Here is a 57,671-nt window from a genome sequence, read left to right as displayed (position 1 = left end):
GATTTTGATGACGATATTCCGTTCTGATTCAAGACAAAATATTAAATGTTGAAGAGTATTCTAGAAAGCCGCTATTAAGCGGCTTTTTGATTTTCTACTGTACAATAATATTTAAAACAGTTACTTACCTTTATATAGGTATACCAATATGTAAATATAGCTTGCGTGTTTTTACCAGGATGAAAATTTTAATGTTTAATTTTATAAGAGTTAGTATTTTTTTCGTCGCTGTCATTTTCTTTAGCAACGATGCATGGCCAATTGAACCATTAAAATTGAAGGCTGGTTTATTAGAGGGGATTAGCGAGTCAGACTTTTCGTATAAACTGATTGAGTTTAACGCTAATGGTCAGCATAGAATGTTTACTTTGAAGATCGCCAGTGCCTTTAGAAAAGTAAAATTTAGAGCCTTTTCTGATCATGATATAAATTGCGATATTACAGCATGTGTTATTAATATAGTTAACGAGCATAATCCCAACGAAAACACACGTTTAATCATGACTCCCCACTTAGATAATGCGTTACAAGTCATGGAGATGAGCACAGATCATAATGGCCAAGCTATATTTACACAAACATACCAACTTGATAAGCAGCAAAAACAATCGACTGTTCGTGAATTCGTTCATATGTATAAAGATAGACTCGAGTCGCTAACGTCTATTCGCCAAAATGAGTTTTATGGGTTTTGGATAGGAGTATTAAATATCGATGGAAAACCAGAGCTGTTAAGTTTTGAAGCACACCCTGATAAAACTTCACACTTTGTTCGATTCGTGAATGGCGAAAGTTTTACTAATAAAGCATCTTTTACTCCCGCGAATGTCAGTAAAGTGGGGAGCCTTATCGAAATTGAAACAGACCATCTGACTTTTGCTAATAAATTATTAATTCATAAACATAACGCGGTGCTTGAAGGCTATATGTACTCTACTTATAAAGGCACAACGCTTCAAAAAGGGGTATTTCGTTTATATCGTATTAAACAATAGTCGTTCGAAAAGACAGGAACAATAGGCTCTATTAATAATCGACTAGAGCATGTACTTAATTAAATAGCCCCACTTTAATATAAAAAACCAGCATTAACGCTGGTTTTTATGGATTGCAAGTACGAAATTAAACTTATCGATAGTTGCGACCGGCAATATGATTGTAATAGGTTTCTATTGCGCCACGCTTTTGCATCGTAATGAAAAGCTGTTTACCGTCTATACCACCAAATGCAACATTGGTTGGGTGCTTTCCTGTTAACTGTATAGTTTTAATAAGCTCACCTTGGGGTGACAGTACTGCAACAACACCTGCACCATATCGCGCGACGTATAAATTACCCGCATTATCGGTACGCATGCCATCCAAACCATGATCTTTAAATTGGAAAAACAGGCTTTTGTCTTGAATATTGCCATTTTCATCGAGGGAATATCGCCAAATAGTTCGTTGCACACTTTCATTCACATAAAGTGTTTTATTATCTGGACTCACTTCAACCCCATTTGTCGTGCCCATATTCGCTTCTAATAATGTATTAGTGCCATCAGCATTAATGCGCCATAAATTTCCAGTATTATTTGGCCAGTTAGGGTCACTCGCAAATAAAATTCCATTATCCATAATCGCGATATCATTGGGCTGGTTCATTTGTTTATTATGCGAAAATACCTTTACGTTTTTAGTGTTAGGCTCAACTATCAATACATTATGGTTAACATAATCAGCGATATACATATTACCTTTGTGATCAAAACGAATGCCGTTGCCAATAGAGCCATTTGGTAAGGTTAAATATATTTCGCCTTTATTGCTTTGGGTGACTTTGCCAATGGTGCCTTCTTTAGCGAAATTCACGGCAAATAAAGTTCCGTCTTTATCGACCGCTGGACCTTCAACACCTTGCGTAAAACTGTGATCTGGCATCCAATCGGTAGTATGTTCAATATTTGCTAGGGTGGTTGCTGAAATAAAGAGGAGTGAAAGGACAAAGCTATTATTTTGCATAATCGAATATAGTTAAGAAAATGATAGAATAACTTAACATATTTTTTTTACTGGATGAGCAATATTAAGTTATATGATTTAGTTATTTTGAATAATGGGTATAAAAAAACCTCTTTATATAAAGAGGTTCTATTAATTATAAATACTAGGGTAAGTTATTCGATAGATAAAAATTAGTAATATGTATCTTCACGATTGTGTGCTTGCGGATCTTCGATTATATCATCAAAGTCTACTTCAAAGCTGTTATTGTCGGCAGTGTTGGCGATGTAAATTGTTTTGGTTGAACCATCAATCCATGTAACGGTACCACTGCCTTTCACACTACCGCATTTCATGCCGATATGAATATCATTAAACTCCATAGTTCCTCCTAATTATGCAAATACATACAGCACAACTTATTAGATATTTATTTTTGTAAATAGTTCAAAATCTGTTCAAGTTGTGTGTGCTTTATACAGCGAGGAATTCATTATAGGGAAAAACATTTTGAAATCTAGAGGGGGTTACGGATAAAACTTAGTACCAAGAATCGTTTTTCTGCTAGCCCCCGTCACGGTTGGTATATTTCCATAGATCTTTTTTTCATATGCGAAAGCGAGCCATGCAAAAGCAATGGCCTCAAACGCGTTATTATTCAGGTTTAATGAATTAATAGATTTTATACAATGTTCAGTAAGTTGATGTTTTATCAGCTTATAACAATGCTCATTTGCAATTCCTCCACCGCATAAATATACGAAACTCTTCGGGGATAATTTATTGATTTCTTGCGCGATAGAATTTGCAGTTAAAGCACTTAATGTCGCTTGAACATCAACAGGATCTAATGAAAAGTCGGTTAAATATGGCGCAAGCCAATTGAGATTAAAATATTCTCGTCCGGTACTTTTCGGCGCAGTTAATGAAAAATATTGATCGGATAAAAGCTTAGCGAGTAATGCCTGATTGATGTTACCTTGGGCCGCCCATTGGCCGTTTTCATCATATCGCTGTTGGGTATGTTTATAACACCATGCATCGAGTAATGCGTTTGCCGGACCTGTATCAAATCCGATAATTGACCGGTTTTTATCGCGGGGCAAAAAAGTAATATTGGCAATGCCCCCCATATTTACAATAAAGGTATCTTGTTGTTGGTCGGCAAATAAATACTGGTGAAAAGCAGGAACAAGTGGGGCTCCTTGTCCACCTAGGGCGACATCTTTTGTACGAAAATCACCAATGACCTTAATATTCGTTAAACAAGCTAGTGTTTGATGACAACCAATTTGCAGTGTAAATGGATACTTATTGGTGTTATCGATTACAGGACGATGGCGTACGGTTTGCCCGTGACAACCTATGGCGACAATATCCTTAGCGGTCAGTTTTTCTTGTGTTAATAAATGATGGATAGCATGAGAAAAATAATGAGCCAATTCAACACTTAAGTTACCCATTCGATCAATTTCATTGTCGCCTGAGTCATATAAGGCGGTGATTTTCTGGTGCAGTTGATCATTATACGCCTGATACCAATGGGCTTTTAATTGTACGTTACCCGAAGAAAAATCTACTAGTGCAATGTCTACTCCATCTGCGCTAGTGCCGGACATTACACCAATATAGTAGTTATTATTTGCCATTATGGTGCTTGTTGATGACCATTTTTTGGGGGGTTCAAGGTCGTTAATGCGATTCTAGAACCAGATAGCTCTGTTAAGCGACGTTCAGCAATCGCAGCAAAAGCTTGACGATATTTTTTATCTATTGGCTTTGCATCGGGTAATTTAACAGTACGTGGATTTCTATGAACGCCATTTAACAAAAACTCATAATGTAAATGAGGCGCTTGTGACATACCCGTTGAGCCTACATAACCTATAACTTGTCCTTGTTTAACACGTTGGCCTTTTTTAACCGCACGTTTTGAAAAATGCAGGTATTTAGTCACGATACCATTACCATGTTGGATAAATACGTAATTTCCATTGTATTTATTATAGGTTGAATGGGTCACTTTACCGTTACCTGCTGCTACTACTGGCGTGCCTTTATTCGCCCTATAATCTGTGCCGCGGTGCGCTTTCCAACGTTTTTGAATTGGATGAAAGCGTTTAGGTTTAAAATTAGAGCTAATGTATTTGAAATTAACTGGTGCACGTAAAAAAGCTTTACGCATGCTTTTGCCATCAGGACTATAGTATTCACCGTCAGTAAAGCGAATGGCTTGAAAGGGGTCGTCTTGGTTAATAAACTCTGCGGCTAAAATTTTACCGTTACCAATAAATTCGCCATCAACATACTTATTTTCATACACCACATGAAAACTATCACCTTTACGAATATCTAAAGCAAAATCGATATCCCAACCGAAAATATTCGCTAAATTAATAATTTGTCCATCGTCTAACCCCGCCGCAATACCGGCATTCCAAAAGTTAGACTTGATCACGCCATGAGCAATACTCTCTCTGATCTCTACGGATTTTGATTCTTTAAAGGAGTGGTATTGGCCCTCAACTAAGTTAACAAATAACGTGTCGGTTTTTGAAAGCGGATATTCTAACGCGCTAAGCTTTCCTGTTGAATCTTTACCTATACGTAGAGTGTCTCCGACATTTAATTTTTTTAATAAATGACTATCTTCGCCTTTTGCTCGACTTACATCATGGGTAGTACGGGCGTTATATCCTAGTCGTTTAAATATTTTTGCTAAAGAATCACCACTTTTCACCTTCGCCGTTTGCCAAGTAAGTTGAGGTTGCTCAAGCTTTATTTCATCTGGCTGAGCTTGCTCTACTTGAGTCGAAATTGCGCTTTCGATTTCTGATTGTTCAGGAACCGATAACTCATATCGTTGACCGACTTTAAGCGAAGGTTGTTCCGATTGACGGCTAGCCGTTGCTTTTTCTGAGGGGAATATAATAAGCAGGAGTAATAATATACTGACAACAGAGATAAAAATTCTGTGCTGTTTGGGTAATTGTATATATAATTTTTTTAAATTATTCAAGAGGTTACTACCTGTACGACAAGCTTTAATACGACATCTGTCGTTTACTATAACAAAATAATATGCAATGAAACAATCTTTGACGTTTCACAGGCTATGAATTTACAGTAGAATTCGTCAATTATTGTTTAAATTATCCCTGTTATTGGAGTTAAATTGATGTCAGATGTCAGCCTAGCGTTTGCAGAAATAAAACGCGGTGCCGAAGAAATTTTGCTGGAAGATGAGTTATTAGAAAAATTAAAGCAAGGCAAGCCACTTAAAATAAAGGCTGGCTTTGATCCAACAGCACCTGATCTCCATTTAGGTCATACAGTATTAATTAATAAACTGCGTCAATTTCAACAATTAGGTCATGAAGTCATTTTTTTGATTGGTGACTTTACCGGTATGATTGGTGACCCAACAGGTAAAAATGTCACTCGTAAGCCTTTAACGCAAGAAGATGTTTTGGCAAACGCTGAAACCTATAAAGAACAAGTGTTTAAAATTTTAGATCCTGCGAAAACCCGTGTTGAATTTAATTCTACTTGGATGGAAAAACTTGGTTCAGCTGGCATGTTAAAATTAGCCTCTCGCCAAACCGTTGCTCGCATGATGGAACGTGATGATTTTAAAAAGCGATATGCTGGCGGACAGTCTATTGCTATTCATGAATTTATGTACCCGCTTGTTCAAGGTTGGGATTCTGTGGCGCTAGAATCAGATGTTGAATTAGGGGGAACGGACCAAAAGTTTAATTTATTGATGGGCAGAGAGTTACAAAAGTCAGAAGGTCAGCGTCCTCAAACAGTGTTAATGATGCCTTTGTTAGAAGGTCTTGATGGCGTTCAAAAAATGTCAAAATCATTAAATAACTACATAGGGATCACCGACAGCCCAACTGAAATGTTTGGTAAAATTATGTCTATTTCTGATGATTTAATGTGGCGATACTATGAATTATTAAGTTTTAAACCGATCGAAGAAATCGAAGCATACCAAACAAATATTGCTAATGGCGCTAATCCCCGTGATGTTAAAATTGATTTAGCCAAAGAGTTAATTGCTCGTTTTCATGATGAAGATGCTGCTCAAGCGGCACATCAAGAATTTATTAATCGATTTCAAAAAGGCGCGATGCCTGATGAAATGCCTGAGGTAACACTAACCGTAGACAATGGTGAAATAGCCATTGCCAATTTATTGAAAGAAGCCGGTTTAGTCGCCAGTACTTCTGAAGCTATGCGCATGATTAAACAAGGTGCCGCTAAAATTGATGGCGAGAAAATAGCAGACAATAAAGTGGTTATCGCAGCAGGTACAACGGCGGTTTATCAAGTAGGGAAGCGGAAATTTTCTAAAGTGACAGTAAGTTAATTTATTGTGTCAGAGTTATTAAGCTAACCGTATAATAATTAAAGTGTTAACCGAAAAAAGCCAATTGTAAAAATTGGTTTTTTTTGACTAATTGTTATTGATAGTTTTAAGCGATACGTCTAAAATTTTTACAGTAAAAACTGATCACAAGAGTAAACAGGATTTAACTTGTTGAAGTGTAAAAAGATAGTAAAACTGGAATATAAAATGCTTATATTTCGAGTATGCATTTTTAAGAGTAATTTTTGATGGCACAAAATAGTCTCAGAGATCCGTTAATAGAAAGGCGATCGAGCCAAAACAACTTCGATGAATTATGGTCTAACTTGACCTTAGCACAAAAATTCGCGGCAAGTAGTTTAACTAAATATGGATATAAATTGTCATATATTCGTTGCTCTTCCGCTGGAAACGTCGCTTTTATGACGGTTGATGATAATGTGGCAACTATTGAAATAGACGGTGAAATTAACACAACCCCCTCTGTTTTTGTTCGGTAATCAATCTCTTAAATTCATCTCTCAAACTCAAATTTTCCCGTTATATTGATCTAAATCAGATTTTTGCACATCCACTTTCAAACAACATTTAGATCATGATCTAGATCAACCTCTCATCACGACGCTTACGTATTATGTGCGACATATTGTCGCAGTTGATGCTTCAACTGCAGTGCTACGTAGTAAGAGTTCATGATTAATATTCAAAGAAATCTACAATGTGTTGTTTATATTTTTCTGCTTGCGGCTGCTTTGTTGTGCACTAGTATGTCTGCCAACGCCTTATTCGTTAGCCCTCCAAAAGATCCTATTCCACTGATCCATGAAATATTTCCAGATTTAACCCATATTAGTGAGAAAACTGGCGATCCCTTAGTTTGGACTATCTATCAAGACAGTGAAATTATTGGTTATGCTTTTGAAACCAATGATATTGCCAAAATTCCTGCCTATTCTGGTGAACCAGTAAATATGTTAGTTGCCATCAACCCTCAAGGGGTTTACCTCGGCGCTAAAGTACTTGAGCACCATGAACCTATTATTCTTGCTGGTATTCCTGAGAGTAAGTTACATGCCTTTGCAGAGCAATATGATGGTTTATCAGTAAGTGATCGCTTAAAAGTTGGTGGTAACAACCAGCAAGAAAATATCATTCATATTGATGGTTTATCAGGTGCTACCGTAACTGTCATGGTAATGAATGTGGCGATTACCAAATCGGCCACTAAAGTGGCGCGTTCGCTGGGGATTATTAGTGCTAGCCAAGAAATTATCCAACCTATGTCAACCATTTACCCTGATGTTTACCAAAAATCTTCATGGCAAACGCTTATTGGTGATGGCTCTATTCGACGATTAACCTTGAATAGAAAAATGGTTGATGAAGCTTTTGTCGGTACAGCGGCTGAACATATTGATAAAGCCAATGCCGATCAAAAAGAAGATATGTTTGCTGATATCTATTTTGCGCAAGCCAATATTCCAACGGTTGGACGAAACTTGTTAGGGGATGCTGAATATCAATGGCTTATGAGCAGTTTAAAGCCAAACGAACACGCCATTATTTTATTAGGCAATGGTTATTCTTTTAAAGGCTCTGGCTATGTTCGAGGTGGGATTTTCGATCGTATTCAAATTTTGCAAAATGGTGATGCTTTTGCTTTTCGTGACTTGGATCATAATCGTGTTACTGACCTTTATCTTGAAGGTGCGCCGCTTTTCAAAGAGATGTCGTTATTCATAGTCCGAGCTCAACATGAGTTTAACCCCGGTGTAGATTGGCAGCTTGAATTACTTGTCAGACGTCAATTAGGCGCGGTCGATAGCTTATTCACCAGTTTTAAGGGGGATTATCATACCTTAGATCATTATGTTGATCGCCCAGCCGTTATAATACCAGAACCAGAATTAACCCTGACTCAGCAAGTATGGCAAGAAAAAAACACTGAGGTGATCATTTTAGTGATCTTGCTTTCTACTGTCGTGATGAGTTTGTTTTTTCAGGATATTTTGGTTCGACATCCTACCTTTATGCATAACTTTAGACATGCGTTTCTTATTGTCACTGTTGTTTTTATCGGTTGGTCTTGGGGCGGACAATTATCTGTCGTAAATGTCTTTACCTTCTTACAAGCCTTTATGACGGACTTTTCATGGGACTTGTTCTTACTCGACCCTATTATTTTTATCTTATGGTGTGCCGCAGCAGTAACCATGATTTTATGGGGACGTGCTGTTTATTGTGGATGGTTGTGTCCATTTGGCGCTTTGCAAGAATTGTTAAATATTTTTGCGCGTTATATAAAAATTCCACAATTTGAATTGCCTTGGGCTGTGCACGAACGTTTATGGGCCATTAAATATTTAATTCTGCTTGGCTTGTTCGGGTTATCAATGGAGTCATTGGCGTTGGCTGAACAATTCGCCGAAATAGAACCGTTTAAAACGACTTTCTTATTGAAATTTGATCGTGAATGGCCGTTTGTTTTATACGCATCAGCTTTACTTATCATCAATATATTTAATCGTAAATTTTTCTGTCGGTATTTATGTCCATTAGGGGCGGCGTTATCGACCAGTAATAGTGTTCGATTATTTAGTTGGCTACGTCGTCGACCAGAATGCGGTCAACCTTGTAAAACATGCGCCAAAGAATGTGAAATTCAAGCTATTCATCCTGATGGCGAAATTAATATGCGTGAATGTCATTACTGTTTGGATTGCCAAGTCACTTACTTTAATGAAGAAAAATGTCCTCCATTGAAAAAATTAGCACGTAAAAAGAACCGCTTTAAAGAAAACGAAATAGAAACCGTCAATGTCGCTTAAGTGACTTACGTTTTAAATTTTATAGATAAAATAACTGGGGAAGAGTATGAGTAATGAAGATAAAAGCTCAAATAATGTTGAGCTAGAAAGTGAAGATAGACGTAATTTTTTTGGTAAAACAGCTTTAATTGGTGCTGGCGCTATTGCTGCTCCTATGACCGCTGCTATGTTTTCATCTATGGCACAAGCGCAAAGAAGTGAAGCGGCGAATAGTCCACATGTTGGCCCAGGTGATTTAGATGAATATTACGGTTTTTGGAGTGGTGGTCACTCAGGTGAAGTCCGAATAATGGGCGTGCCATCTATGCGTGAGTTAATGCGTATTCCGGTATTTAATACCGATAGTGCTACTGGTTGGGGATTAACCGATGAAAGTAAACGAATTAAAGGTGATAGTGCACACTTACATGCAGGGGATTCGCATCACCCACATATGAGTATGACGGATGGCCGATATAATGGTAAATATGTTTTCATCAATGATAAAGCTAATTCTCGGGTAGCTCGTATTCGTTGTGACATTATGAAATGTGACAAAATGATCACCATTCCTAATGTACAAGCAATACACGGATTACGGGTACAAAAAGTGCCTTATACCAAATACGTAATTTGTAACGGTGAATTCGAAATTCCGATGAATAATGACGGAAAAGGCGGCATGAAAGATGTCAGCACGTATCGTTCGTTATTTAACGTCATTGATGCTGAGAAAATGGAAATCGCTTTCCAAGTCATGGTGGACGGTAATTTAGATAATACTGACGCTGATTACGATGGAAAATATTTCGCTTCTACTTGTTATAATTCAGAAATGGGCATGAATTTAGGAGATATGATCTCGTCTGAGCGTGACCATGTTGTTGTATTTAGCCTTGCACGCTGTGAAGCGGCGCTAAAAGCCGGTAAATTTAAAACCTATAATGGTAATAATGTGCCTGTACTTGATGGAACCAAGGGCTCTGAATTAACCCGTTATATTCCTGTCCCTAAATCTCCACATGGTATGAATACCTCGCCAAATGGCGAATATTTTGTTGCGAATGGTAAACTATCACCGACAGTATCGGTGATCGCTATTAACAAATTAGATGCCTTATTTTCAAATAGCATCAAACCTCGTGATACCATTGTTGCTGAGCCTGAGTTAGGTTTAGGTCCTCTTCATACCGCGTTTGATAATAAAGGTAATGCATATACCACGTTATTCCTTGATAGCCAAATTGCCAAATGGAATGTGCAAGATGCTATTGATGCCCATAACGGTAAAAAAGTGAATTATATTCGTCAAAAACTCGATGTACATTATCAACCAGGTCATAACCATACTTCGGCCGGTGAAACGCGAGATGCTGATGGTAAATGGTTAATCGCCTTATGTAAGTTCTCTAAAGACAGATTTTTACCTGTTGGTCCATTACGTCCGGAAAATGATCAGTTAATTGATATTTCAGGTGATGAAATGAAGTTAGTGCATGATGGACCTACCTATGCCGAACCGCATGATTGTATGATTGTTCATCGCAGTAAAATGAAACCGCTGAAAATCTGGCCAAGAGATGATGTGATGTTCGCCGAAACCATCGCTCAAGCGAAACGTGATGGTGTCGATGTGTATACCGAAAACAAAGTGATCCGTGATGGTAATAAAGTTCGTGTATACATGACTTCCATTGCTCCTACCTACGGTATGGAGTCATTCAACGTGAAATTAGGCAATGAAGTCACTGTTATTGTTACTAATCTGGATCAAGTTGAAGATGTAACTCATGGTTTCTGTATGACAAATCATGGTGTTCAGATGGAGATTGGTCCGCAAGCAACTGCGTCAATTACCTTTACCGCCAATAAACCCGGCGTTCAATGGTATTACTGTAATTGGTTTTGTCATGCATTACATATGGAAATGCGTGGAAGAATGTTTGTTGAAACCTAAAAACAGCACGTTTCTTAACTGAGATCAAAAGCATAACATTTAATCGGTGTTATGCTTTTTCTACGTGATAGAAGAGCTGTAAATTTATGATATGTAAATATGCCCAACTCCTCCTGATTATTGCGCTGTTTAGTGGTATGCCAATATCAATTAATCAAGCTTACGCAAGTGAAGTCATGGTGTTACCAAGTGATAACTTACAGGAGATGATTGATAACGCCAATGATGGTGACACCCTGATATTGTCTGCCGGTCGATATCGAGGAAATTTTGTTATTTATCGGGCTATTCATTTAACAACTACCCCTGACGATCAGCAAAAAGCGATTATAGATGCCCAAGGAGATGGTCACGCGATATTGCTGAAAAATTCTCATATCTCGATTGAAAATTTAACCATTGAAAATTGGGGCAGTGATTTAACCGAACAACATTCCGGCATATATTCTGATGAAAAAGCCAGTCATCTGGTGATCCAAAACAATTACCTTAAAGGCGATGGTTTTGGTATTTGGTTACAAAAAGGGGAATCAATTCATGTAATTAATAATACAATTGAAGGGAATTTAGCCTTACGTTCAGCAGATCGAGGTAATGGTATTCAACTTTCTATTGTTAAAAATGTTGAGGTGAGAGATAACGAAGTTTTTCACACGCGAGATGGCCTATATATTATTTCCAGCCAAGACAATGTGTTGGAAAATAACACCCTGCACGATTTACGTTACGGTATTCATTATATGTATTCACACAGTAACAAAGTGCTTAACAATTTGGCCTATAACACGCGAGCTGGTTATGCCTTAATGAGTTCTCGAAATTTAATTGTTGATGGTAATAGCACGCTTGATAGTGAAGATTATGGTTTTTTAATGAACTTTATTACGTCATCAACCATTAGTAATAATTACATTAAAAATGTTTGGACTAAACCAGAAAACAAAGTATTAGGCCGAGATGGCAAAGGCTTGTTTGTTTATAATTCTGCCTATAACTCGATTTATGGCAATGTGATAGATACAACGGAAATCGGTATACATTTAACTGCAGGATCTGAACATACAAAAGTGTATGCCAATAGTTTTATCGATAACCCAACACAAGTGAAATATGTTTCCAATAAAAACCAAGAATGGAGCCAAGAGGGGGTTGGTAACTATTGGAGTAACTACTTAGGGTGGGATATGAATAACGATAAAATAGGTGATGTCGTTTTTGAGCCTAATGATGGTATCGATAAACTGGTGTGGCAATATCCAGAAATGAAGATGCTAATGGATAGTCCTGCTGTGATCATTTTACGGTGGGTACAAAGGCAATTTCCTATTTTAAAACCATCAGGGGTCAAAGATAGCTTCCCGCTGATGAAATCCCCTCATGCAAGCCAATCTGCAGAAAATTCAAACATTGAATTAAGCCTTGTACAACTCAATGTTAAGGACGTGCATTAATGTCAACTTCTCCAATCATTAGCCTATCAAATGTAGGCAAGCAATATGCAAAATTAACCGCGTTGAATTCGATTGATATGCAATTGAATCAAGGTGAAGTGTTAGGTCTGTTTGGTCACAATGGTGCAGGTAAAACCACAATGATGAAATTGATCTTAGGGGTTATTTCGCCAAGTCATGGTGAAGTCAATGTCATGGGAGTTGCACCTGACTCTAAAGCCGCATGGCACATGCGTGAACAAATTGGCTACTTACCTGAAAACGTCAGTTTTTATGAGCATTTAACCGGCTTAGAAGTGTTAACTTATTTTGCTCGATTAAAAGGTTTTTATCCTAAACCGGCGAAGCAGCATGCGATTGAATTATTAGAGCAAGTCGGTGTTGTCCATGCGATGAAAAAGCCGGTTAAAACCTTTTCAAAAGGTATGAGACAACGCTTAGGGTTAGCTCAAGCATTTATTGGTAAACCTAAATTATTATTGCTTGATGAACCGACTGTCGGATTAGATCCCATTGCAACTGCCGATTTTTATCGAACAGTTGATCAATTAAAGAGCCAAGGTACAAGCGTTATTTTATGCTCTCATGTTTTACCGGGAGTTGAACAACATATTGATAGAGCAATGATACTCTCGTCAGGAAATATGTTAGCGATTGGCACATTAGCTGAATTACGTCGACAAGCGAATTTACCAATAAAAATAACACCTCATGGATTAAATGGCGCTCTTAGACAAGACGCACATTTACTGAAATTCCTAGAAAGTGGTGACAGCGATTCAGTATTAATGGTACCAGAGCAAGATAAAGTCGCGATGTTACGTTACTTATTAGCGTTTGAAACTATTGATGATATTGATGTGGATAAAGCCAACTTAGAACAGGTTTACCAATATTATTTACAGCAAAATAAAAGCGGTAGTAAAGTCAAAAATTTAAGCGCAGGAGCTTAGTATGAATCAGATATTAGCCGTTGCAGGGAAAGAATTTTTTGATGGTTTACGAAACCGTTGGCTCATTTCAATTACCATTGTTTTTGCCGTTTTATCGATAGGTTTAACGTATTTTGGCGGCGTTGCATCGGGAGAAGTAGGGGTGACTTCACTGTCTACCACTATTGCGAGCTTGGCAAGTTTAGCCGTTTTTTTGATCCCATTAATTGCCTTGTTATTAAGTTATGACAGCTTTGTTGGTGAGCAGGAAAGCGGCACCTTACTTTTATTATTAACTTATCCGCTGAGTAAAACGCAATTATTGCTCGGTAAATTTATCGGACAAGGTGGCATTATAGCCTTAGCTACTTTGTTAGGTTTTGGTGCTTCAGCACTGATTTTATACCTACAAGTGAAGGATCTTGAAGTAGTTCGTTTATTCAGTACCTTTATTGCTAGTGCCGTTTTACTTGGCTTAAGCTTTACTGCCATAGCTTATGTTATCAGTTTAGCGGTAAATGAAAAATCTAAAGCGGCAGGTATTGCCTTACTGATTTGGTTTTTCTTTGCTCTCGTGTTTGACCTTGCCTTGTTAGCATTACTTGTGGGAGTAGAGCAGGGGGTTAGTCAGCAAGGATTAACGCAAATTATGATGTTTAGTCCATCCGATATTTTCAGATTAGTCAATTTAGCGGGCCTTGACAGTAGTGATGTAAATGGCGTGCTAGCCATAGCTATTAAGTCGAGTTTAACTCAAGGGCAATTATTTTTCGTGCTCTTTGCTTGGGTGATGTTACCTCTAGCGGGTGCTAATTTTATTTTTATGAAAAAAACACTTTAATCTTAAGTTAGAAAGAATGAAAACTATGAAATCATTATCAAAATTAATGAGCTGTTTGCTTGTTGTGACATTGTTGACCGCTTGTTCTAAGCATGAAGATGGCCATCAGACTATTCATCAAGCTGCAGCGATAGAATCCGCCGATGAATGTCATTTATGCGGGATGTTAATTGCCCACTTTGCTGGGCCAAAAGGAGAGTTATTTCGCAAAGGAGTGACCGCAGAACAAGGAAAAAAAGTACATAAATTTTGCTCAACCCGCGATATGTTTAGCTTTTATCTTGATCCGGAGAATAAGCGTAATGTCACTACTTTATATGTACATGATATGAGTAAATCTCCGTGGGATTCGCCTAATGATAATTATTTTATCGACGCTAAAACCGCTTGGTTTGTCGCGGGCTCTGAAAAAACAGGAGCAATGGGGAAAACCCTCGCAAGCTTTAGTAAACAGCGAGATGCCCAACAATTTGCCAAAGCATACGGAGGTAAGGTATTAAGCTTTCAAGACATTGATTTATCAGTATTAATGTAAGTTCCCTTTTATCTCATACTGAAATGGTTGAATTATTTATTGGCTAAGGTAGGCTAAATAGCATCAATGTTACTAGGTTTGCTAACTCTTTATGATAAAACAAATACCCATGACTCTTGCTATAAGTGTTTTGATACTTTTTGGCTGTTCAAGTCAGCCTCCAGCGACGGCTAAATTTAAAAGTAACTTTAACTTTTCTGATATTCAATCTTATAGTACTTATTCTCGAAATTCAGAGTTTGGCGAGTCTCAAAACATCAGTTACGCAACACGAAATAACATTGAAACTGCAATTGAACGAAGCTTTGACAGCAAAGGTTTGCTTTATCAGACTAATGATAAAGCGGATGTCATTATTGGTTATCATTTAATACAAGATAAGCAAGGCTTGAACAAATATAACCAAGGAGTGAAATATTGCGATCCGTGCTTACACTCAGGTTTAGCGGTTCAAGATAGAAAGTCATGGCAATTGTTACCAGGTAGTTTAGTGCTCGATATTGTTGATCAGCAAGACAAGCGCTCCGTTTGGCGTAGTGTTTATCCACTAAAAATTAGACCGAAAGATAATAGTCAAGAAGTACAAGATAAAATTCAACATGCCATTCGTATTATGATGAAAACCGTACCATTAGCGTTACTATAGTCGCTAAAAGGGATATTGAAATGATGAAATGGCTATATATCGCATTGTTAGTTTTGTCGATTTTTTTTATTATTCTTTTCGGCTTTGGGGTATTACTGCATGAAAATGAAAAGCAGCATGAAGCATATAATCGTCAGCTTGAAATAAAAAAGCAACAACAAGAAAATAATCATTCAAGCATTGCTGCTACTGAAATTGTAACGCTTAACACTGTAAATGATGAGCCAAAAAAATCGGTTAATTTAGCGATAGTTGCGCAAAACCTCACTTGTGTTTCGAATGAGCAATGTCGAGTTGTTGAGATTGATTTTGTTGATTTGAGCTGTCAGGTTGCGGTCAATGTCATTGGGGCTTCACAATTAAAAAAAGCAAAGCGAGACAAAACCGTCATTGGTCATTGTGAACATCATAGTGATGTAAATAAAGCCATATGTGTTGATAATTTTTGCACACTTGCAGGAAGTAATTAACGTCTTAACTATCATACTTTGATTTTGATGTTTATAATGGCGCTGAATTTAATTAGGTAATTTTTTATGACTTTTCCAAACGATGATACAGGCCAAGTTTTAACAGAAATGCAGGCAGCAGGTGTTGATTTAACGATTGTCCACCCAGTTGTCTTTTTTCAATTGTTTGAGCAAAAAGAACAAGCAGAAGCCATGGCTCAATTGTTAAAAGAGAAAGCGCCAGATATGCAATTAAGCATTCATCCTGATGAAATTCCTAATGTTTGGGACTTAGATTGTACCATTAATATGTTACCTGATTACGATGCTATTGTTGCACAAGAAGCTCAACTTGAACAAATCGCCGCTAAATTTAATGGTTATAACGATGGTTGGGGAATTGAAGCCTAATTTTTCTGTGTCGCTTTTAGCTGCCTACTTATTCTATTCGACTCGTTCTTTGTTACTGTTCTTTTTCTGAAATATGAAAAGCTGGTAACGATACTTGCCAATATATTGCCGCTAATCTTAATTTTAAGGCACCAACAATCGCACAAATCGTTGAGACATTTTCAGATAAACCAAACGTATGAAAAACCACAAATAAACAGCCACCTAGCATTGCTGCTAAAGCATAAATTTCTTGTCTTAAAATCATAGGTATCACATTACAGAGCACGTCTCTGATCATTCCTCCTGCAACACCTGTAATGGTTCCCATAACTATAGCGACTGGTATTGGTGCGCCTAAGTTTAAGGATTTTTGTGTTCCTAAAACGGCAAATAATGCTAAGCCAAAAGCATCAGCAATCAATAAAAATCGTTTAGGAATTCGTTTGGGTCGACGTATGATTAATATCGTTAATATGGCCGTCATTAAGATAACGAATAAGTAAATAGGATCGGCTACCCAAAAAACGGTGGTATCTAAAATAACATCGCGTATTGTACCGCCACCAACCGCAGTGACAGCCGACAAAACAACAACACCAAACGGGTCAAGTTTATATCGGCCCGCCATTAATGCGCCAGAAAGAGCGAATACGATCACGCCAAATAAATCTAACCAGCGCAATAATTCAAACATTTTTATTCTTTTACTAATGGCAAGTCAGCACTTTCCCACGCTTTATAATCGCCGGTTAAATGTTTTAGTTGAGTAAAACCGTTTGCTTGCAATGTTGCTTCAGCAATTTCAGCCCTTCTGCCTGAGCGACAATGCACTACCACTGTTTTATCTTGGTAACCCGATAATTTATCTAAATGCTGTTCTATAGAGTCATGGCTTATATTCAAAGCGCCTTTTATATGACCCGCGTTAAATTCTTCCTTACTGCGCACATCAAGGACGATAAATTCTGGCGCTTTTGCAGCATGTTGTAAACTGAGTAATTGTTGCTGTGAGATGTTACTGATCTTATTAGCATGACTAAATAGAGAAAAACAAGCGAGCAGAATAAAAGTGAGTTGCAGTTTCATTAGCATTAACCTTAAACATGTTTAAGTTGATTATTTTACGAGTATAGCAATAACAATGACGATTGAAATTAATATTCCTATGGCTAAGGTCATCACCAAATTAAGCTGTTTTATCGTGGCAATAATATCTTTTGCTTGTGGTTGTTGTCCTTGATCATTGAACGACTCTCGGCGAAGCTTATTTTTACTATACATAGCAACACCGCCTAGTTTTATTCCCAATATATAAGCTAAATATGCGATAACAATACTGTTGTTATTAGTGAAAAATGATCGTTTAACAAGTCGCCAAAATAATAAACTATTTTGATTCATCGACGTTAAAATCAATAACAAGAAAAACAATCTGCTGGGTAACCATTGTAATAAGTTGGTTATTTTAGCGATAAAGCGACCAAAAAATCGAAACTGATGATGTTTTAAGTTCCAACTGTAGTGCGTTTCTAGCAGTAAACGAAAGCTTAATGCCGCTAATGGTCCTATAAATATAAAGAAAAAGCCGATGGCAAATTGTTGTTGTATTTTTCTCAAAAGCAGCATTTCAATGCAAGCTTTACTGATACCAATAGGTGATAATTGCTCGGCATCACGTGACAGCCAAGGTGATAAAGTTTGTTTTGCTTGGTATTTATCTTGTGCGTTAAGTTGAGTGGCTACGGTTTTACCTAGGTTATTTAAGTTAAAACTTCCCAATGCAGTAAATAAAAGCAACGCTTGCCAAATTACTGGCACAGCAATAAATTCTTCAAATAACCAAACAATAACAATTAAAGGCGTTATGGTGATCACGGTGGCAATAAAACCCGCAATGTTTCGTTGCGAATCACTGTTTTTATCTTTATTTACTTTTTCGGCAAGTTGCTGACAATAAAAGCGATAAAAACTAAATGCTGATTGTTGCGTCAATGAAGGGGATATTATATTGAACAACAGTTTACAAAACACCACGCCAAATAACACAAGTATATATTGCGCTATTTGAGGTAAGGCGTCATAAACTTCAATCATGCAAGACTCAAAGATTAAGACAAGGTCTTATCTTGTAAACTAGTTAACATATTCAGCACTAACTGTGATGAATTTACCGAAGCTGTTTCTAAGTAAGCTTCAAATGACGTGGGTGATTCTTTGCCTGCTATATCTGACATCGAACGAATCACGACAAATGGCGTGTTTAATTGATGACAAGTTTGGGCAATGGCCGCGCCTTCCATTTCAACCGCTGCCATGGTTGGGAAATTTTTTCGAGCTTTGGCAATGTCATCATCTTTAGTCATAAAAGTATCGCCAGTGGTGATTAAACCAATCAGTGTTTGAATGTTATTTAATTGTGCAATACCCGATTTTGCGGCCTCGACTAACATTGGATGAGGTATATACGCAGCAGGGTTAGCAGGCAGTTGACCTATTTCATAACCAAACGCCGTTACATCAACATCGTGATATCTGACTTCAGAGCTGATCACGATATCTCCAACTTTCAACGATTGTTCAAACCCACCGGCAGAGCCAGTATTTACCACATAATCAGGGTTAAATTCATGAATTAAAAAAGCGGTTGCTAAAGCAGCAGCAACTTTTCCAATACCTGATTGAACAATCACGACGTCATTGCCCGCTAATTTTCCTTGATAAAATGTATAACCGCCGAGTTGTTTGGTTGTTGCATCTACTAATTGTGCTTTTAAAATTGCAACTTCTGGCTCCATTGCACCGATAATGCCTGCTTTCATGATTCTTCTTCAAAATTAAGTCGTTAGATAAAAGAGATTATAACCTGAATCTAGGAAAGAGGAGAATCCCTTGATTGATCCAAGCCGACATTTATCTATCTAGTTGAAATTTTTGCTCGGAATGAGTAAACGCGGGGGTAACTCAAAGGCGTTGATGATCAACCTTTGAGTTACCGTAAATTTTGTTAATGAGGCAATGCTGCTTGTTGAGGAGCGGGTATTTGTCGGTTTAAGTTTGCTTGAGCAACTGCGGCTGCAGAGGTAATAACGCCTGTAGCTGGTTGTTCATTATCTACTTTTTTGCGTGCTTTAACTAATGGTGCAGGTATAACACGCCCTTTAACTTTAGGGGCAGGAGCCGTATTTCCGAGTAAACGACTGTTTATACAGGCTCTTATTTCATCAAGACTGTAGTTACTTTTTACTTTAATACGTAAGTGAGGAATGGTGGCAGCTTCTAAAGCGCCACTTACAAACCAATCCTTTTTAACTTTGTAGCCTTTACCTTGGGTATCGACTAAATCAATGGCGGCTAATAATTTCATTGTGTCACGTTCACAAATAACAAAATCTAAATATTTATTGTCAGCATTATGGGTTGCGGTTTGTCCTGCTTTAGACGAGACGCCATTTCGAATCGTGACCATATCAGATAATTTAACGCGATTAATGATGCGATATTTTGGCCCTAAAGCTTGCTCAACTAAATTCTGAAAATTTTTCTCCGCCGCGGTAAAGACCACCTGCTTTTTTTCAAAAGGAAAAGGGAAGCTATTATCATTTAAGCGACTCGCTAATAAAGCAACAATAACAATTAGGCTGATCATGGCGAAAAGTATAAGTTCCATAGTCATCTCCGATAATTCAAAATTTTGACGTTTATATAATTACTATGGAATAAGCACGGAATGTGCCATACAGATAAATAATTTACAGAACAGATCAATGCAGGAAATCGGGGTGAGCCATTTAATCTCTTCGTGTTTTATTTAATCACTCATTCTTCTGTTAATTTGACGCTATACATTGATAAATTATCGAAGTGCTTTAAATATTAGGTTTTTCTAAATTAGTTTTGACTAATGTAATATTTAAACGATAGAATGCTTAAATATATGGTCGTGAAAATTTAATTACCTTGAAAAAATAAGAGTGAGTATGCAATGTTTACTGCTGAAATAATCAATAACATTCAGATGGATAATGTACTAGTACCAACTAAAACCCTGATCGTTGGTGGCCAACCGACAATTGAAGACCTGCTATTGCTCGACAGAATAGGTGTTAAACATGTTGTTAATTTGAGAGGGGAAAACGAAGTTAACCACTTCGATGAATGGAATGTTTTACGTGAAATGGAGAGTGACTATCATGCTATTCCATTGACTAATATCCACTCGTTTACCAAAGACGCAGCTGAACGGCTTGATAATATCTTATCGTTTAATAAACCGACGTTAATTCATTGTGCAACAGGTAACCGAGTAGGCGCATTAATTACTCTGCATGCATTTTGGTGTGAAGGTGTATCAGCGCAACAAGCGTTAGAACGGGGTATTCAAGCAGGCCTTACCCAACTTAAACCTGGGATCAGTCAACTTATTGGCCTATAAAACGTGATAGTTTTTGCTTTAGATTACTCAAACGATGTGATTGGTGACTTAAGCAATACAGGGTAAAAATACGCCTAGTTTGTTCCTAAGCGCACTTTTAAAGCTTAGAATCCGTCGTTAACTAGGGTATTTAGCTTCTAGCGCAGAATAAAGTTGTTGTTGAAAGTCAGTGGCACTAGCATCTAACTCGTTCACTAATTTAGCTAATACTTCATTATCTTCTTCGCCATGCCAAATTTTGATATATGTCCCTTCTTTATATCCGTGATCTTGGCGGAAGAAATTTAAAGTGTTTTTGCCGACGTATTGACGAAATAATTCATCAAGATCCATATTCATCAAGCGCATACAGTCTGCTAGCGCAATGGCATCAAAAGCTTTATTGGTAACAGCAGCGGATGCTAAATTTTCAAGGGCAATCTTAAAATCTGTTTCATCACTTTGCTGAGTTAGTTCATGAGCAAGCTGTGAAGTAATATCACTTACAGTAGCGCCGGTCATTAATCGTAAGCTTAATCCAAAGTGGAATATATCCACCAGTTCTAATTGTACTTGAGCGACGTCGATTTCTTGATGTTTCCACCATTTCCAACCATGATGATCAAGCATTTCAGCACATTCAACCCATATTGCTCTATACCATTCATAACCATTGTCACGCCATGTTTCACTGACTCTTGCATTCATCGCATCTTGCATGGTTAACATTTGGCTAATTTGGTTTTGTGCAATCAACATTTCGCTCATTTTAATCTCTATTTTTAATCAATTAATCGATAAATATTAGTAGAGCTCTAGTTTGCCGTACCTAAGCGATGGTGACAAGTAAAGACAAGGGATTTCTGGCTTTTCTATGACTTTACTTGTCTGAGCAATTGGAGGAGCTTTGAAAGCCAAACTTTTGCAAAACAGTTGCAGCGGGACAAAAGCCGGTAAATGAAGACTGAAATAAATTGGCACCAATAAATACCGTAAACCACATAAAGTTAGGGTGTAACCAATAGGTTAAAGCTACGGACAATAGCACCATAAATCCTGCAAAACGAATGATGGCGGTTTCTAATGAAATATTTGTTTTCATGGTTAATACCTATAGTTGTTGAATAAAATTAAAAACTAAATCGTCCTCTTAACCAAACATTGGTATTTGCCTGGTGTTGACCAAAAAAGGTAAAAGGTTGATTTCCCGAGAAAATATTTGCCCCTGCACTAAAGCTATAATTATCGTTGTATCGATAATGAATAGCGGGTTTTAAATAACTGTCTTGGTCTGTTGGAGAATAGAAAGCAAATAATGAATAAATTAATTTTTGTTGCATAGTGGTATAACGCAATCTAACGGTGGCTAGTTGTCGATATTCGTCAACGACTTCATCGGTAAATAATGCGGATTGTGTATAAGCATTATAGTGTTGGGTCTTTTCAAGGTAATATTGCAAACCAACCGATAAGTTTTTAATCACTTCTTGCTCATAGCCGATTAACGCTCTTATTTGGCTATTTGGAATCGCTGCTTGGTTCCCTTGTCTGTCTTCAAGACTGTTATAGGCAGAAAATTCCATTTTAAAAATTCCAGTACTTAGTGGGGTTAAAGCACTCGCTCCCCAGGCATTCATCTTCGGAAAATAAGCCATACCTTGTTGATTCATGCCAAGTGGTGTTGTCCAAAAACCTTTGTAGCCATATAGGGCATATTCAACGCCTTGAATACTTGTTGCTACCCGAGCCGACCATTGTGAGTCTTGTGTTTGCTCAACCCTAAAGTTTTCATCAGGCGCAATATTCGTTTTCATCAAAGGCGAATAAAATGAGAAACGTTCTCCGGTAAGGTAATTATCAGGAGTAAACTCTGGAGTCCATGCCAGATCAACGGTGAAATCTCCCCAATAGCTAGTCATTCGAATACTGTCTGACGCCGACTTTAAATATTCATCATCACGACCAGAAAAAAAGGATTGCCAGTCTTTCTTAAATAAATCGTTGAGAAAAAGGTAGTCGCCAGTGCCCCAAGTAAGTACTTGCCTACCAAGTTTTACGTCAAGGTTTTTTAATGGACTAAAGGCGATGTTTAATTCTCGGGTATTAAAATCAGTTTGCACTAATACGTCGTCGTAGAGAAAATCACCTTTAGCGGTTAATTCGAAAAACGCGTGACTATAATCAAGATTGATACGCCCTCTTAATTCGCTCAATGAAGCATTAGACTCAACGATATTATTTTGCATAAATCTACCGTAAGCTACTTCAACAAAGTAACTGAATTTCCACGGTGATAATTGAGTCGTTTCTTGCCAATCATCTGCCCATTCATCTTGCCAGCCATCAGCCGACAATGTTGATATTTCTTGGCTGGCTTTTTCATCTGAAGATTCAGTGACAGCTTGTTGCACCGCCTTTGTTTGGGCAATTATTTGGCTGCTCGTTAATGAGAAACCTAGCAGTGAAAAAGTTTGAATAAGGGCCAATTTCTTCACTATCTTAACCATGCTTTTGGTGGAGTTCTTAGGCTGCGTTCAGAAAAAATATTGTCGGGCAATCCAACATTATATTTCACATTCCTAAATTGCATTTCGGTGAAGCTACCATCACTTAATTGTGTCATTTTGGCATGAACAACCGTGGGGAAACCGTCTATATTTTGCACCGCTAGCACCTGCATTTCGCGGATGATTTCTTGCTGCTCATTAAAGTAGCTCGCTTTCATTGGTAAATAAGTATTTTTATCAATGATGATGTGATAATAAGCATACTCTACACTTGATGGGTCTTTAGGTACGGCTTTCATGATGTACGATTCTTCGTCGCTGCTTATTAAAGAATAATTATCTTCTGCGGGATTACGACCTGAAACATCTTCATAATAAAAGTGAGCGCCAACAAATGAGGTACGTTTATCTCCGGCAGAAATGCGTTTAACGAGATCAAGTGCCGGTAAATATAACCAGCGGTCATCATCTGCTTGTACTTTTTTGGTGACTCGAAAAACGGTTCCTTGAACATCAGTTGGTCGAGAGAAAAACACCAACATATCTTGATCGCCTAAATCTTCCTGGTCTTTACGCAAAATTGTAAATTGACGCATTTGCTTATTTCCATTGGCATCGACGATGATCATTCTTGCCTGTGCGCTGCCGTCTTCACCGGCGTAATAAGACGCTAAGTTACTTTTTTTGATAATGCTATCAACATTCACAGTTGCATGTGCTGCCGTTATCAAAGATAAAAAACTTAATGTAATCAATTGTGTTTTCTTTAAAAAATGTAACATCATTTATCCTGTTTTATTTTCATGAGTCATTCATAAACTTAAGCTTGGTTGTTAGTCGTCTGATCCTTTGAAAAAAGACTTAGTAAGGCTGGCAATAGCAGCAATGTCACTAATGCGGAAACTATCATGATACTTGCTAAGAAAAATCCCACCGTAATATAGGGCATTAACGGTGAGAGTAATAACGGAGTAAAACCGATAGCGATGACGATGGCATTTCTTGAAATAGCTCTACTAGGCTCTTCAAACATTAATAGCAATGCTTTGGTTAAACTGTTGGTTTGTTTTTCTAATTCACGAACCCGTTGTAAAAAGTGAATAGCAAAATCAATTGAAAGTCCTAATGTTAATGCTGAAAGTACCGCGATAGGCATATCATAGGCTTTTCCTAACCAACCGATTAAACCGTAAATTAAACTAATGGTTAAAGTGAGAGGTAGCATGGCTAACACGCCATATTTTATCGAGCGAAATAACAGTGCCATCATTAAAAAGACAATCACAAAGGAAGAAAGTAAACTGTTGAGCATGCCGTTTACCATGGCATCTTGCCAGACAATATTCAGATACGACTTTCCTGCCCAATTCATTTCAACGTCAATTGGCGCTGGATTTTGTTGTACATATTGATTAACCCATTCAACAACCGCCGTAGTATGTTGATTATCACCACTGGTCATTTGTAGCCAAATTAAAGATTGTTGATAATCTTGACTGACAAAATGCCACAGATCATTTGGTCGATGAGAAGATTGATATTGTAATAACGTTTGAGCGACGCCATTACTGGTTTTAGGAATAACAAAATCAAGCGCGTTTCCTGAGTGTAGTTCTCGGTTTACCGTACGTACGATATCGCTCAAACCATTTGTTTTACCTACTAATGCCGTGTTGTTTAGTGCCGTTTGTAAGTCGGCAAGCCAATTTAACATCTCAGGTTGAATATATAATTTTTGCTGGGCAAATTGTTGATCAGCAAATTGATATAATTTATCGATAGCTGCTTGGTGTTCCATCGCAACACTAAAGGCTAAATCATCTAATTTTATTAATAATTCTTGGCTAAATATGCCTTTATCTGTTGAGGACTTCCATTGTGCTAAGTGCTCTTGAATTGTTGATAAATCGATTCCTTGTTGATTCGCATCTGCAATCAACTGCATGAATGTTAGTTCTGCTTGTTGCACGTCTTTTTGAGGCTGGCTAAACACTAACCATGCATCGTATGTCCCGGCGAAATGTTCATTAAGGACTTTATCGGCAATACGAATTTCATGATCGGCTTTAAACCAGTTAACCGGATTATCGTTGATAATGATTTTATTGATACCGACAAGGCTGAAGATAAATATCACAATAAAAGAAAAGATAATGGCTTTGGCTTTTTTCGTTGCTAAGTTGCCAAGCCATAAAAGACTATTCGATAAACGGCCTTTTTCTTCCATTTTAGCGACCGCAAGCTGTAAATTTGCTAAAGACTTCGGGCTTAATCTCGACAGATAAACCGGTAAATAAATTACCGTTAATAAAAAGGCTAATAAAATGCCTGTGCCAATGAAGGCACCGAAGATTTTCACGGGTGGGATAGGGGTTAATAAAAGAGAATAAAAACCAACGGCTGAGGTAATGGAAGTAAATAGCATGGGAGTGAACAAGTGCGACATTACTTTTTTAATGACTTGTTTGGTGTCATCACCTTCTTTATAACGATCCGAAAACTCCGACAAAATATGTACGGAATCGACAACGGCAATCGGCATTAAAAAGATGGCGATCATCGAGGTCATAATATGTACAGTAAATCCAAGGCCTATTAATGCACCCATGATAATAATTACCGTCGCCATTGCTACGGCCATTGGTGCAATGATTAATGGAAAGTTTCGAAAGAAATACCATAGTAAAACAAAAATAGCTAAGCCTGCCAGTGGCGCTGCTATGCCCATTTGGACAAACATTTCGTAGCCAAACTGATCTTCAGCAATCGGTAGTCCAGTAATGTGAAAAGTTAAATCATGATGGGTAAAGGTTTGATTAATTTCTCTGATTTGTTCCGCGATCGAATAACTTAAATCTTTCGCGGTAATTGGAACATAGATGGCCGCGGCTTTATCGTCTCCAGACACTAAGGTGTTTGCAAGTAAAGGTAAACGCTTTACTGCCTCAGCAATTTTTTCACTACCCGCTAAGTCTTTAGGCGCTCGTTGCATGAGATATTCAAACCGAATGCCACCATTTTTTTCTTGAGTTATATTATCCACCACACTGAGTGATAATAGATCTTGTGTGATCACCCCTTCAATTTGTAAAATTTTATCGGATAACTGTTGTAAAATAGCCAGCGTTTTTGGTTGGTAAATGCTATTTTCACTCACTATGCCCACCACTATCATGTCAGGCATGTTGAAGGTTTTTTTAATATTATTGTGAAAAACGCGTTCAGAGTTTTGACTACTTAACATATTTTCAGGATCAGTATCTATGGTGAGCTGAGGGATCATTGCTAAGCTAATTAGCACCATAGTGATTACTATCGCGTAGATGGTTTTCGGCTTATTTAATGCAAATTGTAAAAGCTGAGAATAATGCAAAGTGGCATCCTTTGTATATTAGTTTTTGTTAATATACTTTTATATTAGCATAATCTAATGTAATATCAATGAATAGTTTTATAAGGTATAGAAAAATGAATCAAGCAAAGCAAGTTGATATCGCTGAATTGAGAAGTAATGCTGGTCAAGCCGCGGAATTACTGAAAGCGATGAGTAATGAAAATAGACTATTAATTCTCTGTTATCTTGGCGAAAAAGAACTGTCAGTGAGTGAACTGAATCAATTTATAGATTTAAGCCAGTCAAGTTTATCTCAGCATTTAGCACGTTTAAGAAATGATTCACTGGTGAAAACTCGCCGCGAATCGCAAACTATATATTATAGTATTGCTAACCAATCGGTTGTGCGACTGATTAGTTTTTTACAAGAAGAATTTTGTCCGTAATAATTATTTTCTTAACTATTTTAGTGATTTAGCGCAAAGATTGTGTCGTGTTTTTTTACACATATAGTGTCTTTATTAACTTAATTCGTATAACTTGTTGATAATTAACGTTATTTTGTGTTGGTTTGATTATTGCTTAGGCGTAAGTGATTATTTTTAAACAACTTAAGGAAGAACATGAAATCACTTTTTTTCTCTGCGTTAGTTATCCTAGCGACATTTATACAAACCGCCAACGCAGGCTTGATCATCAATGAAGTTAATCTTGGTGATGAAGATTATATTGAATTAGTTAATACCGGCGGTGCTGCAATTGATTTACAGGATTACAGCATAAACTTTTATGAAAATGATTCTGATGTGTTTATCTTTAATAGTGCATTGTTACTTGCACCAGGCGATATTCTTGTTGTCGGTGAAGAGGCAAGCCATGATGTAAACGTTCTATTTAATATCCCAATTAATGACGGAACTGCATTTTCTATCGCTCTTTATAATGCTTCGGGTGTTTTAATTGATTTTATTACTGCTATTCAAAACATTAACGTGCCTGTTGGGGCAACTTTTGTAGGTGGACCTTTAGCTGATGTTGTTGATGATGATCAATTTGTATATCAACGCGTTAAAGATACTCATTCAGGTAGCACTTTTTACGCTTCAGACTGGACTATTGCTGCTCCTTCAGAAGGTGAGCCGCCAATCGCTATTACTACACAAGTTCCAGAGCCATCATCATTAGCTATTTTTGCTCTAGGCGTCGTTGGTTTATTATCGCGTAAATTAAAAGCCGCTTAATAAATTCCCATTTATTTAAAGCAAAGAATAAACACTGGTTATAATGATCAGTGTTTTTTTGGCTTTGGTGAATGCCGCTACCCTCATAAAACACGTTATACTTAGCACACAACTTCACTTAACAGCACAAAAACCTTGTCTATTGCTTGTGAATTGCCACGATAATTATTTTATTGTGAAAATAATTTCTTTTTAACCATTAAACGATAGTCTTTTGGTGTTGTACTTAACGATTTTTTGAACAGTTTAGTAAAATGACTTTGATCTTGATACCCTACTTGATAAGAAATTTCTTGAATAGATAAGTTACTTGAGGCTAATAATTCTTTGGCGGCTTCAACTTTCAATTGTTGCCAATAGTTCATCGCACTTATTCCTATTGCATTTTTGAAACGACGGGTAAAAGTACGTTGACTGATCCCAAATTGTTCCGCCACATCTTTTAAAGATAAGGAAGAGTTGAGGTTTGTTTGCATCCAAAACTGTATCTGAATAATTAACTCATCAGAATGTTTATCTACGGCTCCTTCTAAATATCGTTGCTCTTCATAAGGTTTTCTAATTTCATGAGAAAAATTACGTTCAACGTGTTGAGCTGCGGTTTTCCCATAAATTTGAAAAATAATGTGAACGATAATATCGGCTAGAGCATTTAAGCTAGCTGCACAATATATACGATCAGATTGAGTAATAAAAAAGTCTGGTTTTAACAATACCTTAGGGTAATCCCGTTTAAATTGTTCAACATAATGCCAATGGGTTGTCGCAGGGTGGTGATCAAGCAAACCTGACTCAGCCATAAAGCAAACGCCAGTACCACCACCAATTAATGTCGAACCGTCATTCCATATGTTTTTCAACCACTGGATTAATTGTGGCTGTTTTTGTATTGAAGGGCGGGGATTTCGCCATAAACTTGGAATGATCGCGTAATCAGGCTTACGAGCCTTTTGTACACTTGAATCAGGTAAAAGCTTTATTAATGCTCGAGTGACAACCGGTTGTTCATTTTCGGCGACCATTTGAATCGATAAACGCGGTGCTTTTTTATTGGCTTGCCTGCCTATCGCTTCGCCCGCACGTAACATTTCGACGGGTAAACTGACGCTAGTTGCTAACATACCGTCATATAAAATGAGCGCTATATTGATTTTTGGACGTTTCATTGGCTAGTTTTTTATGAATAAACGCATGTTTGGCTATTTTGCCATAAATTTTGGCTTTAAATAACCATAAATTGTCCGTAAATATTTCTACACTAGTCAACATTACGTTTGATAGTTTTGCATAAAGAGAAATATGAATGACAGCTTTACCTATTATTGTTGGCATGGGCGGTATAAACGCTGCAGGTCGAACCTCATTTCACCAAGGCTTTCGCCGAATTGTTATTGATAAGCTAAATGCTGAAGCACGCCAAGAAACATTTGTTGGCTTAGCGACCTTAATGAATATCCTTAAGTTTGAAGATGGTAAGTTGCTCGATAAAAATGGTGCGGTTGTTAAAGCTAACCAAGTTGAGTCGCTATTTGGTGAACAAATCCTAAATGGTACTTTGATCCGTAAAATTGAAAAAAATCATTTTGATCCTGATGCAACGCCTTGGCAGCAAAAGATGACTATGGGGCAGGCTGATGATGCGATTACATTTGAAACTAAAGCGCGTGATTTACCTACTCCTTTGCCTCGTTCATGGAAAATAACTGAATTTGAAAATAAAAGAGTCCGTGTTGAAATAGCCGGTGAATTTGAAGCTAAACATGACTCAACGCGTGATAACCCGATTAAAGCTGCGGGTCAATTTCCTACCGGTTTTGAACCGGCTGTCCTTTATAACAGCCGTTACCAACCAAGAGGTTTACAAGCAACTATATTTGGCGCAGCCGATGCTATTCATTCTACCGGATACAGTTGGGATGATATTGCCAGTAAAATTAGCCCTGATGAAGTTGGTACATATTCAGCTTCAGTGTTCGGTCAAGTACAGAGTGAAGGGCTTGGCGGTATGATGCAAAACCGGATGCGCGGCGAACGTGTTTCTACGAAAAATTTGGCGCTTGGCTTAAACACCATGTCGACGGATTTTATCAATGCATATGTAACAGGAAGTGTTGGTAGTACATTTACTTCAACGGGTGCTTGTGCAACGTTTTTATACAACCTTAAAGCCGCAGTACAAGACATTCAAGCTGGACGAATTCGTGTTGCCATTGTTGGCAGTAATGACTGTGCCATTACGCCTGAAGTGATTGAAGGTTTTGGCAATATGAGCGCTTTAGCCAATGAAGAAGGCTTGAAAAAGCTAGATGGTATTACTGAAGGTAGTGCGAATCACCGTAAAACCAGTCGTCCTTTTGGCGATAATTGTGGATTTACTATCGGTGAAGCCGCACAATTTATTGTCTTAATGGATGATGCGTTAACAGTTGAGTTGGGATGTAAGGTTCTAGGCTCAGTGGCTGATGTTTATACCAATGCAGACGGCATTAAAAAATCGATCACCGCCCCCGGTCCTGGTAACTATATTACTATGGCAAAGTCAGTTGCATTAGCCGCGAGTATTGTTGGGAAAGACTCAGTGCAAAATCGTAGTTTTATTTTGGCACATGGTTCAAGTACACCACAAAATAGAGTCACAGAGTCATTAATTTATGATCGACTTGCGCAAAGTTTTGACATAAATAACTGGCCCGTAGCAGCACCCAAAGCTTATGTTGGTCATACTATCGGTCCAGCCAGTGGCGACCAAGTTGCCATGGCATTAGGTGTGTTCTCACATAATATTATGCCGGGTATTACTACTATTGATAAAGTAGCTGACGATGTTTATAGCGAACGCTTAAATATTGCGACCGATCACTGGCATTGTCAGGAAATGGACGTTGCGTTTATCAATTCAAAAGGCTTCGGCGGTAATAATGCCACAGCAACAATTCTTTCACCTAACGTGACACTTTCAATGATGGCAAAACGTCATGGAGAGTCTGCGATGCAACGTTATCAAGCAAGTTTAGTCTTGGTCGAAAAAGCTCAGTTAGCTTACCAAGAAAAAGCCGATAATGCACAATTTGATATTATTTATAAATTTGGTGATGGGGTATTATCAGATGAAGATCTCGATATTACTGCGGATAATATTGCTATGTCAGGCTTTAACCATAAAATCGCCTTACCTAAACATAATCCGTTTGATGATATGGTGTAGTTTTCACAAAACCTGAATGAACTTTGATAAAAACCGTCTCAGGCTGTTCGCTTTGGGACGGTTTTTTAATTGAAGTCCTGCGTGTTTTATAGCTCCGTAATGCCCCACTTTTTATAAATAGCATTAATAACCCCTTGAGCTTTAATTTCAGTGTATGCACGTTGAAATTCAGCCACTAACTTTGGATCCGATTGTAAATTCATGGCTAAATTTAAGTCGCTATTTAAATCAGTAAACTCTTTGATTTTTATCAGCTCATCAAACGCTAAATTAAGTTTTTTAGCATTATGTTTCAGGGTTAATTCAGTCGCAATTATTAGCTCAGCGCGGCCTTTGAACAGCATTAATATGTTTTGATCTTCTTTGACTAGTTTATAGTTATGCTTAAAATTATTTCTCTTTAAATAGTGGGCGACATTTGAATGACGTGCGGATGCTACAATAAACTTTTTTAGCTGGTTGAGATCATCAATTGCTTCAGGGAATTGGCTTTTTAATCCCCAAAAATACAGCTTTTCATTGATTAAACTCCCTATCCAATGAAAGCGCTCCAGACGTTCTTTCGTTTGAGCAATAGAGTAAATCATGACATTTTTTTCTGAACTCGCCGTTTCATAAGCTCTTGCCCAAGGTAAAGCAATAATGTTTGGGGTTTTATTCGCTTGTTTAAAAATGGCTTGCACTATTTCTGTGGATAACCCTCCTAAACTATTATCAGCATTATTGACTTGGTAGGGGGCAAGGTATTCGGTGACAACTTTGACTTCTTTAGCCTCAGACGAAAGAGTAAAGCATAAAAAACTTATATATTTTATCAGGTTGAGTGCGTATCTAAACATACTCGATTTTTACCCCTTGGTTTTGCTTGGTATAATTTCACGACAAAAATATTTACTTGATATAGTTAATATAGTTGAAATTTAGTGAAATTAATTGCTGTTAGATATCTTGTTACATTTTCCAAAAAAAAAGCAGCCGAAGCTGCTCTTTTATCAATACAATGGCGACCCGTTAACTTAAAACGTAATCTAAAATACCTAAGGCAGCTTTACGACCTTGATCAACGGCGGTAACCACTAAATCAGAACCAAGTACCATATCACCCCCAGCAAAAATATTTTCTTTACTGGTTTGAAGTGCAAAGTTACTGTTTTCAACGGCGATTACACGGCCACGTGAATCAAGTTCAACGCCGGCATCTTTCATCCATTGTGGCGGGCTAGGTAAGAAACCAAAGGCAATAACCACTGCATCGGCTTCCATAATAAATTCACTGCCTTCAATTGGTTCAGGACTTCGACGTCCATTAGCATCAGCAGCACCTAATTGAGTTTTAACAAATTTAACACCACAAGCTTTACCATTTTTATCCACTGCAATATCAAGAGGTTGTAAATTGAATTGGAAATTTACGCCTTCTTCTTTTGCATTTTGTACTTCTCTTGGTGAGCCTGGCATGTTGGCTTCATCACGACGATACGCACAAGTAACATCTGTGGCGCCTTGACGAACAGAAGTTCGCACACAATCCATCGCGGTATCACCACCACCCAATACAATCACTTTTTTACCGCTAAAGTTCACGTATGGTTTGGCATTTTCGGTAATTTTCATCAAGTTCTGCGTATTGCCGATCAAAAAGTCTAACGCATTATAAACACCTGCCGCGCCTTCATGTTCAAAGCCACCGGTCATATCAGTGTAGGTACCTAACGCAAGAAATACTGCATCGTATTCGTTGCTTAATTCATCAAAACTAATATCAACACCTACGTTGGTGTTTAAGCGAAACTCTATGCCCATGCCTTCAAAAATTTCGCGGCGGGTTTGAATAACGTCTTTTTCAAGTTTAAAGGACGGAATTCCAAAGGTCAGTAAGCCACCTATTTGTGCATGTTTGTCATACACGACAGCGTCAACACCGTGTCGAGTTAAAACATCAGCACAAGCTAGACCAGCAGGACCTGCGCCAATCACGGCCACGCGTTTACCTGTTTTCACCACATCTGATAAGTCAGGTTTCCAACCTTGAGCGAATGCGGTATCCGTAATATATTTTTCAATATTACCTATAGTGACGGCACCAAAGTCTTCATTAAGCGTACAGGCTGATTCACATAATCTGTCTTGTGGGCAAACTCGACCACACATTTCAGGTAAACTATTGGTTGAGTGACATAAGTCTGCCGCTTCAAAAATCTTACCTTCAGTGACTAATTCTAACCATTGTGGAATGTAATTATGAACCGGACACTTCCATTCACAATACGGGTTACCACAATCTAAACAACGATCCGCTTGACCCGCACTTTGATCTGTACTTAACGGTTGATAAATTTCAACGAAGTCAATTTTACGTTGTTCTATCGCCTTTTTCGGCGGATCGATTCTTTTTACATCGATAAATTGATAAACATTTTTACTCATTCTGTTTCTTCCTCAATTCGCGTTCTTATATCATTGCGCTTGAACGCGAAGTTCTGCAGATGAACGGCTACGGTGACCTAATAACGTTTTTACGTCGGTAGCTTTTGGTTTTACTAATCTAAATAATGGTGCATAAGCATCGAAATTATTTAAAATTTTATGAGCATGTAGACTGCCCGTTTCTTCATGGTGTTGACTGATAATGCCACGTAAATGTTCTTGATGAATGGTTAAATCTTCTATCGGTAATGTTTCAATAGATTCATGATTTAAACGGATATCTAAATCATTGTTCTCATCTAAAACATAAGCAAAGCCGCCGGTCATGCCAGCACCAAAGTTAACCCCAACTTGACCAAGAATGGTAACAATTCCGCCGGTCATATATTCACAAGCATGATCGCCAGTGCCTTCAATAACAGCATGACATCCAGAATTACGAACAGCAAAGCGTTCACCTGCACGGCCACAACCAAATAACTTTCCGCCAGTCGAACCGTATAAACAAGTATTACCCATGATCATGGTTTTTTCGCTGGCGTATTCGACACCTTTTGGAGGCTTAATGGTTAACTTACCACCTGTCATGCCTTTACCAACGTAATCGTTTGCATCGCCAATTAAGGTCATTTCTAACCCTCCAGCGTTCCAAACACCAAAACTTTGACCTGCTGTACCTGTAAGCGATAGCTTGATTGGTGTTGCAGACATGCCTTGATCACCGTGTTGACGAGCAATTTCTCCTGAAAGCGATGCCCCTACAGAGCGATCGGTATTCTGAATTGAAAATCTATACTCACCACCAGTACTATGGGCAACCGCTTCAGATGTGGCAGCCAGTATTTCTTGGTTTAAAGCGCCTTTATCAAATGGCGTATTTTCTTCTGTTTGATGTAAAGCTGTATTATCACCAGCAACAACTGGCGCAATAATAGGCGTTAAATCTAATTTTTGCTGTTTGGCTGTGATCCCTTTAAGCGGCACTAACAAATCTGTTCGACCTATGATTGCTTCTAAACTTTCAACACCCAATTGCGCTAAGATTTCACGCACGTCATGCGCAATGAATTTAAAATAATTCATTACTTGATCAGGTAAGCCTTTAAAAAATTGCTCACGTAACACTTCATCTTGTGTTGCTACACCTGTAGCACAATTATTTAAATGACAAATACGTAGGAATTTACAACCTAATGTCACCATTGGGGCGGTACCAAAACCAAAGCTTTCTGCGCCGAGGATTGCTGCTTTAACAATATCTAAGCCTGTTTTTAAACCACCATCAACTTGTAATCTCACTTTATGACGTAAGCCGTTTGTTACAAGAGATTGATGGGCTTCAGCTAAACCAAGTTCCCAAGGACAACCCGCATATTTAACCGAAGTTAATGGACTTGCAGCAGTACCACCGTCATAACCTGAAATAGTAATAAAATCAGCGTATGCTTTGGCAACACCTGAAGCGATAGTTCCTACGCCTGGACCTGACACTAACTTCACCGAAATAACGGCTGTTGGATTGACTTGTTTTAAATCAAAAATCAACTGTGCTAAATCTTCAATAGAATAAATATCATGATGCGGCGGAGGTGAAATTAACGTCACGCCCGGTACTGAAAAACGTAACTTGGCAATTAATGGTGATACTTTATCACCAGGTAATTGACCACCTTCACCAGGTTTTGCCCCTTGGGCAACTTTAATTTGTAAAACATCGGCATTAACTAAGTAATGCGGTGTCACGCCAAATCGGCCTGAAGCAATTTGTTTGATCCGCGAGTTTTTCACTGTACCAAAACGACGCTCATCTTCGCCACCTTCACCAGAGTTTGAATAACCTCCTAAACGGTTCATGGCAATCGCTAATGCTTCATGTGCTTCTGGGCTAAGCGCGCCAATTGACATTGCCGCACTGTCAAAGCGTTTAAACATTTCGCTATCAGCTTCAACTTGGTCGATACTGATTGACTTGGTGTCTTCTTTAAAAGCAAGTAAATCACGCAAGGCTGCTGGCGGGCGATTATTGACTTCATCGGCAAATTTGCGGTATTTATCATATTCACCACTGCGAACTGCGTCTTGCAAATAATTCACCACATTTGGATTATAAGCATGATATTCACCACCGTGAACATACTTAAGAATACCGCCATGGCTCATTTTTTGGTGTGCTAAAAAGGCTTTACGTGCAAGATTGATATTGTCTTGTTCGATATCTTCAAAGTCTGCCCCTTGAATTCTACTTGGTAGATCAGGGAAACATAATTGCATGATATTTTGGTTTAAGCCGATAACTTCAAATAAGCCCGCACAACGATAACTTGCAATCGTTGAAATACCCATTTTAGACAGTATTTTTAACAAGCCTTTGTTAATACCATCACGATAATTGGTCACCGCTTGACGTGCCGGTAAATCGATTTGTCCTTGATCGACCAACTGTTCAATCGTTTCAAACGCAAGGTATGGATAAACCGCGGTAGCGCCTAAACCAAGTAATACCGCAAATTGGTGTGAATCACGAGCAGCGGCTGTTTCAACAATAATATTTGAATCACAACGAAGTTGCTTATCGACTAAACGTTTTTGTACCGCCCCTACAGCCATCGCAGCAGGTATAGGTAACATATCTTTTTGAATTTGACGATCAGATAAAATTAAAATTACCGTGTCTTGATTGCAGACAAGATCTTCCGCTTCATTACAAATACGTTTGATGGCGACTTCTAATCCTTCTTCATGTGCATAATTTAGCGCAATGGTGTTGCTGCGATAATGCTTAGGATCAAGCTCACGTAATTGCTTTAAGCCAGTGTACATTAAGATCGGTGATTCAAATAAAACACGATCGGCATGGCTGGTTGTTTCATTGAAAACATTATGCTCTCGACCAATACAGGTACCTAACGACATCACGTAACGTTCGCGTAATGGATCGATTGGTGGATTAGTCACTTGGGCAAACTGTTGACGGAAATAATCAAATAAGGTTCTTGGCTGACTAGACAGAACAGCCATAGGGGTATCATCACCCATCGAACCTGTTGCTTCTTGGCCATTTTCAGCAAGGGTTTTAACCACTTGTTGAATTTCTTCATAACTGTAATTAAACATTTTATGGTATTGCGACATTTCTATATCACTAAAAACTCGCTGACCAATTTGTTCTGCATCAAGCTCACTAAATGGCACCAGATGACTGATGTTTTTATTTAACCATTCACGATAAGGATGTCTTTCTTTTAAGTCATTATCAATATCATTTGAAGCGAATACTTTACCGGTATAAGTATCTATAGCAAGCATCTCGCCAGGTCCTACGCGGCCTTTTTCAACAACTTCATCTTCGCCGTAATCCCAAATACCGACTTCAGAGGCTAGAGTGATAAAACCATCACGGGTAATCACATAACGAGCAGGGCGTAAGCCGTTTCTATCAAGATTACAAGCAACGTGACGACCATTGGTTACTACAACACCTGCTGGCCCATCCCATGGTTCCATATGCATTGAGTTAAATTCGTAAAATGCTTTTAGATCATCATCCATCAATGGGCTGTTTTGCCACGCAGGTGGCATTAATAAACGCATACCACGGTATAAATCCATACCACCAGCAAGGAACAATTCCAGCATATTATCTAATGATGAGGAATCTGAACCACTTTCATTGACAAATGGTGCGGCATCTCGCAAATCAGGTAATAAAGGCGAATGGAAACGATGAGTTCTCGCTCGACTCCATTGACGATTACCTTTTATAGTATTTATTTCACCATTATGAGCTAAGTAGCGGAATGGCTGTGCTAAATGCCATTGCGGAGACGTATTGGTAGAGAATCGTTGATGAAAAACACAAATAGCCGTTTGCATTCGAATATCGGCAAGATCCAAATAAAAATTTGGTAAATCTACAGGCATCATTAAGCCTTTGTAGATAGTTACTAAACAAGAAAGACTTGCTACATAAAAACGTTCATCTTGGATGCGTTTTTCAGCACGACGTCGTGCCATATATAATCGACGTTCTAAATCTCGGTTTCTCCAACCAGGAGGAGCATCGACAAAAACTTGCTCGATGGTGGGTAAGTTGCCTGCAGCGATCTTACCCAACATTGAAGTATTGGTGGGGACAACGCGCCAACCAACAATTGTTAACGTTTCTCGGGTTAATTCTTCTTCTAGAATTTCTTTAGTTTTAGCAGCCTGAATAGGATCTGGATTAAGAAAGACCATACCAACTGCGTATTTTTTACCGAGTTTCCAATTATTCTCTTCGGCAACTGCGCGAAAAAACGAATCGGGTTTTTGCATCAATAAACCACAGCCATCACCTGTTTTACCATCAGCAGCAATACCGCCTCGATGTTGCATGCGGTCTAAAGCATGAATAGCTGTTTTAATGAGCTTATGACTTGTCTCGCCTTGTTGGTGCGCGATTAAACCAAATCCACAGTTATCTTTTTGTTTGCTGTGATCATAAAGCTGCATGTTTTCTCTCCTAATAAAAATACCGGCTTGGTGACAGAGTTAAGAAAAGAATAAAGTTATGTAAAAAATGCATAAATACTCTGTTTTGTGCCCAAGGGGAACCGCTAACATTAAACATTTATTGGGCAAAGGTCAATAAAAATAGAGTTTTTGCTCGTAATTTTTTTACATCTTGGTAACAATATGTTTTTAAAGGGGTATTAGCTTCTTTTAACTGAGAATGTGCAATGTGTTATCTCGAATAAGATCAATTGTATAATCTTTTGTAGGTTATTTTTCGATAAAATGAAATTTTATTACAGTTTTTCTTTGAGAATGAAGTGCTTAGAAGTTAAATATTTTTTATTCATATTTTATTCATCTTGTCTATACAAGACGCATTAAAGACAAGAGGGCGTTTGAGGTATAAAAAAACCAGTGTGACACTGGTTTTTTAAAGGAGTTTATAAACAGGATAGCTTATGGCTGGTAACCACCAACTACGCCTTTTGTTGTGACACTGACCGCATCATGGGCATGTAATGATTCTAAATGATTTATTTTAAGCCAGAAATCATCAAAACTAGTGGTTAAGTTCATGGCATGCTGTAGTCGACGGGCAGCATCTTCACAAAACATTAAATTTTGTCCGTTGAGTCGAGCAAACTCTTGCTCGTCTTCTCGTTTAACCGCGGCTTGAACCGGTGTTTTTAAAGCATTTTCTACCAAATCAACAATATCGGTGATCGGAAATTCTGTGGTAGCAGCGTTTAATTTAACTTTAACTTCAGCGACTGAACGTTGGCTATGTGGTGTGGCAACTACGCCATCAGTTGTACCAAGCCATTGATGGACGTCTTCAAGGTTGATGTCTTCTTGGCTGAATTTTTCTTTAAATGCTTTTTGGATCAATTGTCTCGCCAATGCCGCTGAACATGGACAGGTAGACGAATATCTTACATCGACAGCAAGCTCTATGGATAATTTCCCTTGGTTTAATAAACCCGTGATAGTAATAGGATAAGCTTTCCAACCTTGTTTACCACTAATGAGTGACTTGCGTCGTAGGTGGAAGTCACAATTAAAAACAACTTTTGCATTATCACTTAATTCTTGATGACTGCTAATAAAACCGTTAAGCAAGCTAACTAACGTTTGATAATTTAATTCGTTGTTATTTGAAAGATCATCGAGTAATAGATATAGGCGAGACATATGAATACCTTTCGCCTGGGGATCATTTAAATTAACAAAAGCGTCAACAAAAGCTGAAACCATGCGAGGAGATTCGCCTTTTGAAGCGAGCATAATAGGCATTTCTATATTACTCATACCAACCCAGTCCAATGTCCCTTCAGTTTGGGCAGTGGTATGGTTAGCAATATCAGGCATTGATGTAGACATGGTTTCTCCGAAGTGTCGTATTATGTAAAGGGCTAGGTCTCTCTAACTTCAGTCATAATAATAAGATTAAGGTGGTATTGTTAAATAATCCCTAAAGCGAGATTTTTGACATACCCGATAAAAGGCGGCTATTTTGAAGGAAATTGCCAATAAAAGCAATATAAATGGCGGCAGAGGAACATGAAATCTTGTTTATTTAATCCTACAAGCAATTCGGTTATTATTAAATCAATAATGACTTTTTTCGATGAGTTGTTACAATAGATCTAATAATAAATTAGGGAATAAATTAGTGAACAATATTAATGGGTTAGATACTGATTTACTTGCAGGGTATGTTGAGAACCTTGGTAAGGACATCGTACAACAGATGTTAGATTTATATATTCAACAATCTGTGGTGTATTTAAAAGACATTAACGAGGCGATGATTGCATGTTCACAATCTTTATGGCAAGAATCTTGTCATAAAATGAAAGGCGCAACCGGAAGTGTTGGATTAACTTCAGTGCATGCGAAATTGGTCGCGATTGAGAAGTCAACAGACGCGTGGGACGTAAAAAAAACCTACACTAAAGAATTAGAAGCGCTAAATTTAGCCGCTATTGATAGCTTCAGTGCTTGGTTATCTGAACAAAGTTAACCAACTATCACCGATAAAAAATGGCTAGTATTGATTCAATACTAGCCTTTGTTATTTTTGTTTTTCAACCGCGATAAGCGGTATCTTAGTTAAGCTTATAGTTTAAACTCTTGAACAGACAGTTGTAGCTCTTCAGCAAGTCTAGCTACTTCACTACTTGATTCAGCGGTTTGTTTAGAACCAGCAGTAGTTTGTTCAGCAATCGCAACAATCGATTCTAAGTTTTCACTAATTTCATGCGCTACGGTACTTTGTTCTTCTGCAGCTGTCGCAATGGTAGAACTTCTATCAAACGCTTCATGGACCGCATGAGTAATGGTTTCGAGCGCTTTATCTGCCTCTTCACTTTGAATAACACAATCAGCCGCTTGTTTTTTACCGGTATCCATTACAGCAACTGCTTTCTCAGCACCTGTTTGTAATACTTCGATCATGTTTTGAATTTCTTGAGTTGACTCTTGTGTGCGACTAGCTAAAGTTCTAACTTCATCGGCAACAACCGCGAAACCACGACCTTGTTCACCAGCACGTGCTGCTTCAATTGCTGCGTTTAGTGCTAGCAAGTTAGTTTGTTCTGCGATACCACGAATAACGTCAAGAATACCGCCAATTGAGGCACTGTCTTGTTGAAGTTTATTAATCACTTGTGACGCGTCTTCCACTTCATTAGCCAACAATTCAATGGTTTTACGGTTTCTATCTGAGATACCTTTTACACGTTCCGCTTCGTCATCAGCCTGTTTGATTTCACCTAGCGCATCATTGGCACTTGAAAGGACACTTTGTGAAGTGCTACTCATTTCAGTAGTCGCCGATGCCGCTTGTTCTACTTGGGTTCGTTGTTCTTCAATCGCTGTGGTACTTTGTGCGGTAACGGCTGAGGTTTCTTCGGCAGCGGTAGCTAGCTGTGTTGAACGACTGACAATGCCATTAATTAAGTTTCGTAAGCTGTCGATTAATAAATTACAATTTTTAGAAAGAAGCGCGAATTCATCTTTACCGCTTTCATCAAGTTTTCTTGATAAGTCACCTGAAGAGACAATGTTCAACATCTCGTTAACGCGAGTTAACGGACGGGTAATACTGATCAAGGTGAAATACGCAATAACTACCGCTAAACCTATTGAGATAACCATCAGCGTAACGGTTAATGTATTACCGTCACTGACAGAATCTGCCACTAAAGTGCTTGATGATTTTGTTGTTAAATTAGCCAGTTCTACTTGTTTAGCTAATATTGCATTCACACTTTTGGTGTCTTTTTCTGCAGCTGCAAGATTTTCTGTTGCTGAAGCTAAGGCACTAAGCTGTGTTGATTTCTGATTAAAAATACTGTCACTACTAGTTAGTAATCTTGAAAGGCTTGCAATAGAAGAGTTAACGTCATCTGCGATGTCATCAGCATTGTTTGAGTTTAATTCCGCAATAATTTCAGCAATAACGCGATTGACATCATTAAAAGAGTTATTGATTTCTTTTTCGACGATTTCAGCTGATTGTGGATTAATCAGGCCGCGATACTCTAATGCTGATGAAACAATCGCATTAAGATAAGTTTCCAGTTGTTCACCTAACTCTACAGCTCTTTGTAATTTGGTATCCGCTAAATCATGATCCGCTAAATCAAGCATCAGCGTTGTTGTGTCATCCGCTTTTTCTTCTAATAAGTCAACATTATCAATTAATAAAGTGCGTTGTTCGATACTCGTTTTTCTACTGGCAAAGACCGCATCAATGTCACTTTGTAATGTTGAATAAACACTGTCGACTTTATTTAAGTTGCTTAATAGACTTTGTTCATTTTTAACAATGACTTTTAATTTTTTCAGGTGATTTGAAAAGCTTGTATTTAATTCATTATAACTTGCTAGGTTGCCTGATAAAGGAGCAAGTTCGGTTTGATAATAAGCTCTAAGTGTTAAGTTGCCAATTTGAATTAATTCGTTGGCTAATTCTGTACTACCACTTAATGTTGGAATAGCCAATTCGCTTTGTGTTGAGGTAGCGTCATTAATATTATTTAAATTACTTAGTGAAATAACACTCGTAATTATCAGTAAAAGCGAAATAATGGCGAAGCCACCAATTATTTTCATTGCAACAGTTAAGTTCATTTACGTCACCAATTGTATATAGTTAGGATTTTAGTGAAATATGTCCTTATTATTCGTTTTCGAAACGTATGATAATAAAAATAATACTCCCCTGAAAGATTAGTATACCAATCTTTATATGATTTTCATCTTTAGTTATTGCTTTATCGCAAGTTTTTTATGTGAACCTTCAATAAATAAGGCTTTATCATGCCAACGTAAAAGCGTGAGATGCCCACCCCAAACGCAGCCAGTGTCTAATGCATATAGGCCTTTGACATTAATTTTTCCCATTAACGCGGCCCAATGACCGAAGATCCAGTGACTCTTTTTAAGCTGATTTTTTGTTAAAAGAAACCAAGGTTTTAAGTTTTTTGCAGCATCTTCCGGGGCTGTTTTACAATGAAAGTCTAATTTTCCATTGAGATAACAGTATCTCATACGCGTTAGACCGTTGATTGTGTACCTAAACTTTTCTGTTTTTGTTTCTGCTTTCTGCCAATCATTTGGTTTTTCGCCATACATTCGACTTAACCACTTTTCACGCTCAGCTGATTGAATATTTTTTTCAGCAACTTTTGCCGCTGCTATTGCTTGGGGAATTGTCCATTGAGGTGGTAGGCCTGCATGTGACATATACACATCTTCACCGGGTAATTTTCTTAATAATGGTTGTTGTGCTATCCAATTAATGATTTCTTTAACATCAGGTGCTGATAATAAGGTATCGAGGTGGTCAGATTTTTTAGCTTTTTTTATGCCAGCATGGATGGCTAATAGGTGGAGATCATGATTCCCTAATACGGCTTTGACGCTATCACCTAGCGACATTAAATATTTCATTGTTTTATAGGAGTCTGGACCGCGCGCAACCATATCTCCTGCGACCCATAATTGGTCGTGTTTTGCAGAGAAATTCACTTGCTTTAGCAATGCTTTTAATTCGCTGTAACATCCTTGAATATCACCAACAAAATAAATCGCCATAATTAATTAAGTATATTTGGTAAAGCTAAACGAAAAACTGGTATTTCAACTTGGATATTTTTATTGTGCTCGGTAAGCATTTGATAATGCCCTTGCATAGTGCCTACCGGAGTTTTTAATACACAACCGCTCGTATAAATAAATGATTTAGATGGCGGAATTACCGGTTGCTTTCCAATAACGCCTTCTCCAGCAACCGTAGACGTATCTTCATTAGCATCTGTGATTAGCCAATATCGTGTCAGTAGTTTAACACTCTCTTCAGTATTGTTTGTTATGGTAATGGTGTAGCTAAACACGTAGCGTTTTTCAAGTTCATTTGAATGCTCAGGAATATAATTGGTTTCAATTGAAACCTTTACGTTCGAGTTTTCACTAGGAACTGGGTTTTGTTCTATTAGAGAAGATAAAAAATCAGTCATATTAAGTACTAATAGGGTTGTCCGTTACCGGGTTATCGGTAATATAATTTGCCAGTTTAATATAGTCATCTAATGCTAAATTTTCCGGGCGTAAAGTTGGGTCAAGATCTAACGCAATTAACTGTTCAACAGGTATCAGTTTTTTGAAGCTATTTCTGATAGTTTTTCTCCGTTGATTAAAAGCAGTTAAACAAACATGATTGAGCGCTTTTAAATCTTTAACAGGATTTTTAATCGTTTTATGCGGAATCAATCGAACAATGGCAGAATCAACTTTCGGTGGTGGCATAAAAGCTTCAGGGCCAATTTCCATCACTGGCATTACTTGGCATTGATATTGGGTCATGATAGATAATCGACCAAAAGCTTTACAGTTATGTCCCGAAGCCATGCGCTCGACAACTTCTTTTTGCAGCATAAAATGCATATCTTTTACTTTATCTTTAAAAGACAGTAAATGAAAAATAAGCGGTGTTGAAATATTATAGGGTAAATTACCGAAAATTCTTAATGGCTTGTCATCGGTTGCTAAACTAGCAAAATCAAACTTTAAGGCATCTTGTTCGTAAATGGTTAAATGTTTGGCTAAAAAAGGATGATGACGTAAACGGTGCGCTAAATCGCGATCGAGTTCTACAACAGAGATATCACCTGCACGCTCGATCACTGGCTCAGTTAGTGCGCCTAAACCAGGGCCAATCTCTATTAAGTTTTCGTTGGGCTCGGGATTAATAGCATCAACAATTTGACTGATAATAGCGTCATTGTGAAGAAAGTTTTGCCCAAATCTTTTTTTAGCTTGGTGACCTAAATGTGAGTTTTTGCTCATTATTTTCTCTAAATTACACTAAGTGTTCGTATCGTGTGATCACTTAGTGTGTATATTAAGCTTGATTGTTCGCTAATGTTATTGCTGTATTTATCGCCTGATAAAAACTGCCAGCATCCGCTTGTCCTGTTCCTGCTAACTCAACGGCTGTACCGTGATCAACTGATGTACGTATAAAAGGTAAGCCTAAAGTGATGTTCACTGATTTGCCAAAACCTTTATATTTTAATACAGGTAAGCCTTGGTCGTGATACATGCTTAAAATAGCATCGGCTTGTGATAAATATTTTTCTTGGAAGATGGTATCGGCAGGTAAAGGACCAATGGCATTAATTCCTTCAGCACGTAATTCATCTAACGCCGGATTCATGACTTCAATTTCCTCTCGGCCTAAATGACCATCTTCTCCAGCATGGGGATTAATTCCGCAAACATAAATTTTAGGTGCGGCAATACCAAATTTTGTGACTAAATCATGGTGCAGAATTTGGGTGACTTTTTTTAGTCGCTCAACGGTAATTGCTTTTGAGACATATTGCAGAGGAATATGTGTAGTGACTAAGGCAACACGTAATCCTTCTGTTGCTAACATCATTACCACATCGCTACAATTTGCTTGATGGGCAAAGTATTCTGTATGGCCACTAAATGCGATACCTGCTTTGTTAATAAGCCCCTTATGAACCGGTCCTGTCACGACAGCATCAAAATCACCATTGATATTTTTTTCACAGGCAATACGTAATGTTTCAACAACATAATGTCCGTTTGCAGAATCGAGTTCACCAATAATACAAGGTGCATCCAACTCGATTGGTAATATCGTCAACGTATTTGCTTGATGTGGCGTTGCTGCAAGTGATTCATCATAAATAATAAAATTTAATTCGACATTGAGTGCTTTTGCTCTATTTCTTAGCAGCTGTTCTGAAGCCACGACAATAATTTGTTCTGGCCAGTCTTTTTGGGCCATCTCAATAATAAGATCTGGACCAATACCCGCTGGTTCCCCCGGTGTGACTGCTATTCGTCTCACCATTATTCTGAGTCCTGTGCTAAAATCTCGATGTATGCTTCATCGCGTAATTCTTTGATCCAACGCGCGCTTTCCATGCCAAATTTACGTTGATATAACAGTTGATGTGCTTTATTTTCATTCATTTGTTTGGTGGCATCTAATGTACGACGGCCAGTTAATTCGGCAATGTGCCAACCAAAGGATGAACGGAACGGTTGACTGACTTCATCAACATTGAGTGCCGCAAGCGCTGATGAAAAAGCTGGGTCGTAAGACCTTGGATCGGCCCAACCTAGCTCTCCACCTTTAACGGATGTTGGACCGTCAGAATACTCTTTTGCTAAATCTGCAAAGTCAGCTTCTCCTGAGATAATTTGTTCTCTTAAGCCTTTTAATGTTTCTTCTGCTTTCGCTTCACTTAAAATAATAGATGGCGTAATTAAGATATGACGTGCGTTTACTTCTTCAATTTCAACGACTTGACGGCCGCGAATATCGACAACTTTAACAATACTGTATCCTAGCCCAGTTCTAATTGGACCTAATACCGTGCCCTTATCTTTTCCTTCGATAATCTCTGAGAATAGAGTGGGCATTTCGTTGATGTTTTTCCAGCCTAAATCTCCCCCTTCAAGGGCTTTAGCACCACCAGAAGATGCGATGGCGATACGAGCAAAATCACTACCGTCATTTAATAATGCGATAACTTTTTCAGCGCGCACTTTTGCAGCATTCATGTCTTCTTGGTTTGGCTCAGGTGGAAATTCTATTAAGATATGACCTAAACGATATTCAACATCGCTATTGGTTTGTTCTTTCATGACTGAAAGTAAGTTGGCAATTTCTTGCGGTGAAATGTAAATACGACGACGAACGCTGCTACGGCGAACTTCACCTGAAATTAATTCTTTACGAACATTTTCTCGATATTTTTCGTAATCGATATTGTCTTTTACAATGGCTTGGCGAAATTGTTCCAGGGTTAAGTTATTTTCTCTCGCCATATTGCTTATTGTTTCGTCAAGCTGGGCATCACTTACCTGAACCCCCATTCGATTACCTATTTCTAATACCAATGTATCATCAATGAGTTTATCAATAACTTGAACACGTAAAGCTTTATCGCGGGGTAAAGTTTGGTTGTTTTTTTCTGCTTGCTGTTTAATGTTATCAATTAATTCAGTAACTTCAGATTCAAGTACCACACCGGTATTAACGATGACAGCAACACGATCTAGTTCAACTTCTTTTGCTAAGCTTAATGAACTAACGCTTAAGGTTGCAATCGTTAAGGTAAAAATTTTAAATAAGGTTTTCATGTAATTTTGATTTCTTCATCTAATTGTTGAGAAAATAGGGGCGTTTATAGCCAAAAATACTTTCGTTGAACATTTCATCGGTATTTATTGGTTGTTGACTACCACCTAATCCTTTAATGATAAACTGTACCATAAATCCACTATCGAATTCATCGCGGTTTTCATTAATAAAGTCTTCTTCATCGATATTCGAGTTGATATGGCGATGATACGCAAAACGTATCGCCCAACAACAACTTTCATATTGAAATCCTGCATAGGTTTCAAGGCTACGCTTATTTTGTAAGTCTTGAGCGATACGTCCAACAAATTGCCAATCTTTATTTATCGTAAAGTTTGCCAAAAGGGATGCTTGCTCTAACTTAGTACCTGAGACACTACGACTGTATCTATGGTTCAATTGTATTGAGTGATTATTTGTAAATAAGTAATCTAAGCTAGTTTGGCTTTTATTGGTAATGTTATCTTTGGTGTTATATTGAATATCACCACTAAACTGCCAATTTCGACTTAATTGAATAAATACTTCACTCGCTAGCGCTGATTCATCGGCTGCGATACCTTGTTCGGCATCAACAGCAATATTACTGTTATTTAAATAGACGATTCGCCCGACACTCATACGAAACAATTCAATACTTGACGGGTCTAAAATTCGGCTTGTTACCCCCCATGAATATTGATTCGCTTTCGCGATACGATCTATTCCGCTAAAACGTTTATCTCTAAATAAGCCACTAAAATCATCTTGTAATGTCGCAGTATCATAAACGCCAATCATCGATTGATCTTTATCTGGAACGTAAAGGTATTGAATTTGTGGCTCTAAGGTTTGTGTGTAGTTTTGTTCAAATAAGGGCATGTCACGATCAAAGTTAACGCCACCATGAAAACGCACTTTTGGGATCGTTCGGTTGACACTTTCTTGTAACTTGCTGGTTGAGGATAACCTGCTTTGACGGTAATTCGTTTGTAATAATTTAAACTCTGAATTTAAGAACCATGCGGGGCTAGATATTGGAAAAATCGCCCCTGCTTCAAAGTGATATCGCTCTGCTTCAGGTAAATCTCTATTAGAAGTAGTGAAACGAGTCATTTCTGAATAAAGGTCGAACTGCCCATTTAAAAAGGGTAGAGGCTGAAAACTATTTAATTCAATGTGTGGAACCGTTCTATAACTGGTTTTATGTTCACCAAGTATTTCAAAATCTTGCAGTTGAATTTTAGCTTGCCAATTTTTTTCAAAAAAAGCGAGTTCGCCCACTTGATAAAGGTAAGCATCATTGGAGTTATATTGATTACTTTTAATATCGACTAAATAGTTGTCATCACTAATGGTTGTGTAATCGACATAGGCGCGATAGTTGTCAGAAAAAGTACCGGTATGTTGAAATCTTGCTAGATATCGTGGGTCATTATTCGCTTTTAATTCGTCATCTTTATTTAGGTATTCAATATTGAAGGAGCCGTTTTGCAGTCCTGACAAATAACGAAGTTCTGTCAGTAACTGAGTACCACGTTTTGACATGTATCTAGGGGTGATAGTGGCATCTACATTTGGCGCAATATTCCAATAATAAGGAATTTCGATCTCAAGCCCTGAACGTTTCGTGGTGCTAATTTTAGGGTATAAAAAGCCTGATTTTCTTTCATTATTAACAGGGAAAGTAAAATAAGGAATGTAAAGTACTGGAATATCAAAGACTTTAAAGCGAGCGTTATAGGCTTCACCGTAGTTTTCACTCACCGAAATATTAATTTCACTGGCCTTCATTTGCCAATCTGGTGTTTCGCCGTAACAAGTTGTAAAACTCGAATCAATTAAAGACAGAGTACCATCAGTATTTACCGATATTTCTGCAGCACTTCCGTGGCCAGGATTTCCCGCAAGTTGGTAAGACGAGTTTGATAATAAGGTGGCTTGCATTGCTTTACTGGCACTTAATTGAGAAGCAAAAATATCAACGCCTTGGTTTTGAAAATGAATATTGCCTTGTGCATTAATTAAAGCATTTTCACGATTTATTTCTATATCATCCGCTTTAATTGTATGAGCTTGATTGAATAATGTTACTCCTCCTGAAAATTTCGCCACTTGATTTTTTTTGATCATCGATGATTTTGATAAAATATTTAGAGCATTGAGGTCAAAATTATTATCCAATGTACCGATTGGCGGATGCACAGGAATAGGACAGCTAATCGCACTGTTATTTAGAACATTTTCAGCTTGAGCAGAAACGGTATTTGTTATCAGGGTGCCAATAAAAAATAATAGCAATGTGCGGGAAAAAGGCATTAAAAATCCGATAAGTGAAATTCATTTTTACGCATTTTGCGTATCAGAAGATATTTTAACGTTAAACGCATTAATAATATAGCAATTTTCTTTGTCATGCGAATTGGTTATATTGGCTGCTATAGATAGTGATAGGTGGTATTTTTGGAAAATTTAAGGCAAAAGCAATTAACGCAGTGGTTAATGGACTTTTTTTTACTAGAGAAGTGCGTATTAACTTCGATGAATGGTGACGCGGGATTTCGACGCTATTTTCGTTTTCAGAAAGATGAACAGTCGTTTATTGCGGTAGACTCTCCTGTTGATAAATGTAATAACTCCGCGTTTTTATCTGTGCAAAAGCAATTAACACAAGTAGGAGTTAAGGTACCAGAAGTACTTGCTTGTGATGAACAGCAAGGTTTTATGTGTTTAAGTGATTTGGGCAATTGCGAATTGTCAACCGTGTTAACGTTAGACAATATGGCTATACACTATCAGCAAGCAATATTGTTATTGCCAAAAATCGCATCCATTCCTCAACAGAATTTACCTGTTTATGATAAAGCATTTGTCCAATTAGAATTGGATATATTTTCAAAATGGTTACTCCATAAACATTTAGATATTCAACTGACACACGAACAAGAAATACAATTACAAACCTGTTTTGACTTTCTGATTAGCAATGCACTGGAACAACCGCAAGTGGTGATGCATAGAGACTTTCATAGTCGAAACTTAATGCTGGTTGACAATGAATTAGCGGTTATTGATTTTCAAGACGCGGTAATTGGCCCTATTACGTATGACGTTGTTTCATTATTGCGTGATTGTTATGTGAAGTGGCCTAGAGAACAAATCATGCCTTTATTGGATTATTTTGTTGGTAGAATGTCATCGCAGTTTTCGTTGCAACATATTAATGCGCAACAATGGCAACAGTGGTTTGATTTGATGGGATTACAACGTCATATCAAAGCCAGCGGTATTTTCGCTCGTCTATATCATCGTGATGACAAGCCCAGCTATTTAAGTGATATTCCGTTAACCTTGTCATATATTGTTGATATCAGTGCACAATATCCAGAGTGTTATTTTCTTGAATCATTAGTGACCAATACGGTTATGCCTAAGTTATCTCAAAAAATGGCGGAAGCAGCAGTATGAAAGCAATGATTTTAGCCGCGGGTCGTGGCGAAAGAATGCGACCTTTAACCGATCATCTTCCTAAACCCTTACTCAAGGTTGCGGGTATCCCATTGATTGAATATCACATCAAGAAATTAGCAAATATTGGTGTCAGCGATATCGTCATTAACCTCGCATGGCTTGGAGAATGTATTGTTGAGTATTTGCAAAACGGTGAAAAATTTGGGGTGAATATTCAGTACAGTTGGGAGAAGGACGGTGCGTTAGAAACAGCTGGCGGCATTATCAAAGCTTTGCCGAAGTTAGCAGAGAAAAACGAACCTTTTTTAGTGGTCAATGGCGATATATATATCGATTATGATTTCTCGCAATTACCCAAGTTAACAGAACAACAACAAGCGCACTTATGGCTGGTAGATAATCCTGCACATAATTTGTCCGGCGACTTTTTTTTAAAAGATGGCGAGTTACAGAATAAGCAGCAAGCTGAAATGAAAGGAGAAACAGCATTACAGCAACACTGCTTTACCTTTAGTGGCATTGGCTTATATCGACCGTCACTTTTTCAGGCTTATCTCGACAATAAAGTAATGCCATTAGCACCTATTTTAAAAGCGGCCATGGAAAAACAGCAAATTAGCGGAGAAAAATTGTCTGGCTTATGGACAGATGTTGGTACGCCAGAACGATTGCAACAACTTAATAAACACATACAGGGCAAGGGATAAATGAGGATTTGGGGTAAAGTATTTGGTTTTTTATTTGGCTTTATGTTGAGCAAAAATATTTTTGGTGCTCTGTTAGGATTATGGTTAGGACACCGTTTTGATCAAGGCAGTGGCTTTGACTTTGACGGACTCGCCAAACAAACCGATGAAACTCGTCAGGCGAATTTCTTTTATAGCACTTTTGCGGCCATGGGGTTTGTTGCTAAGGCTAACGGCCAAGTAACACAACATGAAATTGCTTTTGCTAGCGCTTATATGGATAAGTTGGGCTTAAATAGCGAAATGAAACAACAAGCGCAAGATGCTTTTCGAGAAGGGAAAATGGCGGGTTTTCCACTTGATGAACAATTAAAAAAATTCAAACGTAGTTGCTTTAATCGACAAGATTTATTGTTACTTTTTCTTGAGATACAAATCCAAGTAGCGTTTGCCGATGGTGATTTAGATATCGCTGAGCGAGAAGCGTTACACCGTATCGCCAAAATTTTAGGCTTTTCAGTTCATCAGTTAGACCAATTATTAGAGATGATCATCGCTGGTGCTAATTTTCATCAACAAAGTGCTAAAGGTCCTGCTACGACACAACAGTTAGATAATGCTTATAAGTTATTAGGGGTGAATAAATCTAGTACAAGTCAAGAAATCAAAAAAGCTTATCGTAAATTGATGGCACAACATCACCCAGATAAATTAGTTGCGAAGGGGTTACCGCCAGAAATGATGGATGTTGCTAAACAAAAAACACAGGATATTCAAGCCGCTTATGAAATGGTTACTGCAATCAAGAAAGGAAGTTAACGATATTCAACTAAACTTATAAATTATTGAGCAGGGCCTCAGGTGTTTTTACTGAGCAGTTGAAGTTGTATTTTGAATATTAGAGTTTATTTCACGTAAGGAAAGTTTAATGAAAAAATATTTAATAGTTATGATCTGCGCATTGATATCGTTGAATGTGCTCGCGGATAAACAAGCTGATCGACAAGAAGTGCTTGATATGAGTAAAGACGTATTAGCCAAACTTTATCAAGAAGAGCCGAGCGTAAAAGAAAAAATAGCGGAGGCAAAAGGCTATGCTGTGTTTTCAAATATTGGTGTTAATTTAGTCTTTTTTTCTGCTGGAGGCGGTAGTGGAGTCGTACATGATAATCAATCAGGTAAGAATACATATATGAATATGGGCTCTGCAGGCATTGGAATAGGCTTTGGAGTAAAAGACTTTAGTGCCGTGTTTATTTTCCATACTCGCGATGCCTTAAATGACTTTATTGAATACGGCTGGGATTTTTCAGGTCAAGCGGATGTTGCTGCAAAATCAGGTAAAAAAGGCGCAGAAGGGAGTAAAGCTGTCACTGTGGTAAACGGCGTGTCAATTTATCAAATGACCGAGAATGGATTAGCGTTACAAGCCACTTTACAAGGGACAAAATATTGGGTTGATTCTGATCTTAATTAATTTTCACTTCGTTCTGAAAACGTCATTTCCAATCAAGACTCATTACCCAAAGCGTTTATTTAAATAAACGCTTTTTTGTACAGGATTAAACTTACCAGCCAATTGATTTTAGCCAGCCGTTAATTGCTTTAATTAGCGGCATTGAAGGGTAATAGCCGGTACGGGTATTGTAAATTTTCATTTGTCTAAAATTAGACTTTAATTCTTGGTTGACGAATTTTTTTCTTAATTTTAGGCTGCTGTCAACTAAGTGGTTATCAGCTTTTAGGTATAAATCCAGTACAGGTAGTTCTAATAAGGATAAGCTTTTAGCTGAGCTAATATTCGTTTGCGTATCATTTAAATGTGCACTTAACATAATTAATGCTGTTGGCTGTTCAGCTAATTCTTCTTGAAAAATATTGAGTAATAATGCAGCGTGGTGTCCCTCGGCGACAATAACTATAATTCCGGGATAACTTTTTGCCTTTGTCATCACGGCGGATACTAGGTTCGCAAGTTGCTGCTGATATTCTGTGAGAATCTTGTTGTTGTCTTCTTCTCTTGCTGTTTGACTGATTGCCTGCGATGGATAATTGTTGGGCTTGTTGGGGGGCAAAATACTGATAGTAGTCCAACCTTGATCCGGTAAATTATTTCTTAAAGCATTTAATGCTTTTGGACTCGCGGCGGTTTGTTGCCAATCAGGTAATAAAATCATCACGCCTTTATTGCTGATCGCATTATTGGTATTTACCAAAGTGATATGGTCATTTGGCCCCACCAACATTGGTTGAATAATTTCAGCAGGTAAGTAATGTTCGAGGTCATTTTTTTTATTGATAAAGGTATCAATAGGAGCGCTGATATCAATATTACTTCTTAGCGCTTTTTTAGTGGCTGATGCTGTTTCATCTTCCGTTTCGCTTGTTGAAGCTTCTTCTTGCTTGTCTTGTGTTGTTTCTTTCGGCTGTGTTGTTTGTTCGGCGGTTTTATTGTCGTTATTTTCTGCTTGCACGGCAGCGGCAAGATTAGTCATCGGCAATAAAAAGCAGACAAAAATTACTGTGATTAACCGTAATGAATGACGAGTCACAACTGTCCTATAAAAATTATTAAACATATTGAAATTTATATCGGCCATTTTGCCATTTTCTCCATTAGATTATCTTTAGTCGATAGAATCAAATGGTTTTTAGGGGTAGTTTTAAAAACTATTTGTAAGAAAATCAATTGAATGGGCAAGTGGCGTTAAAGGTAATGGTTTGCTTTGTCACAGGATGCATTATTGTTAACCACTGTGCGTGAAGTTGTAACCTTGGACTAATAGTAAGCGCCTTATCATGGGCATAAAGTCGATCACCTAAAATCGGATGACCTAAAGACAGCATATGTACTCGTAATTGATGAGAACGACCCGTTACAGGGGTTAACTCAACTAAGGTTGAATTTTCTTGATACGATAAAACCCGATAATGGGTTAGAGATTTTTTACCGTGTTGATGATCAACTTTTTGTTTCGGGCGATTCGGCCAATCACAAATTAACGGTTGATCGACTGAGCCTGTTTGGTTTTCTACTTTACCGTATACTCGAGCGATATATGACTTTTGGGTCTGGCGCTTTTCAAATTGACGACTGATCTCAACATGTGCCGGTTTATTTAATGCCATTAAAATAATACCGGAAGTTGCCATATCTAAACGGTGAACGATTGTGGCGGTTGGTAATATTGTTTGGACACGATTTTGTAAGCAATCTTTATGTTCAGCTAAACGGCCAGGAACCGTAAGTAGGCCGCTTGGTTTATTTAACACCACTATATCGTCATCTTGATAAACTATATCAAGATAAGGCGTCATCGGTGGGCGATAAATAAAATCAGGATTTGCGGCCAATCTCTACTCTCTTATTATATTAATTGAATAAGCTGGGTTGTCAGTTACTAGTTACTGACAACCACCAAACGAATCGCTTCAAACTTTAACTGTGCTTTATGAATATAATTGGTTAATTCACTTTGCTGAACTTTAATAAAGTCTATTTCTTCTTGGCGAACACTTGGATTAATCGCCTTTAACGCGGTAAGTCGAGAATATTCTTGTTCAAGCTTATCTTGCATACTTATTTGGGCTCTGGCCTGTATCGCCGCAACTTGTTGCTCGGCATGCTTTTCTGCTTTCGCAACTAGTGGAGCAACTTGATCTTTTAACGCTTTTACTAACTGTAACGAGACTTGTTTTTTAACTGGACTCAGTTGTTGATCTAAAATAGCTTCACTGACTTTATCAGCTAAGTCATTGCCATTTTTATCGACTAATACGCGAATTGGCGTCACGGGTAAATAGCGATTCAATTGCAATTCACTAGGGGCAATAGCTTCTATGGTAAAAATACACTCTAAAAAGAAGGTGCCTGCCGGTAATGCTGGATTTTTTAATAAACCAATACTGGCATTGCCTATTTCATCCGACAACACTAAATCCATCGCGCCGGTCACCATGGGGTGATCCCATGTCAGTAAATGATAATCTTCACACGCTAAGGCGGTATCTCGGTGGAAAGTAATGGTCGTGCCATCATCAGGTAAGCACGGAAAATTGCCAGTAAGCATATGCTCTGTTGGTTGTAAGGCTATAGCATTGTCTGATTTATCATCTTGTGCGATACCAAAAACATCAAGCACTTGAAACATAAATTGTGGTAAGTGAATTTGACTATCTTGTTTAATGATCCGTTCCACTAGCTGCTCTGCTTTACCTTGCCCAGAAGAGTTTAATTCTAATAATTTATCTCGACCAGACTCCAGATCGGCTTTCAACGATAAATGCTTTTCATGACTTAATGTGATAAATGAAGCAATGTCTTTTTCATCTGCAGATGCCGATAAGGTTAATTGTGTTAATTGTTCAGAAAACGATTCATAAACCGCACGGCCAGTTATACAAGTGTGTTCAAAGGCATTTAATCCATGTTGATACCATTGAAATAAAATGCTCTGTGCAGAATGTTCAAAGTAAGGTACATGCAATTGTATGGTTTGTGTTTGTCCGATACGATCGAGTCGACCAATACGCTGTTCTAACAGATCAGGGTTGCTTGGTAAATCAAATAACACCAGATGATGAGCAAATTGGAAATTACGCCCTTCACTTCCTATTTCTGAACATAACAAGACTTGTGCGCTATCTTCATCTTGAGCAAAATAGGCCGCCGCGCGATCACGTTCAAAAATGCTTAAGCCTTCATGGAATACGGCTGCTCTTATGCCTTCTTTCACGCGTAAAGCTGTTTCTAACTCAATAGCTGTTTGGGCATGGGCACAAATAACGAGTACTTTTTCTTTATTTAAAGTATTCAGCAGTTCAATCAAAAAATCGACACGTGGGTCAAAATCGTACCAATTTTCAAGGCCATCTAAGCCGTATAGCATTTCAGGAGTCGCGATGTATTTCGTTTGTTTATTGGATTTCAGTTGCTCGATATTATCGCTCAGTAAAAAGTCTTCAATTTTGTCTTGATACTGTTCAGGTAAAGCGAGTGGCGCCGCATTTAGTTTTCTTTCTGGGAAACCTTTGATGGTATTACGGCTATTTCTAAATAAAATACGGCCGGTACCGTGGCGATCAAGTAATTGATTTAATACAGATTGTCGAACTGTATCTTGAGCTACTTCATTGTGGGCTTGATTGATCTGTGTAAGTTGTTCACTGATATCACTTTCTTTTAATAAGTGTTGGAGCGTTTCAATCTGCGGCTGTGTTAGTGCTTCTTTCGCGACCAAGGCATTTGCAGCATCAGCAACTTCTGTGTAATGCTGCTCTTCTTCAATAAAAGTGTCGTAATCAAAAAATCGATCTGGGTCTAATAAGCGTAAACGTGCAAAGTGACTTTCATGACCTAGTTGATCAGGGGTTGCGGTTAACAGCAATACGCCTGGAATTGTCTGTGCTAATTGTTCTACACATAAATATTCAGTACTGGCGTTATCTACTTGCCAATTCAAGTGATGCGCTTCATCGACAACCATTAAATCCCAATCTTCGGCGATTAGCGATTCATACCATTGTGGGTTATCCGTGATAAAACTTAAGTTTACCAGTACTAATTGCTCTGAACTGAACGGGTTAACTTCTTCGCCTTCATCGGCCGAATTGGCTATTTCTTGACAGCGACTTTCATCAAAAATACTAAAGCGTAAGTTAAAACGACGTAACATTTCTACGAGCCATTGATGCATCAAAGATTCAGGCACAATAATTAAAATTCGTTGGGCACGGCCAGTGACAAGCTGTTGATGTATGATTAAACCGGCTTCGATCGTTTTCCCTAAACCTACTTCATCGGCTAATAAAACACGTGGAGCAAAACGACTGCCCACTTCTTCGGCTATGTATAATTGATGTGGAATTAGGCTAACGCGACCACCCGTTAAGCCGGTTAAGGTCGATTGTTGTTGCGTGCATTGGTGATGCAGACAATCTTTGCGCAAACGGAACCAGTCTAGTCGATCAACTTGCCCATTTAATAAACGGTCATGCGGCTTATTAAACTTGATAAAGTGATCTATCATCACTTCTTTTAATTCAGTTTCTTCACCGGTATCTTTGCGTGTGCCAAGATAAGTGATAAGTCCTGACTTTTCGGTTACTGCACTTACTTCAAGTTGCCAGCCTTCATGGCTTGGGATTATGTCCCCTTGGTTGAAAATAACTCGTGTTAACGGAGCATTATCACTTGCGTATTTTCGAATGTCGCCGGTTGCGGTGAACATAACGGTGACAAATCTATTTTCAACACTCGTTACTGTGCCTAATCCTTGATCTGATTCTCCATCACTGATCCAACGTTGTCCTGGGTGAAACGACATATATAACTCCAAAAAATACTCTGTCAACTTAGGCTGTATACATAGGAAAAGTTTACCGCCAAAAAAAGGCCGCTATGTTAACGTTAATCATAGTTGTGATCATTAAAAATATCTGGAAATTTTACTCGCGTATCAAAGTGATTCAAATATATGAAATTTTTCAAAACTATAATAGGGTAAAAAGCGTTAATAGCGGGAGTTATCGATAAATGAACGTTATCGAATAAAGTGTGGTTGGGCTATAAATAAATGTTAGTTATAGCCCGATATATTTTGCATTATTTAACGCCTAGCTCTTTTAAACGCTCAAGCAAATAACTTTCTTGGGTATGTCGCTCGGATAAAACCACTTCGTCTCTCGGGTGCAAAAATAACGGTAAAGAAATACGTGATTTTTTGGCATTCTCTCCAGTTGGATTAATCACTCTATGGCTGGTCGAAGGAAAATATCCTCCTGAAGCTTCTTGGAGCATATCGCCAATATTAATAATGAGGTGACCAAAATCCGCCGGTACGTCTATCC

At 38.0% G+C, this 57,671-nt stretch carries 52 protein-coding genes (2 of these 52 only partly in view); 22 read left to right on the top strand and 30 right to left on the bottom strand.

All coding sequences use genetic code 11. The annotated features are described in order from the left end of the window. Both ssb and RM573_RS06255 read left to right on the top strand, forming a co-directional pair. On the top strand, positions 1-27 hold the 3' end of the coding sequence (ssb, locus tag RM573_RS06260; protein ID WP_311578844.1) for a single-stranded DNA-binding protein. Its footprint begins 627 nt before the window's first position; only the last 27 of its 654 coding nucleotides appear in the window; its start codon lies off the left edge, out of view; the stop codon is at positions 25-27. Between the two features lie 164 nt (positions 28-191). Next, positions 192-995 carry a methionine sulfoxide reductase gene (locus RM573_RS06255; RefSeq protein ID WP_311578840.1) on the top strand — a complete coding sequence of 268 codons (804 nt, stop codon included), beginning with the start codon at positions 192-194 and terminating at the stop codon, positions 993-995. Between the two features lie 133 nt (positions 996-1,128). On the opposite strand, the gene RM573_RS06250 is transcribed toward RM573_RS06255, so the two are convergent. The 4 genes from RM573_RS06250 to RM573_RS06235 all read right to left on the bottom strand — a co-directional run bounded on the left by RM573_RS06250 (position 1,129) and on the right by RM573_RS06235 (position 5,005). Continuing rightward, positions 1,129-2,004, bottom strand: a complete 876-nt coding sequence (locus tag RM573_RS06250) for an SMP-30/gluconolactonase/LRE family protein (protein ID WP_311578837.1) — start codon at positions 2,002-2,004, stop codon at positions 1,129-1,131. Positions 2,005-2,177: 173 nt separating this feature from the next. After that, complete coding sequence (locus tag RM573_RS06245; protein ID WP_311578834.1) at positions 2,178-2,369, bottom strand: hypothetical protein; 192 nt, start codon at positions 2,367-2,369, stop codon at positions 2,178-2,180. A gap of 144 nt (positions 2,370-2,513) precedes the next feature. Continuing rightward, positions 2,514-3,635, bottom strand: coding sequence for an anhydro-N-acetylmuramic acid kinase (locus tag RM573_RS06240; RefSeq protein WP_311578831.1), 1,122 nt, complete (start codon positions 3,633-3,635; stop codon positions 2,514-2,516). Next, positions 3,635-5,005: a peptidoglycan DD-metalloendopeptidase family protein gene (locus RM573_RS06235; protein WP_311578828.1), complete on the bottom strand. Its 1,371-nt coding sequence runs from the start codon at positions 5,003-5,005 to the stop codon at positions 3,635-3,637. Before RM573_RS06235 ends, RM573_RS06240 begins: the two co-directional genes overlap by 1 nt. Positions 5,006-5,164: 159 nt before the next feature. On the opposite strand from RM573_RS06235, the gene tyrS reads away from it, so the two are divergent. The 11 genes from tyrS to RM573_RS06180 all read left to right on the top strand — a co-directional run bounded on the left by tyrS (position 5,165) and on the right by RM573_RS06180 (position 16,393). Beyond that, on the top strand, positions 5,165-6,364 hold the full coding sequence (gene tyrS / locus RM573_RS06230) for a tyrosine--tRNA ligase (RefSeq protein WP_311578826.1): 1,200 nt from the start codon (positions 5,165-5,167) through the stop codon (positions 6,362-6,364). A gap of 248 nt (positions 6,365-6,612) precedes the next feature. After that, the gene (locus tag RM573_RS06225) at positions 6,613-6,864 is read left to right on the top strand and encodes a hypothetical protein (protein ID WP_311578823.1); all 252 of its coding nucleotides are present in this window, start codon (positions 6,613-6,615) and stop codon (positions 6,862-6,864) included. Positions 6,865-7,056: 192 nt separating this feature from the next. Next, positions 7,057-9,192, top strand: a complete 2,136-nt coding sequence (nosR, locus tag RM573_RS06220) for a transcriptional regulator NosR (protein ID WP_432280216.1) — start codon at positions 7,057-7,059, stop codon at positions 9,190-9,192. Positions 9,193-9,238: 46 nt separating this feature from the next. After that, a complete protein-coding gene (nosZ, locus tag RM573_RS06215; RefSeq protein WP_311578819.1) occupies positions 9,239-11,128 on the top strand; it encodes a TAT-dependent nitrous-oxide reductase in 1,890 nt (629 codons plus the stop codon). Between the two features lie 86 nt (positions 11,129-11,214). After that, entirely contained in the window at positions 11,215-12,579 is a 1,365-nt protein-coding gene (locus tag RM573_RS06210) for a nitrous oxide reductase family maturation protein NosD (protein WP_432280215.1), read from the top strand. Then, a complete protein-coding gene (locus RM573_RS06205; RefSeq protein ID WP_311578816.1) occupies positions 12,579-13,532 on the top strand; it encodes an ABC transporter ATP-binding protein in 954 nt (317 codons plus the stop codon). Before RM573_RS06210 ends, RM573_RS06205 begins: the two co-directional genes overlap by 1 nt. Position 13,533: 1 nt before the next feature. Further along, positions 13,534-14,352 (top strand): ABC transporter permease, encoded by an 819-nt coding sequence (locus tag RM573_RS06200; protein WP_311578813.1) that lies wholly within the window; start codon positions 13,534-13,536, stop codon positions 14,350-14,352. 25 nt (positions 14,353-14,377) lie between these two features. After that, positions 14,378-14,887 carry a nitrous oxide reductase accessory protein NosL gene (locus tag RM573_RS06195; protein WP_311578809.1) on the top strand — a complete coding sequence of 170 codons (510 nt, stop codon included), beginning with the start codon at positions 14,378-14,380 and terminating at the stop codon, positions 14,885-14,887. Between the two features lie 109 nt (positions 14,888-14,996). Then, on the top strand, positions 14,997-15,533 hold the full coding sequence (locus tag RM573_RS06190; protein WP_311578805.1) for a DUF4136 domain-containing protein: 537 nt from the start codon (positions 14,997-14,999) through the stop codon (positions 15,531-15,533). Between the two features lie 20 nt (positions 15,534-15,553). Further along, positions 15,554-16,003 (top strand): hypothetical protein, encoded by a 450-nt coding sequence (locus tag RM573_RS06185; protein WP_311578801.1) that lies wholly within the window; start codon positions 15,554-15,556, stop codon positions 16,001-16,003. A 66-nt stretch (positions 16,004-16,069) separates the two neighbouring features. Beyond that, on the top strand, positions 16,070-16,393 hold the full coding sequence (locus tag RM573_RS06180) for a ribonuclease E inhibitor RraB (protein WP_311578797.1): 324 nt from the start codon (positions 16,070-16,072) through the stop codon (positions 16,391-16,393). 52 nt (positions 16,394-16,445) lie between these two features. Here the strand turns inward: RM573_RS06180 and RM573_RS06175 are convergent, their stop codons facing one another. The 5 genes from RM573_RS06175 to RM573_RS06155 form a co-directional block, all read right to left on the bottom strand. Further along, a complete protein-coding gene (locus tag RM573_RS06175; protein ID WP_311578793.1) occupies positions 16,446-17,069 on the bottom strand; it encodes a trimeric intracellular cation channel family protein in 624 nt (207 codons plus the stop codon). A gap of 2 nt (positions 17,070-17,071) precedes the next feature. Further along, on the bottom strand, positions 17,072-17,461 hold the full coding sequence (locus RM573_RS06170; protein ID WP_311578790.1) for a rhodanese-like domain-containing protein: 390 nt from the start codon (positions 17,459-17,461) through the stop codon (positions 17,072-17,074). Between the two features lie 30 nt (positions 17,462-17,491). Further along, positions 17,492-18,469 (bottom strand): cobalamin biosynthesis protein CobD/CbiB, encoded by a 978-nt coding sequence (locus RM573_RS06165; protein ID WP_311578787.1) that lies wholly within the window; start codon positions 18,467-18,469, stop codon positions 17,492-17,494. Between the two features lie 14 nt (positions 18,470-18,483). After that, positions 18,484-19,194: a 5'-methylthioadenosine/S-adenosylhomocysteine nucleosidase gene (mtnN, locus tag RM573_RS06160; protein ID WP_311578784.1), complete on the bottom strand. Its 711-nt coding sequence runs from the start codon at positions 19,192-19,194 to the stop codon at positions 18,484-18,486. Between the two features lie 185 nt (positions 19,195-19,379). Next, a complete protein-coding gene (locus RM573_RS06155) occupies positions 19,380-20,042 on the bottom strand; it encodes a DUF2726 domain-containing protein (RefSeq protein WP_311578779.1) in 663 nt (220 codons plus the stop codon). A 315-nt stretch (positions 20,043-20,357) separates the two neighbouring features. Between RM573_RS06155 and RM573_RS06150 the strand changes: the two genes are divergently transcribed. Continuing rightward, positions 20,358-20,807: a protein tyrosine phosphatase family protein gene (locus RM573_RS06150; protein ID WP_311578776.1), complete on the top strand. Its 450-nt coding sequence runs from the start codon at positions 20,358-20,360 to the stop codon at positions 20,805-20,807. Between the two features lie 117 nt (positions 20,808-20,924). On the opposite strand, the gene RM573_RS06145 is transcribed toward RM573_RS06150, so the two are convergent. The 5 genes from RM573_RS06145 to RM573_RS06125 all read right to left on the bottom strand — a co-directional run bounded on the left by RM573_RS06145 (position 20,925) and on the right by RM573_RS06125 (position 26,666). Further along, positions 20,925-21,545: a dUTP diphosphatase gene (locus tag RM573_RS06145; RefSeq protein ID WP_432280221.1), complete on the bottom strand. Its 621-nt coding sequence runs from the start codon at positions 21,543-21,545 to the stop codon at positions 20,925-20,927. 121 nt (positions 21,546-21,666) lie between these two features. Then, positions 21,667-21,876: a YgaP family membrane protein gene (locus RM573_RS06140; RefSeq protein ID WP_311578939.1), complete on the bottom strand. Its 210-nt coding sequence runs from the start codon at positions 21,874-21,876 to the stop codon at positions 21,667-21,669. A 40-nt stretch (positions 21,877-21,916) separates the two neighbouring features. Continuing rightward, the gene (locus RM573_RS06135; RefSeq protein ID WP_311578769.1) at positions 21,917-23,281 is read right to left on the bottom strand and encodes a hypothetical protein; all 1,365 of its coding nucleotides are present in this window, start codon (positions 23,279-23,281) and stop codon (positions 21,917-21,919) included. After that, positions 23,281-24,078: an outer membrane lipoprotein-sorting protein gene (locus RM573_RS06130; RefSeq protein ID WP_311578767.1), complete on the bottom strand. Its 798-nt coding sequence runs from the start codon at positions 24,076-24,078 to the stop codon at positions 23,281-23,283. Before RM573_RS06130 ends, RM573_RS06135 begins: the two co-directional genes overlap by 1 nt. A gap of 35 nt (positions 24,079-24,113) precedes the next feature. After that, entirely contained in the window at positions 24,114-26,666 is a 2,553-nt protein-coding gene (locus tag RM573_RS06125) for an efflux RND transporter permease subunit (protein ID WP_311578764.1), read from the bottom strand. Between the two features lie 95 nt (positions 26,667-26,761). On the opposite strand from RM573_RS06125, the gene RM573_RS06120 reads away from it, so the two are divergent. Continuing rightward, the gene (locus RM573_RS06120; RefSeq protein WP_311578762.1) at positions 26,762-27,073 is read left to right on the top strand and encodes an ArsR/SmtB family transcription factor; all 312 of its coding nucleotides are present in this window, start codon (positions 26,762-26,764) and stop codon (positions 27,071-27,073) included. A 177-nt stretch (positions 27,074-27,250) separates the two neighbouring features. Then, on the top strand, positions 27,251-27,868 hold the full coding sequence (locus RM573_RS06115) for a lamin tail domain-containing protein (RefSeq protein WP_311578760.1): 618 nt from the start codon (positions 27,251-27,253) through the stop codon (positions 27,866-27,868). Between the two features lie 170 nt (positions 27,869-28,038). Here RM573_RS06115 and RM573_RS06110 read toward each other — a convergent pair whose 3' ends face one another. Continuing rightward, entirely contained in the window at positions 28,039-29,034 is a 996-nt protein-coding gene (locus tag RM573_RS06110) for a GlxA family transcriptional regulator (RefSeq protein WP_311578757.1), read from the bottom strand. A gap of 137 nt (positions 29,035-29,171) precedes the next feature. Between RM573_RS06110 and RM573_RS06105 the strand changes: the two genes are divergently transcribed. Then, positions 29,172-31,073, top strand: coding sequence for a beta-ketoacyl synthase (locus RM573_RS06105; RefSeq protein ID WP_311578755.1), 1,902 nt, complete (start codon positions 29,172-29,174; stop codon positions 31,071-31,073). A gap of 86 nt (positions 31,074-31,159) precedes the next feature. Here RM573_RS06105 and RM573_RS06100 read toward each other — a convergent pair whose 3' ends face one another. The 4 genes from RM573_RS06100 to folE2 all read right to left on the bottom strand — a co-directional run bounded on the left by RM573_RS06100 (position 31,160) and on the right by folE2 (position 39,374). Further along, positions 31,160-31,912: a substrate-binding periplasmic protein gene (locus RM573_RS06100; protein ID WP_311578753.1), complete on the bottom strand. Its 753-nt coding sequence runs from the start codon at positions 31,910-31,912 to the stop codon at positions 31,160-31,162. A 172-nt stretch (positions 31,913-32,084) separates the two neighbouring features. Further along, positions 32,085-33,500, bottom strand: a complete 1,416-nt coding sequence (locus RM573_RS06095; protein ID WP_311578751.1) for an FAD-dependent oxidoreductase — start codon at positions 33,498-33,500, stop codon at positions 32,085-32,087. Positions 33,501-33,530: 30 nt separating this feature from the next. Further along, positions 33,531-37,991: a glutamate synthase large subunit gene (gene gltB, locus RM573_RS06090; RefSeq protein ID WP_311578748.1), complete on the bottom strand. Its 4,461-nt coding sequence runs from the start codon at positions 37,989-37,991 to the stop codon at positions 33,531-33,533. 459 nt (positions 37,992-38,450) lie between these two features. Beyond that, positions 38,451-39,374 (bottom strand): GTP cyclohydrolase FolE2, encoded by a 924-nt coding sequence (folE2, locus tag RM573_RS06085; protein WP_311578745.1) that lies wholly within the window; start codon positions 39,372-39,374, stop codon positions 38,451-38,453. Between the two features lie 292 nt (positions 39,375-39,666). Here folE2 and RM573_RS06080 point away from each other — a divergent pair, with 292 nt between their 5' ends. Further along, the gene (locus RM573_RS06080; protein WP_311578742.1) at positions 39,667-40,017 is read left to right on the top strand and encodes a phosphorelay protein; all 351 of its coding nucleotides are present in this window, start codon (positions 39,667-39,669) and stop codon (positions 40,015-40,017) included. A gap of 95 nt (positions 40,018-40,112) precedes the next feature. Here RM573_RS06080 and RM573_RS06075 read toward each other — a convergent pair whose 3' ends face one another. From RM573_RS06075 to RM573_RS06045, 7 genes are all read right to left on the bottom strand, one after another. After that, positions 40,113-42,131, bottom strand: a complete 2,019-nt coding sequence (locus RM573_RS06075) for a HAMP domain-containing methyl-accepting chemotaxis protein (protein ID WP_311578739.1) — start codon at positions 42,129-42,131, stop codon at positions 40,113-40,115. 135 nt (positions 42,132-42,266) lie between these two features. Further along, a complete protein-coding gene (locus tag RM573_RS06070) occupies positions 42,267-43,097 on the bottom strand; it encodes a symmetrical bis(5'-nucleosyl)-tetraphosphatase (protein ID WP_311578736.1) in 831 nt (276 codons plus the stop codon). 2 nt (positions 43,098-43,099) lie between these two features. After that, complete coding sequence (apaG, locus tag RM573_RS06065) at positions 43,100-43,519, bottom strand: Co2+/Mg2+ efflux protein ApaG (protein ID WP_311578733.1); 420 nt, start codon at positions 43,517-43,519, stop codon at positions 43,100-43,102. Position 43,520: 1 nt separating this feature from the next. Next, complete coding sequence (gene rsmA / locus RM573_RS06060; protein WP_311578730.1) at positions 43,521-44,348, bottom strand: 16S rRNA (adenine(1518)-N(6)/adenine(1519)-N(6))-dimethyltransferase RsmA; 828 nt, start codon at positions 44,346-44,348, stop codon at positions 43,521-43,523. A gap of 55 nt (positions 44,349-44,403) precedes the next feature. Beyond that, positions 44,404-45,387 (bottom strand): 4-hydroxythreonine-4-phosphate dehydrogenase PdxA, encoded by a 984-nt coding sequence (gene pdxA / locus RM573_RS06055; protein ID WP_311578727.1) that lies wholly within the window; start codon positions 45,385-45,387, stop codon positions 44,404-44,406. Further along, complete coding sequence (gene surA / locus RM573_RS06050; RefSeq protein WP_311578724.1) at positions 45,387-46,685, bottom strand: peptidylprolyl isomerase SurA; 1,299 nt, start codon at positions 46,683-46,685, stop codon at positions 45,387-45,389. The genes pdxA and surA overlap by 1 nt, the downstream gene beginning before the upstream one ends. A gap of 19 nt (positions 46,686-46,704) precedes the next feature. Further along, on the bottom strand, positions 46,705-48,984 hold the full coding sequence (locus tag RM573_RS06045; protein ID WP_311578721.1) for an LPS-assembly protein LptD: 2,280 nt from the start codon (positions 48,982-48,984) through the stop codon (positions 46,705-46,707). A gap of 144 nt (positions 48,985-49,128) precedes the next feature. On the opposite strand from RM573_RS06045, the gene RM573_RS06040 reads away from it, so the two are divergent. From RM573_RS06040 to RM573_RS06025, 4 genes are all read left to right on the top strand, one after another. Beyond that, positions 49,129-50,133, top strand: a complete 1,005-nt coding sequence (locus RM573_RS06040) for an aminoglycoside phosphotransferase family protein (RefSeq protein WP_311578718.1) — start codon at positions 49,129-49,131, stop codon at positions 50,131-50,133. Beyond that, complete coding sequence (gene murU / locus RM573_RS06035) at positions 50,130-50,843, top strand: N-acetylmuramate alpha-1-phosphate uridylyltransferase MurU (protein WP_311578715.1); 714 nt, start codon at positions 50,130-50,132, stop codon at positions 50,841-50,843. Before RM573_RS06040 ends, murU begins: the two co-directional genes overlap by 4 nt. After that, positions 50,844-51,641, top strand: a complete 798-nt coding sequence (gene djlA / locus RM573_RS06030) for a co-chaperone DjlA (RefSeq protein ID WP_311578712.1) — start codon at positions 50,844-50,846, stop codon at positions 51,639-51,641. A 109-nt stretch (positions 51,642-51,750) separates the two neighbouring features. Continuing rightward, complete coding sequence (locus RM573_RS06025; protein ID WP_311578710.1) at positions 51,751-52,299, top strand: lipid-binding SYLF domain-containing protein; 549 nt, start codon at positions 51,751-51,753, stop codon at positions 52,297-52,299. Positions 52,300-52,390: 91 nt separating this feature from the next. Here RM573_RS06025 and RM573_RS06020 read toward each other — a convergent pair whose 3' ends face one another. The 4 genes from RM573_RS06020 to RM573_RS06005 form a co-directional block, all read right to left on the bottom strand. Continuing rightward, positions 52,391-53,374, bottom strand: a complete 984-nt coding sequence (locus RM573_RS06020; protein ID WP_311578707.1) for a DUF3530 family protein — start codon at positions 53,372-53,374, stop codon at positions 52,391-52,393. A 133-nt stretch (positions 53,375-53,507) separates the two neighbouring features. Further along, entirely contained in the window at positions 53,508-54,140 is a 633-nt protein-coding gene (gene rluA / locus RM573_RS06015; protein ID WP_311578936.1) for a bifunctional tRNA pseudouridine(32) synthase/23S rRNA pseudouridine(746) synthase RluA, read from the bottom strand. 83 nt (positions 54,141-54,223) lie between these two features. Further along, positions 54,224-57,148: an RNA polymerase-associated protein RapA gene (gene rapA, locus RM573_RS06010; RefSeq protein WP_311578704.1), complete on the bottom strand. Its 2,925-nt coding sequence runs from the start codon at positions 57,146-57,148 to the stop codon at positions 54,224-54,226. A 278-nt stretch (positions 57,149-57,426) separates the two neighbouring features. Further along, on the bottom strand, positions 57,427-57,671 hold the 3' end of the coding sequence (locus tag RM573_RS06005; RefSeq protein WP_311578701.1) for an isopenicillin N synthase family dioxygenase. It continues 595 nt past the right edge of the window; 245 of the gene's 840 nt are visible here — the last part of the coding sequence; the start codon falls outside the window, past its right edge — the gene reads right to left on this strand; it ends in the stop codon at positions 57,427-57,429.

Source organism: Thalassotalea castellviae (assembly GCF_031846185.1).
GTDB classification, from domain to species: domain Bacteria; phylum Pseudomonadota; class Gammaproteobacteria; order Enterobacterales; family Alteromonadaceae; genus Thalassotalea_H; species Thalassotalea_H castellviae.
This window is presented reverse-complemented; position numbering and strand designations above follow the sequence as displayed.

Excerpts from the sequence above, each read along its gene's own strand:
- RM573_RS06255 (WP_311578840.1), top strand. The coding sequence starts at position 192 with ATGTTTAATTTTATAAGAGTTAGTATTTTTTTCGTCGCTGTCATTTTC.
- RM573_RS06250 (WP_311578837.1), bottom strand. The coding sequence starts at position 2,004 with ATGCAAAATAATAGCTTTGTCCTTTCACTCCTCTTTATTTCAGCAACC.
- RM573_RS06245 (WP_311578834.1), bottom strand. The coding sequence starts at position 2,369 with ATGGAGTTTAATGATATTCATATCGGCATGAAATGCGGTAGTGTGAAA.
- RM573_RS06240 (WP_311578831.1), bottom strand. The coding sequence starts at position 3,635 with ATGGCAAATAATAACTACTATATTGGTGTAATGTCCGGCACTAGCGCA.
- tyrS (WP_311578826.1), top strand. The coding sequence starts at position 5,165 with ATGTCAGATGTCAGCCTAGCGTTTGCAGAAATAAAACGCGGTGCCGAA.
- RM573_RS06225 (WP_311578823.1), top strand. The coding sequence starts at position 6,613 with ATGGCACAAAATAGTCTCAGAGATCCGTTAATAGAAAGGCGATCGAGC.
- nosR (WP_432280216.1), top strand. The coding sequence starts at position 7,057 with ATGATTAATATTCAAAGAAATCTACAATGTGTTGTTTATATTTTTCTG.
- nosZ (WP_311578819.1), top strand. The coding sequence starts at position 9,239 with ATGAGTAATGAAGATAAAAGCTCAAATAATGTTGAGCTAGAAAGTGAA.
- RM573_RS06210 (WP_432280215.1), top strand. The coding sequence starts at position 11,215 with ATGATATGTAAATATGCCCAACTCCTCCTGATTATTGCGCTGTTTAGT.
- RM573_RS06205 (WP_311578816.1), top strand. The coding sequence starts at position 12,579 with ATGTCAACTTCTCCAATCATTAGCCTATCAAATGTAGGCAAGCAATAT.
- RM573_RS06200 (WP_311578813.1), top strand. The coding sequence starts at position 13,534 with ATGAATCAGATATTAGCCGTTGCAGGGAAAGAATTTTTTGATGGTTTA.
- RM573_RS06195 (WP_311578809.1), top strand. The coding sequence starts at position 14,378 with ATGAAATCATTATCAAAATTAATGAGCTGTTTGCTTGTTGTGACATTG.
- RM573_RS06190 (WP_311578805.1), top strand. The coding sequence starts at position 14,997 with ATGACTCTTGCTATAAGTGTTTTGATACTTTTTGGCTGTTCAAGTCAG.
- RM573_RS06185 (WP_311578801.1), top strand. The coding sequence starts at position 15,554 with ATGATGAAATGGCTATATATCGCATTGTTAGTTTTGTCGATTTTTTTT.
- RM573_RS06180 (WP_311578797.1), top strand. The coding sequence starts at position 16,070 with ATGACTTTTCCAAACGATGATACAGGCCAAGTTTTAACAGAAATGCAG.
- RM573_RS06175 (WP_311578793.1), bottom strand. The coding sequence starts at position 17,069 with ATGTTTGAATTATTGCGCTGGTTAGATTTATTTGGCGTGATCGTATTC.
- RM573_RS06170 (WP_311578790.1), bottom strand. The coding sequence starts at position 17,461 with ATGAAACTGCAACTCACTTTTATTCTGCTCGCTTGTTTTTCTCTATTT.
- RM573_RS06165 (WP_311578787.1), bottom strand. The coding sequence starts at position 18,469 with ATGATTGAAGTTTATGACGCCTTACCTCAAATAGCGCAATATATACTT.
- mtnN (WP_311578784.1), bottom strand. The coding sequence starts at position 19,194 with ATGAAAGCAGGCATTATCGGTGCAATGGAGCCAGAAGTTGCAATTTTA.
- RM573_RS06155 (WP_311578779.1), bottom strand. The coding sequence starts at position 20,042 with ATGGAACTTATACTTTTCGCCATGATCAGCCTAATTGTTATTGTTGCT.
- RM573_RS06150 (WP_311578776.1), top strand. The coding sequence starts at position 20,358 with ATGTTTACTGCTGAAATAATCAATAACATTCAGATGGATAATGTACTA.
- RM573_RS06145 (WP_432280221.1), bottom strand. The coding sequence starts at position 21,545 with ATGTTGATTGCACAAAACCAAATTAGCCAAATGTTAACCATGCAAGAT.
- RM573_RS06130 (WP_311578767.1), bottom strand. The coding sequence starts at position 24,078 with ATGATGTTACATTTTTTAAAGAAAACACAATTGATTACATTAAGTTTT.
- RM573_RS06120 (WP_311578762.1), top strand. The coding sequence starts at position 26,762 with ATGAATCAAGCAAAGCAAGTTGATATCGCTGAATTGAGAAGTAATGCT.
- RM573_RS06115 (WP_311578760.1), top strand. The coding sequence starts at position 27,251 with ATGAAATCACTTTTTTTCTCTGCGTTAGTTATCCTAGCGACATTTATA.
- RM573_RS06110 (WP_311578757.1), bottom strand. The coding sequence starts at position 29,034 with ATGAAACGTCCAAAAATCAATATAGCGCTCATTTTATATGACGGTATG.
- RM573_RS06105 (WP_311578755.1), top strand. The coding sequence starts at position 29,172 with ATGACAGCTTTACCTATTATTGTTGGCATGGGCGGTATAAACGCTGCA.
- RM573_RS06100 (WP_311578753.1), bottom strand. The coding sequence starts at position 31,912 with ATGTTTAGATACGCACTCAACCTGATAAAATATATAAGTTTTTTATGC.
- RM573_RS06095 (WP_311578751.1), bottom strand. The coding sequence starts at position 33,500 with ATGAGTAAAAATGTTTATCAATTTATCGATGTAAAAAGAATCGATCCG.
- gltB (WP_311578748.1), bottom strand. The coding sequence starts at position 37,991 with ATGCAGCTTTATGATCACAGCAAACAAAAAGATAACTGTGGATTTGGT.
- folE2 (WP_311578745.1), bottom strand. The coding sequence starts at position 39,374 with ATGTCTACATCAATGCCTGATATTGCTAACCATACCACTGCCCAAACT.
- RM573_RS06075 (WP_311578739.1), bottom strand. The coding sequence starts at position 42,131 with ATGAACTTAACTGTTGCAATGAAAATAATTGGTGGCTTCGCCATTATT.
- RM573_RS06070 (WP_311578736.1), bottom strand. The coding sequence starts at position 43,097 with ATGGCGATTTATTTTGTTGGTGATATTCAAGGATGTTACAGCGAATTA.
- apaG (WP_311578733.1), bottom strand. The coding sequence starts at position 43,519 with ATGACTGATTTTTTATCTTCTCTAATAGAACAAAACCCAGTTCCTAGT.
- rsmA (WP_311578730.1), bottom strand. The coding sequence starts at position 44,348 with ATGAGCAAAAACTCACATTTAGGTCACCAAGCTAAAAAAAGATTTGGG.
- pdxA (WP_311578727.1), bottom strand. The coding sequence starts at position 45,387 with ATGGTGAGACGAATAGCAGTCACACCGGGGGAACCAGCGGGTATTGGT.
- surA (WP_311578724.1), bottom strand. The coding sequence starts at position 46,685 with ATGAAAACCTTATTTAAAATTTTTACCTTAACGATTGCAACCTTAAGC.
- RM573_RS06045 (WP_311578721.1), bottom strand. The coding sequence starts at position 48,984 with ATGCCTTTTTCCCGCACATTGCTATTATTTTTTATTGGCACCCTGATA.
- murU (WP_311578715.1), top strand. The coding sequence starts at position 50,130 with ATGAAAGCAATGATTTTAGCCGCGGGTCGTGGCGAAAGAATGCGACCT.
- djlA (WP_311578712.1), top strand. The coding sequence starts at position 50,844 with ATGAGGATTTGGGGTAAAGTATTTGGTTTTTTATTTGGCTTTATGTTG.
- RM573_RS06025 (WP_311578710.1), top strand. The coding sequence starts at position 51,751 with ATGAAAAAATATTTAATAGTTATGATCTGCGCATTGATATCGTTGAAT.
- rluA (WP_311578936.1), bottom strand. The coding sequence starts at position 54,140 with ATGACGCCTTATCTTGATATAGTTTATCAAGATGACGATATAGTGGTG.
- rapA (WP_311578704.1), bottom strand. The coding sequence starts at position 57,148 with ATGTCGTTTCACCCAGGACAACGTTGGATCAGTGATGGAGAATCAGAT.